The sequence below is a fragment of the Urechidicola vernalis genome, from assembly GCF_031846385.1.
Classification (GTDB): domain Bacteria; phylum Bacteroidota; class Bacteroidia; order Flavobacteriales; family Flavobacteriaceae; genus Urechidicola; species Urechidicola vernalis.
Genome location: NZ_JAVRHV010000001.1, coordinates 692057 through 749727, shown reverse-complemented (window position 1 = coordinate 749727; position 57671 = coordinate 692057). Strand labels below are relative to the sequence as shown.

The 57671-nt window shown below is 33.3% G+C and carries 53 protein-coding genes (2 of these 53 running past the window's edge); 22 read left to right on the top strand and 31 right to left on the bottom strand.

The window, feature by feature from the left end; translation table 11 throughout:
- From RM519_RS03300 to RM519_RS03250, 11 genes are all read left to right on the top strand, one after another.
- On the top strand, positions 1–983 hold the 3' portion of the coding sequence (locus RM519_RS03300; RefSeq protein ID WP_311592116.1) for a glycosyltransferase. 304 nt of this gene lie to the left of the window's left edge; only the last 983 of its 1287 coding nucleotides appear in the window; its start codon lies beyond the left edge, outside the window; the stop codon is at positions 981–983.
- Entirely contained in the window at positions 980–2374 is a 1395-nt protein-coding gene (locus RM519_RS03295; protein WP_311592115.1) for an asparagine synthase-related protein, read from the top strand. The genes RM519_RS03300 and RM519_RS03295 overlap by 4 nt, the downstream gene beginning before the upstream one ends.
- A gap of 447 nt (positions 2375–2821) precedes the next feature.
- Complete coding sequence (locus RM519_RS03290) at positions 2822–3925, top strand: glycosyltransferase (protein ID WP_311592114.1); 1104 nt, start codon at positions 2822–2824, stop codon at positions 3923–3925.
- The gene (locus RM519_RS03285; protein WP_311592113.1) at positions 3922–5097 is read left to right on the top strand and encodes a glycosyltransferase family 4 protein; all 1176 of its coding nucleotides are present in this window, start codon (positions 3922–3924) and stop codon (positions 5095–5097) included. The genes RM519_RS03290 and RM519_RS03285 overlap by 4 nt, the downstream gene beginning before the upstream one ends.
- Positions 5094–6419: a glycosyltransferase family 2 protein gene (locus RM519_RS03280; RefSeq protein WP_311592112.1), complete on the top strand. Its 1326-nt coding sequence runs from the start codon at positions 5094–5096 to the stop codon at positions 6417–6419. Before RM519_RS03285 ends, RM519_RS03280 begins: the two co-directional genes overlap by 4 nt.
- Positions 6406–7512, top strand: a complete 1107-nt coding sequence (locus RM519_RS03275) for a glycosyltransferase family 4 protein (protein WP_311592111.1) — start codon at positions 6406–6408, stop codon at positions 7510–7512. Before RM519_RS03280 ends, RM519_RS03275 begins: the two co-directional genes overlap by 14 nt.
- Entirely contained in the window at positions 7509–8633 is a 1125-nt protein-coding gene (locus RM519_RS03270) for a glycosyltransferase (protein WP_311592110.1), read from the top strand. Before RM519_RS03275 ends, RM519_RS03270 begins: the two co-directional genes overlap by 4 nt.
- Positions 8623–9978 carry an O-antigen ligase family protein gene (locus RM519_RS03265; protein ID WP_311592108.1) on the top strand — a complete coding sequence of 452 codons (1356 nt, stop codon included), beginning with the start codon at positions 8623–8625 and terminating at the stop codon, positions 9976–9978. Before RM519_RS03270 ends, RM519_RS03265 begins: the two co-directional genes overlap by 11 nt.
- Positions 9975–12392: a glycosyltransferase gene (locus RM519_RS03260; protein ID WP_311592107.1), complete on the top strand. Its 2418-nt coding sequence runs from the start codon at positions 9975–9977 to the stop codon at positions 12390–12392. The genes RM519_RS03265 and RM519_RS03260 overlap by 4 nt, the downstream gene beginning before the upstream one ends.
- Before the next feature lies 1 nt (position 12393).
- The gene (locus RM519_RS03255; RefSeq protein WP_311592105.1) at positions 12394–13608 is read left to right on the top strand and encodes a glycosyltransferase family 4 protein; all 1215 of its coding nucleotides are present in this window, start codon (positions 12394–12396) and stop codon (positions 13606–13608) included.
- The gene (locus tag RM519_RS03250) at positions 13608–14987 is read left to right on the top strand and encodes an exopolysaccharide biosynthesis polyprenyl glycosylphosphotransferase (RefSeq protein WP_311592103.1); all 1380 of its coding nucleotides are present in this window, start codon (positions 13608–13610) and stop codon (positions 14985–14987) included. The genes RM519_RS03255 and RM519_RS03250 overlap by 1 nt, the downstream gene beginning before the upstream one ends.
- A gap of 53 nt (positions 14988–15040) precedes the next feature.
- On the opposite strand, the gene RM519_RS03245 is transcribed toward RM519_RS03250, so the two are convergent.
- On the bottom strand, positions 15041–16228 hold the full coding sequence (locus RM519_RS03245; protein ID WP_311592102.1) for an Lnb N-terminal periplasmic domain-containing protein: 1188 nt from the start codon (positions 16226–16228) through the stop codon (positions 15041–15043).
- Between the two features lie 109 nt (positions 16229–16337).
- Entirely contained in the window at positions 16338–17219 is an 882-nt protein-coding gene (locus RM519_RS03240) for a YheT family hydrolase (protein WP_311592101.1), read from the bottom strand.
- Positions 17220–17374: 155 nt separating this feature from the next.
- On the opposite strand from RM519_RS03240, the gene RM519_RS03235 reads away from it, so the two are divergent.
- Positions 17375–18121, top strand: a complete 747-nt coding sequence (locus RM519_RS03235) for a CDP-alcohol phosphatidyltransferase family protein (protein ID WP_311592099.1) — start codon at positions 17375–17377, stop codon at positions 18119–18121.
- Here the strand turns inward: RM519_RS03235 and lptB are convergent.
- Genes lptB through RM519_RS03215 form a run of 4 tightly spaced genes read right to left on the bottom strand, consistent with a single transcriptional unit; the run spans position 18118 to position 21034 of the window.
- The gene (gene lptB, locus RM519_RS03230; protein ID WP_311592098.1) at positions 18118–18855 is read right to left on the bottom strand and encodes an LPS export ABC transporter ATP-binding protein; all 738 of its coding nucleotides are present in this window, start codon (positions 18853–18855) and stop codon (positions 18118–18120) included. The genes RM519_RS03235 and lptB overlap by 4 nt on opposite strands.
- Positions 18856–18908: 53 nt before the next feature.
- Entirely contained in the window at positions 18909–19256 is a 348-nt protein-coding gene (locus tag RM519_RS03225) for a carboxymuconolactone decarboxylase family protein (RefSeq protein ID WP_311592097.1), read from the bottom strand.
- Entirely contained in the window at positions 19249–20067 is an 819-nt protein-coding gene (tatC, locus tag RM519_RS03220) for a twin-arginine translocase subunit TatC (protein WP_311592096.1), read from the bottom strand. Before tatC ends, RM519_RS03225 begins: the two co-directional genes overlap by 8 nt.
- 1 nt (position 20068) lies before the next feature.
- Complete coding sequence (locus tag RM519_RS03215; RefSeq protein ID WP_311592095.1) at positions 20069–21034, bottom strand: KpsF/GutQ family sugar-phosphate isomerase; 966 nt, start codon at positions 21032–21034, stop codon at positions 20069–20071.
- Positions 21035–21114: 80 nt separating this feature from the next.
- Here RM519_RS03215 and RM519_RS03210 point away from each other — a divergent pair, with 80 nt between their 5' ends.
- A complete protein-coding gene (locus tag RM519_RS03210) occupies positions 21115–23307 on the top strand; it encodes a RecQ family ATP-dependent DNA helicase (protein ID WP_311592094.1) in 2193 nt (730 codons plus the stop codon).
- Here the strand turns inward: RM519_RS03210 and RM519_RS03205 are convergent.
- Both RM519_RS03205 and RM519_RS03200 read right to left on the bottom strand, forming a co-directional pair.
- Positions 23304–23969, bottom strand: a complete 666-nt coding sequence (locus RM519_RS03205; protein WP_311592093.1) for a ZIP family metal transporter — start codon at positions 23967–23969, stop codon at positions 23304–23306. The genes RM519_RS03210 and RM519_RS03205 overlap by 4 nt on opposite strands.
- On the bottom strand, positions 23966–24700 hold the full coding sequence (locus RM519_RS03200; RefSeq protein ID WP_311592092.1) for an SAM-dependent methyltransferase: 735 nt from the start codon (positions 24698–24700) through the stop codon (positions 23966–23968). The genes RM519_RS03205 and RM519_RS03200 overlap by 4 nt, the downstream gene beginning before the upstream one ends.
- Before the next feature lie 53 nt (positions 24701–24753).
- Here RM519_RS03200 and RM519_RS03195 point away from each other — a divergent pair, with 53 nt between their 5' ends.
- The gene (locus RM519_RS03195) at positions 24754–25923 is read left to right on the top strand and encodes a THUMP domain-containing class I SAM-dependent RNA methyltransferase (protein ID WP_311592091.1); all 1170 of its coding nucleotides are present in this window, start codon (positions 24754–24756) and stop codon (positions 25921–25923) included.
- Positions 25924–25955: 32 nt separating this feature from the next.
- On the opposite strand, the gene RM519_RS03190 is transcribed toward RM519_RS03195, so the two are convergent.
- On the bottom strand, positions 25956–26399 hold the full coding sequence (locus tag RM519_RS03190; protein WP_311592090.1) for a DUF1573 domain-containing protein: 444 nt from the start codon (positions 26397–26399) through the stop codon (positions 25956–25958).
- Positions 26400–26514: 115 nt separating this feature from the next.
- Here RM519_RS03190 and RM519_RS03185 point away from each other — a divergent pair, with 115 nt between their 5' ends.
- Both RM519_RS03185 and RM519_RS03180 read left to right on the top strand, forming a co-directional pair.
- Positions 26515–29148 (top strand): valine--tRNA ligase, encoded by a 2634-nt coding sequence (locus RM519_RS03185; RefSeq protein ID WP_311592556.1) that lies wholly within the window; start codon positions 26515–26517, stop codon positions 29146–29148.
- 34 nt (positions 29149–29182) lie between these two features.
- Positions 29183–29593 carry a GNAT family N-acetyltransferase gene (locus RM519_RS03180; RefSeq protein WP_311592089.1) on the top strand — a complete coding sequence of 137 codons (411 nt, stop codon included), beginning with the start codon at positions 29183–29185 and terminating at the stop codon, positions 29591–29593.
- A 43-nt stretch (positions 29594–29636) separates the two neighbouring features.
- Here the strand turns inward: RM519_RS03180 and RM519_RS03175 are convergent, their stop codons facing one another.
- The 10 genes from RM519_RS03175 to RM519_RS03130 all read right to left on the bottom strand — a co-directional run bounded on the left by RM519_RS03175 (position 29637) and on the right by RM519_RS03130 (position 37746).
- Positions 29637–31193: a M20/M25/M40 family metallo-hydrolase gene (locus RM519_RS03175; RefSeq protein WP_311592087.1), complete on the bottom strand. Its 1557-nt coding sequence runs from the start codon at positions 31191–31193 to the stop codon at positions 29637–29639.
- A gap of 109 nt (positions 31194–31302) precedes the next feature.
- Positions 31303–31434 (bottom strand): hypothetical protein, encoded by a 132-nt coding sequence (locus RM519_RS03170; protein WP_311592086.1) that lies wholly within the window; start codon positions 31432–31434, stop codon positions 31303–31305.
- Positions 31435–31453: 19 nt separating this feature from the next.
- On the bottom strand, positions 31454–32323 hold the full coding sequence (locus tag RM519_RS03165; RefSeq protein ID WP_311592085.1) for a substrate-binding domain-containing protein: 870 nt from the start codon (positions 32321–32323) through the stop codon (positions 31454–31456).
- A 100-nt stretch (positions 32324–32423) separates the two neighbouring features.
- Positions 32424–33296 (bottom strand): nucleoside phosphorylase, encoded by an 873-nt coding sequence (locus tag RM519_RS03160; protein WP_311592084.1) that lies wholly within the window; start codon positions 33294–33296, stop codon positions 32424–32426.
- 12 nt (positions 33297–33308) lie between these two features.
- A complete protein-coding gene (locus RM519_RS03155) occupies positions 33309–33638 on the bottom strand; it encodes a translation initiation factor (RefSeq protein WP_311592083.1) in 330 nt (109 codons plus the stop codon).
- Position 33639: 1 nt separating this feature from the next.
- Positions 33640–34590 carry an isopenicillin N synthase family dioxygenase gene (locus tag RM519_RS03150; RefSeq protein ID WP_311592082.1) on the bottom strand — a complete coding sequence of 317 codons (951 nt, stop codon included), beginning with the start codon at positions 34588–34590 and terminating at the stop codon, positions 33640–33642.
- A 99-nt stretch (positions 34591–34689) separates the two neighbouring features.
- Entirely contained in the window at positions 34690–35421 is a 732-nt protein-coding gene (locus RM519_RS03145) for a DUF6048 family protein (protein WP_311592081.1), read from the bottom strand.
- A complete protein-coding gene (locus RM519_RS03140; protein WP_311592080.1) occupies positions 35390–35848 on the bottom strand; it encodes a DUF6452 family protein in 459 nt (152 codons plus the stop codon). Before RM519_RS03140 ends, RM519_RS03145 begins: the two co-directional genes overlap by 32 nt.
- A gap of 1 nt (position 35849) precedes the next feature.
- Positions 35850–37262, bottom strand: coding sequence for a 23S rRNA (uracil(1939)-C(5))-methyltransferase RlmD (gene rlmD / locus RM519_RS03135; protein WP_311592078.1), 1413 nt, complete (start codon positions 37260–37262; stop codon positions 35850–35852).
- 79 nt (positions 37263–37341) lie between these two features.
- Entirely contained in the window at positions 37342–37746 is a 405-nt protein-coding gene (locus tag RM519_RS03130) for a c-type cytochrome (RefSeq protein ID WP_311592076.1), read from the bottom strand.
- A 289-nt stretch (positions 37747–38035) separates the two neighbouring features.
- Here RM519_RS03130 and rocD point away from each other — a divergent pair, with 289 nt between their 5' ends.
- On the top strand, positions 38036–39271 hold the full coding sequence (gene rocD / locus RM519_RS03125; protein ID WP_311592075.1) for an ornithine--oxo-acid transaminase: 1236 nt from the start codon (positions 38036–38038) through the stop codon (positions 39269–39271).
- Between the two features lie 49 nt (positions 39272–39320).
- Here the strand turns inward: rocD and RM519_RS03120 are convergent, their stop codons facing one another.
- Complete coding sequence (locus RM519_RS03120; RefSeq protein WP_311592072.1) at positions 39321–40814, bottom strand: YfcC family protein; 1494 nt, start codon at positions 40812–40814, stop codon at positions 39321–39323.
- Positions 40815–40949: 135 nt separating this feature from the next.
- Here RM519_RS03120 and RM519_RS03115 point away from each other — a divergent pair, with 135 nt between their 5' ends.
- Positions 40950–42134 carry an ATP-binding cassette domain-containing protein gene (locus RM519_RS03115; protein WP_311592071.1) on the top strand — a complete coding sequence of 395 codons (1185 nt, stop codon included), beginning with the start codon at positions 40950–40952 and terminating at the stop codon, positions 42132–42134.
- 7 nt (positions 42135–42141) lie between these two features.
- On the opposite strand, the gene RM519_RS03110 is transcribed toward RM519_RS03115, so the two are convergent.
- The 4 genes from RM519_RS03110 to RM519_RS03095 all read right to left on the bottom strand — a co-directional run bounded on the left by RM519_RS03110 (position 42142) and on the right by RM519_RS03095 (position 49250).
- Entirely contained in the window at positions 42142–42978 is an 837-nt protein-coding gene (locus RM519_RS03110) for a DUF4249 domain-containing protein (RefSeq protein ID WP_311592070.1), read from the bottom strand.
- 2 nt (positions 42979–42980) lie between these two features.
- On the bottom strand, positions 42981–45347 hold the full coding sequence (locus RM519_RS03105; protein WP_311592069.1) for a TonB-dependent receptor: 2367 nt from the start codon (positions 45345–45347) through the stop codon (positions 42981–42983).
- Positions 45348–45488: 141 nt separating this feature from the next.
- On the bottom strand, positions 45489–48335 hold the full coding sequence (locus RM519_RS03100; RefSeq protein ID WP_311592068.1) for a VPS10 domain-containing protein: 2847 nt from the start codon (positions 48333–48335) through the stop codon (positions 45489–45491).
- 102 nt (positions 48336–48437) lie between these two features.
- Complete coding sequence (locus RM519_RS03095) at positions 48438–49250, bottom strand: carboxypeptidase-like regulatory domain-containing protein (RefSeq protein ID WP_311592067.1); 813 nt, start codon at positions 49248–49250, stop codon at positions 48438–48440.
- 167 nt (positions 49251–49417) lie between these two features.
- Between RM519_RS03095 and mnmA the strand changes: the two genes are divergently transcribed.
- Both mnmA and RM519_RS03085 read left to right on the top strand, forming a co-directional pair.
- Positions 49418–50605, top strand: coding sequence for a tRNA 2-thiouridine(34) synthase MnmA (gene mnmA, locus RM519_RS03090; protein ID WP_311592066.1), 1188 nt, complete (start codon positions 49418–49420; stop codon positions 50603–50605).
- Positions 50606–50614: 9 nt separating this feature from the next.
- Positions 50615–51547 carry an NAD(P)H-dependent flavin oxidoreductase gene (locus RM519_RS03085; protein WP_311592065.1) on the top strand — a complete coding sequence of 311 codons (933 nt, stop codon included), beginning with the start codon at positions 50615–50617 and terminating at the stop codon, positions 51545–51547.
- Positions 51548–51593: 46 nt separating this feature from the next.
- Here RM519_RS03085 and RM519_RS03080 read toward each other — a convergent pair whose 3' ends face one another.
- The 5 genes from RM519_RS03080 to mtaB all read right to left on the bottom strand — a co-directional run bounded on the left by RM519_RS03080 (position 51594) and on the right by mtaB (position 55723).
- A complete protein-coding gene (locus RM519_RS03080; protein WP_311592064.1) occupies positions 51594–52196 on the bottom strand; it encodes a hypothetical protein in 603 nt (200 codons plus the stop codon).
- A gap of 35 nt (positions 52197–52231) precedes the next feature.
- The gene (locus RM519_RS03075; RefSeq protein ID WP_311592063.1) at positions 52232–52603 is read right to left on the bottom strand and encodes a sulfite exporter TauE/SafE family protein; all 372 of its coding nucleotides are present in this window, start codon (positions 52601–52603) and stop codon (positions 52232–52234) included.
- 10 nt (positions 52604–52613) lie between these two features.
- Positions 52614–53531 carry a lytic transglycosylase domain-containing protein gene (locus RM519_RS03070; protein ID WP_311592062.1) on the bottom strand — a complete coding sequence of 306 codons (918 nt, stop codon included), beginning with the start codon at positions 53529–53531 and terminating at the stop codon, positions 52614–52616.
- A 143-nt stretch (positions 53532–53674) separates the two neighbouring features.
- Complete coding sequence (locus tag RM519_RS03065) at positions 53675–54337, bottom strand: alpha/beta hydrolase (protein ID WP_311592061.1); 663 nt, start codon at positions 54335–54337, stop codon at positions 53675–53677.
- A gap of 51 nt (positions 54338–54388) precedes the next feature.
- The gene (gene mtaB, locus RM519_RS03060; RefSeq protein WP_311592060.1) at positions 54389–55723 is read right to left on the bottom strand and encodes a tRNA (N(6)-L-threonylcarbamoyladenosine(37)-C(2))-methylthiotransferase MtaB; all 1335 of its coding nucleotides are present in this window, start codon (positions 55721–55723) and stop codon (positions 54389–54391) included.
- Between the two features lie 47 nt (positions 55724–55770).
- Between mtaB and RM519_RS03055 the strand changes: the two genes are divergently transcribed.
- Positions 55771–56280, top strand: a complete 510-nt coding sequence (locus RM519_RS03055; protein WP_311592058.1) for a GNAT family N-acetyltransferase — start codon at positions 55771–55773, stop codon at positions 56278–56280.
- Positions 56277–56594 (top strand): antibiotic biosynthesis monooxygenase family protein, encoded by a 318-nt coding sequence (locus RM519_RS03050; RefSeq protein WP_311592057.1) that lies wholly within the window; start codon positions 56277–56279, stop codon positions 56592–56594. The genes RM519_RS03055 and RM519_RS03050 overlap by 4 nt, the downstream gene beginning before the upstream one ends.
- Positions 56595–56600: 6 nt before the next feature.
- On the opposite strand, the gene RM519_RS03045 is transcribed toward RM519_RS03050, so the two are convergent.
- Together RM519_RS03045 and RM519_RS03040 are read right to left on the bottom strand one after the other, a co-directional pair.
- Positions 56601–57398, bottom strand: coding sequence for an aldose epimerase family protein (locus RM519_RS03045; protein WP_311592056.1), 798 nt, complete (start codon positions 57396–57398; stop codon positions 56601–56603).
- Positions 57399–57494: 96 nt separating this feature from the next.
- A protein-coding gene (locus RM519_RS03040) for a nuclear transport factor 2 family protein (RefSeq protein WP_311592055.1) crosses the window boundary here: on the bottom strand, positions 57495–57671 show its 3' portion. The gene runs 285 nt beyond the window's last position; only the last 177 of its 462 coding nucleotides appear in the window; its start codon lies beyond the right edge, outside the window; the stop codon is at positions 57495–57497.

Below are 57671 nucleotides of genomic sequence, written 5' to 3'. Positions count from 1 at the left end.
TATTAGCTATTCGTTTCCCGAAGCGGTTGAAGACCTTATTTACTCAGATCCGAAAACAGGGATCGATTTATAAAAAGCGACAGGCTTGGTTTAAGATAACCCCCATTTTGTTATATCTACCTGATATATTTCACATACAATGGGCAAAGGAAACAGAGCAATGGTTGTTTTTACAAGCATTAGGTGTAAAAGTTGTTGTTAGTTTGCGAGGGGCGCATATCAATTATTCACCGATTGCCAATAAAACCTTAGCTAATTCATATGAACGAATTTTTCCTAAAGTTGATGCTTTTCATGCTGTATCGGAAGCTATTGCTAAAGAAGTGCAAAAATATGTTATAGGTCAAGAAAAGATACATGTAATACATTCTTTATTACCAGAAAACACATTTGATTTGTTTACATTACCTAAAGAAAAGGATTCGAAACATATTAATATACTTTCAGTGGGGAGGCACCATTGGAAAAAGGGCTTTACAACTGCATTAGATGCTTGTAAACTACTAAAGGATGAAGGGGTGTCTTTTACATATACTATTATCGCAGGTGGAATCGTGCTAGAAGAATTACTAGTTCAACGTCATGAGTTAGGGTTGTTGAAAGAAGTACAATTTAAAATCAGTTTGCCACAACAAGAAGTGTTTCAATCTATGAAAAACAGTGATGTGCTCTTATTGCCAAGTTATGAGGAAGGGATTGCTAATGTTGTTTTAGAAGCAATGGCAATGGGGCTCCCTGTTATTAGTACGGATTGTGGAGGAATGGAAGAGGTTGTAATTTCTCTCGAGACAGGGTGGATTGTACCAACACTTGATTCAGAGGAGATAGCAAAAAGTTTAAGAAGTTATTTAAATGTTTCAGATAAGATTAAACGAGTTATGATTTCTAATGCTCGTAAGTTAGTCTTAGAAAAATTTGATGCTGTTAAAAATGGTGCACTTTTTTTAGAGATGTATCATCATATAATGCAATCTAGAAAATGAAAGGAAGTACTTATATAAAGACAGGGATTATTCCTGAGAAGCAACATTATTATAAGGTCCAAACAAGTCGAGGATTGGATTTAAAGGCTATCTGTTGTTATGCTGCTACAGGTTTCTTTTTAGAAGATGACACCTTTTGGAAACATCAAAAAGTATTAAAACCTGCTACAGATTATGAGTTTGACTCGCAGGGACAAGTTAAAAATAAAACACCTTATTTTCAATGGCATTATAATCCAAGAATCATTTCTTTTGAACAGGCCTTGGATGAATTTGAACATCTTTTTGAAACTATTATTAGTGAGCAAACCAAAGGGAAAAAGGTTATATTACCTTTATCAGGAGGATTAGATAGCAGAACGCAAGCAGTGGCATTGGCAAAACATTCCCATTTACAAACCTATAGTTATTCATTTAAAAATGGGTATCCTGAGAGTCGTATTTCAAAAAGGATAGCAAATGCGTTAGGAGTTCCATTTACATCTATGGAGGTTCCTAAGGGGTATTTATGGGATGCTATTGAAGACTTGGCGGAAATCAATCAATGTTATTCTGATTTTTGTAATCCAAGGCAAATGGCCTTTGTGGATCAATATGCTGAAATTGGCGAAGTATTCTCCCTTGGACATTGGGGGGATGTATTGTTTGATGGAATGGGTGAAGATGTGCAATGGACGACTGAAGAGGAATTGAATTGGGTGTTGAAAAAGGTGGTTAAAAAAGGAGGTATGGAATTGGCAACACGTCTATGGGAATCTTGGGGGTTAGATGGTGATTTTGAATCTTATTTTATGGAGCGAATCAAAGGGTTGTTATCCAATATTGATATAGATAATACGAGTGCCAAATTACGCGCCTTTAAGTCACTCTATTGGGCACCGCGATGGACTTCTGTGAATTTAGGCGTGTTTGAAAGTGTAGCGCCAATCACATTGCCATACTATGATAATAGGATGTGTGAATTTATTTGCACTATACCAGAAGAATATCTAAAAGATCGAAAATTACAAATTGCTTATATACAGCGTAAATCAAAAAAGGTAGCTAATATTACTTGGCATCAGCAAAAGCCATTTAATTTAAATAATTATCATTGGAATAGAACGCCTTATAATTTGCCTTATCGGGTAATTAGTAAAATCGAACGAGAATTAAGAGCAGTGGTGGGAAGACCACATGTTGCTAGAAATTGGGAGTTACAGTTTTTAGGAAAGGAAAATGATCAGCAATTACAAGGTTGGTTGTTTGAATCGGGTTTTGATAAGTTAGTTTCTAAAGAGGTGATTCAAGAGTTTTATACTAATTTTAAGATGAAAGATGCTGTTTGGTATTCGCATTCAGTGAATATGTTGTTGACTTTGGCGGTTTTTAATAAGAAGTTTGGCAGTTGACGGAAGACGGGAGACGGATGGAGGAAGTACTATGTTAGAAGCGAGAAGCGAGAAGTGAGAAGTGGGTGAAGGAAGATGAGTGTTAAATATTTAGTATTGTTGTGTTGAGTTGGTTGCGTGAAGACGATAGACAGAAGTTAGATATTATAAGTATACTTTTACCTTTATACAGTCATTTCGAAAGAGACCATTATGGTCGACGAGCAACCGAAGGTTCAACAAAGTTAAATCGCTTCCATTTTAAGTCCATGTTTGTTTCATATGATGTCATTCTGAACGAAACGCAGTGGAGTGAAGAATCTATCTGAAAATAAGTGTAAATCTCAAATTACAAGTTTCAAATTCTAGATGATCAAATCGGTCATTAAGTTTCCAATAACATTGTGAATAAGTATTTATACATAGCATTGTTAAAAAGGGAATTTCAAGTATTTTTAAGTTCGATTTATGAGCAAAAAAAAGGTCAAAATATTATATACCATTCCTAACTTTGATACTGCGGGTAGTGGGAAGGTGGTGTATGATTTGGTTAGTAAATTGGATAAGAATTTATTTGAACCGCATATTGCTTGCTTTCATACTAGAGGGGCTTTTTTTAAAGAAGTTGAAAACCTACAAGTTCCCATTCATATTGTTCGGTTTACGGTTGCATATAGACCATTTTGGTCGTTTCCTTTTCGATTGTTGAAGATTGTGCGTTTTTTTAAAAAACATAACTTCGATATAGTGCATTCATGGCACTGGAGTTCGGATTTTTCGGAGCCACTAGCCGCACGATTGGCAGGTGTGTTTTATATCTATACCAAAAAGGCTATGAGTTGGGGGAATAAATTATGGAAATTACGTTCAAAATTTAGCAATGGTATCATTTATATCAATAGGGATATGGAGAGTCAGTTTTTTCTTCATATGACGGAAAAATCATTCTATATGCCTTTAGGTGTAGATACGGAATTTTATAAGCCAGAAGAAAGGTTAAAAGAAAATATTAATGCTATCCATATTGAGAAAGATGATTTTGTAGTTGTTTCAATAGCAAATTTAGTTCCAGTTAAAGGCGTAGAGATTTTGTTACAAGCCGTTAAAGAATTGGAAGATTCCAGTATAAAAGTGATAATAATAGGAGAAAATGAAAACGACTATGGTATTGAGTTGAAATCAACTTTTGAAAATGAATTTACCTATTTTGTTGGAAAACAAAACGATATTCGTCCTTACTTGACGATTGCAGATGTTTTTGTGATTCCTACAAAGAATGAAGGAAGAAAAGAGGGAATGCCAATGGCTCCATTGGAAGCGATGTCTTCAGAGCGCATAGTTATAGGGTCTGATATTTCAGGTATAAAGGATATATTAGCCTCTTTTTCTGAGCATTTATTTAAGCCATCAAATACAGTTGAGTTGAAAGAAAAGATTTTAATGATTAGGCAATTGCCAAAAAAAGAAAAGGAATTATTACAGATGAAAATGCGTGAGGTGGTTTTAGAAAACTTTACAATTGATAAGTGTGTTAAAAGACACGAAGAACTTTATATTCAATCTGTTCGATGAAAATAGGTATTGTACTTTCAAAACCACCCAGTTATTCGGAGACCTTTTTTGTTTCTAAGATCAAGGGGTTACAGCGGCATGGTCATGAAGTCATTTTATTTGTGCAATCTGGAGAAGAAGCCTTTGATTTATGTACAGTTAATACAGCATTACCAATTTATAGGCGAAACATTGTTAAGCAACTGTATTACGTTTTAAAAGTGTTTTTACTTTTTATACGCCACTTTCAAGTTTGTCTTAGGTTTATGCAAACTGAACGGGTGTATGGAACTGGTTGGATTGGAGTTATTAAAAAGGTATATGTAAACATGCATATACTCACAAAAAAATTAGATTGGTTACATTTTGGATTTGCTACCATGGCATTAGGGAAGGAACATGTTGCCAAAGCTATCAAAGCAAAAATGGCGGTGAGTTTTCGTGGGTTTGATATGGCTATATATCCTATCAAGTATCCCAATTGTTATAAGGTTTTATGGGAGCAGGTGGATAAGGTGCATACCATTTCCAATGATTTATATCAATTGGCCTTAACTAATGGGTTGAATAGTGAAATTCCATTTCAAAAAATTACACCAGCCATTGATGTCAATAATTTTAATAGAGCAGATGCAGACCATCAAAAGAGTAGTGACACGATTAAAATAATGACCGTAGCACGTTTGCATTGGAAGAAGGGCTTGACTTATACACTACAAGCCTTAAAATTACTAAAGGATAAAGGAATTGATTTTCAATATACAATTATTGGTGAAGGAACTGAATATGAAAAGTTAATGTATATCCGCTATCAATTGGGATTGGAAAAAGAAGTTCAACTTATAGGAAAAGTGCCTCATAGCACTATTAAGGAGTTATTAGTTGCTCATGATATTTATGTACAATACAGTATTTCGGAAGGATTTTGTAATGCTGTTATAGAAGCCCAAGCAATGGGCTTATTATGCGTCGTTTCGGATGCAGAGGGATTGTCAGAGAATGTGCTGCATAATAAAAGTGGTTGGGTTGTGCCAAAACGAAGCCCAGAAAAATTAGCAACTAAAATTGCAGAAATTATTGAATTGGAAAAAAACTTAAAGAAAAAGATAACTGATTTTGCCATGGATAGAGTTAAGAAAGAGTTTAATTTAAAAAAGCAGCAACAAGAGTTTGTAACATTTTATACCGAATGATTTTTCAGTTTTTAAAATACGTACAACCAACAAATTATTTTAATCTAAAGAAGTATAATGGTTGGTTTGAATACCCAAAAGTCTCAAATATTTCTAAAGATATTATAGGGGATTTAGATATGGATGAATCGTACTCTACTAGTGCAGCAAAGGAGTTAGATCTTTCTTGGCAAGTGATTAATAAAGGATATTTAGAAAACACGGAACGTTTGAATTCATTTCCAGATTTGCCTTTGGAAGATGAATATCGGTTTGTAAGAAAGTATTTTCAAAGTGTATGGGTAATATATTGTTTATTGATTAGGATTGCTACTTTTCATAATCCATTCAAAGAGTTTAGAGCATTTTCTAATTCAAAGAAGTTTGATAAGTATACTAATGAAAACCCACTGGTAAATAAGGGAGATTTGAAAGCGTATGATTCTAAGTTGATAAAATCGAGACCTTTGGTGACTGTGGTTATTCCTACTTTAAATAGATATAACCATTTGGAAAAAGTGCTAAGAGATTTTGAAAAACAAACCTATAATGAATTTGAAATAGTAGTTGTTGATCAATCTGATGATTATAATCCTGAGTTTTATAACATGTTTGATTTAAACATAAATTTAATTAGACAACAAGAAAAAGCTTTATGGTTAGCTAGAAATACGGCCATTCGAGAAGCACAGGGGAGTTTTATTGCCCTGTCTGAGGATGATGTACGAATTAATGAAAATTGGATTGAAGAGCATTTGAAGTGTATTGATGCTTTTGAAGCTGATATCTCAGCAGGAGTATTTTATCCTGAAGGTGGAAGTATTCCTAAAAATAGATCTTTTTATGCAGCAGCAAAGCAATTTGCCACTGGGAATGCGTTATTAAGTAAGAAGGTATTTGAAAAAGTAGGTTTATTTGATCGACAATTTGAAGGTCAGCGAATGGGCGATGGTGAGTTCGGTTTACGGTGCTATTTGGAAAATATGAAAAGTGTTTCTAATCCTTTTGCGTCTTGTGTTGATGTTAAAGCACCTACAGGAGGTTTGAGAGAGTTGGGTTCTTGGGATGCTTTTAGACCTTCCAAGTGGTTTGCTCCTAGGCCAGTTCCAAGTGTTCTGTATTTGTATAGGAAGTATTTTGGAGCGAAACTTTCTATTTATGCCTTGTTAAAATCAATTCCACCTTCGATTATGCCGTATCGCTTTAAGCGAAATAAAAAAATGTTGTTGGTTGGCGTTTTTATTTCCGTGTTAGTATTACCGCTGATTGGTATTCAAGTAGTTCGTTCCTGGAGTTTATCTAGTGAAAAATTAAAAGAAGGTCCTCGAATTGAAAGACTCTAAAAAAATATTGATTGTCAGTTCTGAATTCCCTCCTCAACCCGGTGGGATTGGAAATCATGCCTACAACTTGTCAAAAAAATTAACGGAACAAGGAAAAGAAGTTGTGGTTTATACAAATAATAGATCAAAAGAGAGTATTGCCGAAGAAATGTCTTTTGATACAAGGCAAATATTTAAAACCATCCGTATCAATAGATCCAAACTAGGGTTCTTAACATATTTTAAAAGAATCTTGTATTTTTTTAGAACTTTCCAGCGTGAAAAACCAGATAAAATAGTGGCATCAGGTAGATTTTCACTTTGGTTGGTGGGTCTAACTATTTTTTTTCATAAAAAAGAAATCTTAGGAATTGTTCATGGTTCAGAGGTGAATCTAAAGAATAAATTTCATCGCTCATTTACAAATAAAGCACTTAAAAAATTTGATAAAATTATAGCGGTTTCGGCTTATACAAAGAAACTGATTTCAAACATAAATAAAGAAGTTACAATAATTCCAAATGGAATTGAAATAAAGGATTTTAAGTTTACATATAAAAGAAAGAATTCAAAAGAATTACAATTGATAACAGTAGGTGCCTTAAGTCAACGAAAAGGGCAGCATAATGTAATAAATGCTTTGCCTTCTTTAAAGAAGCAATATCCAGATATTAGTTATCATATTGTCGGTATTCCATCAGATAGAGATCGATTATTGGCTCAAGCAAAAAAGTTAGGGGTTGAAAAGCAAATAGCAATCTATGGAGTGGTTTCCCAAAAGAGATTAATTCAATTATTAGAGGATAGTGATATATTTGTAATGTTAAGTGAAGAATCATCTGATGGAGAAATAGAAGGATTTGGAATTGCAATATTAGAAGCAAATGCATTGGGCATTCCTGCAATTGGTTCAATAAACAGTGGAATTGAATCGTCTATTTTAAATTATAAGTCAGGGCTATTGATAGATCCTAAAGATGCAAATCAACTATTAGAAGCAGTAAAAATGATTAAGCAAGACCATAATTTGTATGCCCAGGAAGCAAGAATTTGGGCTTTAGAACATGATTGGCATTATATAATTAACAAATATATAAAGTTGATAGAGTCTTGAAATTAGCCATAATATCACATACACAACATTATAAAAGACCTGATGGAACCATTGAAGGCTGGGGGGCTACTGTTACTGAAATTAATCACTTGACTACTATTTTTGAAGAGATTTACCATATTGCGGCTTTAGTTGAGACAGAAATACCAACTAGTTCAATTCCATATATCAATGAAAAAGTTGTATTTGTTCCCATTAATAGAGTAGGAGGTAAAAATTTAAAAGATAAATTGGATATTATTTGGCAAATACCTGAAGTAATATCAAAAGTAAATCAAGTTTTTAAAAAAGTAGATGTTTTTCAATTTAGAGCACCAACAGGAATGGGAGTATACTTAATTCCGTATCTTACTTTTTTTTGTTCAAAAAAAGGATGGTTTAAATATGCAGGGAATTGGAAGGAAATAAATCCAGCTTTTGGATTTGCTTTTCAGCGCTGGTTCTTAAAAAATCAAAGAAGAAAAGTTACCATAAATGGTGCATGGAATAATCAGCATAGACATTGTATTTCTTTTGAAAACCCTTGCTTAACTGAAGAAGATAGAGTAAAAGGAAAAAAAGTTATTGAAGAAAAAAAATGGGATTCAAAAAAGGTGAATTTTTGTTTTGTAGGGGCTTTAAACGAAAAAAAGGGTGTTGATAAAATTATTGAAGTATTGAATGGTATAGATTGCAAGTATATTGATACATTTTATTTTGTGGGTGGAGGGAATCAAATTCAAAAGTATAAATTCGGTTTAAAAGATGTAAAATGTACCATTAATTTTACGGGGTTTTTAAATAAGGATGAAATTATTGAAATTTATAAGAATTGTCAATTTATAGTGCTACCTTCAGATAATGAAGGGTTTCCTAAAGTTATTGGAGAGGCAATGAATTATGGTTGCATTCCAATAGTTTCAGATGTTTCTTGTATAAGTCAATATATTACGAATATGAAAAATGGTTTTTTGATAGCGCCAAATACTGTAGATAAATTAACTGAGTTATTGGAATATGTTATCAATTTAGATCATGCAATATGCAAAAAAATGATTTTAAGCAATTACGTACAGGTACAAAAATTTACATATCAATATTATAATGATCAATTAGTCGAAAAGGTAATTTATGACATCTAAAAAGTATCTACTTAACATAAATTTACTTTTGGTAGCCTTACATATGGCTTTGGGAATTCTATTGCTTAATAGAACAATTTCGAAGACATTGAATATTACTTTATTTGTAATAGCTTTTACGTCCATAATAATTACGAAGAATAAAAACCAAGAGGCCGTTTTATGGTCGGCATATGTTGTAGGTTCTGAAGTATTGTTTCGAATGTCTAAAGGGTTGTTGTTTTATGAATTTCCAAAATACATGGTGCTAATTTTTTTAATAACTGGTTTGATAGTTGAAAAGAAACGTCATGGAGTTTCTCCAGTTTATATTATTTATATTTTACTATTATTAATTGGCATAACTTTCTCAGATATTCCTTATCCTGAGTCTATACGAACCAATATAGTTTTTAATCTTTCTGGTCCAATTTTGTTAGGGATTTGTGGGTTGTATATGTACCATCGAAAAATTTCTAAGGCAACGATGTTAAACATTTTAAAATATATGGGTTTACCCATTATTTCTATGGTGGCTTACATTTTTTTTAAAACACCAGACTTACAAGAAATTGTTTTTGGAGGAGTCTCTAACAGAGCAGCATCGGGAGGGTATGGACCAAATCAAGTAGCTTCGATATTAGGAATTGGAGTATTCATTTTTTCAATTTATCTTTTAGTATCTAAAAAGTTTTCAGGATTTTTGATATTGGATGTTATTATTTTGATTTATATAAGTTATAGAGGGTTAGTTACCCTTTCTAGAGGTGGACTAATAACTGGAGTTTTTGCCATCACAGTTTTTGCTGTATTTTATTTATTAAGTAGAAAAAATACGATTTACCATGTTTTAAAGTATTTTATATTATTATTAGGAGCAGCTATTCCACTCTTTTTATATACCTCAAATGTGACGGGTGGAATGCTACTAAATAGATATACCAATAAGAATGCAAGAGGTGTTGCAAAAACAGATATTTCGGCAGGCAGAGTCACAATTTTTAAAAATGAATTGGAAGGTTTTTTTGAAAATCCATTTTTTGGAATGGGTGTAGGAACAGGAAAATATAAGCGAATTGATGAGCTAGGTTATCGAGTGGCTTCACATAACGAAATGAGTAGACTATTGGGCGAACATGGTTTAATAGGACTTTTCATCATTTTTCTGCTATTAGTAGTACCATTGCTTAATATGTATAAACAGCCGCTAGAAGATAGAGCCTATTTAAGTGCTTTTCTGATCTTCTGGTTTTTAACCATCAACCATTCTGCTATGAGGCTTGCTATGCCTGCGTTTTTGTATGGCCTATCATTAATGACTATTTCAAATAAGAAAACAATTATTTTAGAAAGAATTAATCCTTGAAAAAAAAAGTAATTTACATAGGTAATAATATTACGCATAAAACCAAATATACCCCTCAATTAAAAACCTTAACGGACTTATTGAAAACAGAAGGGTTTGCTATTATAATCTCTTCCAAATATTTAAATAAATTCAAAAGGGTAGTGGATATGCTGTGGACGCTCTTAAAAAATCGTAGTAGAACTTCTTTTGTAATAATTGATACATTTGGTACGTCAAATTTTTATTCAGCCGTTTTTATATCTCAATGGGCGAGACTTTTAGGTTTACCTTATGTACCTGTGTTACGTGGAGGAAATTTACCTTTAAAACTTAAGGAAAATCCATATTTTTCAAAATTATTATTTCTATACTCTTATAAGAATATAGCACCGTCAGGTTATTTAAAAGCCGCACTTAACCAATATGGGTACTCGGCAGAGGTTATTCCTAATGTAATTGATATTAGTATATATCCATTTAAAAATAGAAAGGAATTTCAACCTAAAATTTTATATGTTCGGGCATTTCATCAAATATACAATCCAACCATGGCGGTACGAGTGCTCCATAAGGTTCAAAAAAAGTTTCCGAAGGCATCACTTTGTATGATAGGCCCACCAATGGATGACTCATTTGAACAAACGAAACAATTAGCTCGTGAATTAGGTTTGGTAGACAGTATTAAATATACAGGGGTTTTATCTAAAAGTGATTGGCACAAAGTTTCTGAAGAGTATGACATATTTATCAATACCACAACAATCGATAATACCCCTGTAAGTGTAATGGAGGCCATGGCAATGGGAATTCCTGTAATTTCTACAAATGTGGGAGGTATTCCTTATTTGTTAGAGGATGGAAAAGATGCATTTTTAGTTCCAAATAATGATAGTGTGGCCATGGCTGATAAAATTGTAGAGATTGTTTCGAACCAGATTGCAATTGAGCCTGTTGTAAAAAATGCGCGTTGTAAAGTAGAACAATTTGATTGGAATGTTGTTAGACAGGCTTGGATCAAATTATTAAATGAAAAACCACAAAAAAAGGGATTGGTTGATACATTATATGACAGCAGCCCTCTATTTGTCCAAAATTTATTGGTATCTGCTTATGGAATTTATTGGAAGCGAAGAAGGCTTGGTGGAAATTTTAAAAAATATTTAAAAGAGTTCAAGTCAAGAGAACATTTTTCTAAACAGCAATGGGATGAATATCAGACGCAAGAGTTGAGAAAATTATTGATACATGCTTTTACAACTGTTCCATTTTATTATGAATTATATAAAGGACATGGATTTAGCTTAGAAGATTTTGAGCGATTTGAATTAAAAGATTTAAACAAATTGCCCTATTTAGAAAAAGAGGATCTTAGAAAATTCGGAAAATCTACTTTATTGTCTCAAAAAAAAGAGAAAGGGACCTATGTTGCAAGTAGTGGAAGTACAGGAACTCCAGTTAGTATTTATTTGTCAAAACGAATGCATCAAAAATGGAATGCGGCTTATGAATCACGATTAAGAAATTGGGCAGGTGTAAACTCATCTTTGGCTCGAGGTATGATTGGTGGAAGAAGAATATTAAATCCGAATAGACCAAAAAAACCATTTTACAGATTTAATAGAATAGAAAATCAAACCTATTTTTCAACCTATTATATCAACGAAAAGAACACACCAGATTATATCGATGGCTTGGTAAAGCATAAAGTGGAATACCTTGTAGGGTATGCCATGAGCATTTACTTTTTGGCAGAAAACATCAATAAATTAAAATTAGATGCACCAAAATTAAAGGGCGTATTAACATCGAGTGAGAAATTGACGCGTCAAATGAGGTTAGAAATTGAAAAGGCCTTTCAATGTAAGGTGTTTGATGCTTATAGTGGGGTAGAGGCCTGTGGATTGATTTCTGAAAATATGGATGGCGAATTACTATTTAGCCCTGATACGGGTATAATGGAAGTCTTAGACTCGGAGGGAAATGAAGTTAATGACGGAGAATCAGGCGAGGTAATTGCAACCGGTTTGTTAAATTTTGATCAACCATTGATAAGGTATAGAATTGGAGATAGGGTAACTAAAGCGAAGAACCAAAAAACAAAATCTGGAATTGAAATGCCAATAATTGAATCTATTGATGGTAGAATAGAAGATGTTGTACTAACTAATGATGGACGTAGAATGGTTCGTTTTCATTCGGTATTTATTGATATAAATGGTCTTGTTGCGGGACAATTGGTTCAAAAGAAAATAGATGAAATCCATTTGAATCTAATGGTGAACACCCAATTTAGTACAAATGATGAAAGCGAAATGGAAGAGCGGGTTCAAAATCAACTTGGGAAAGTAAAAGTGTACTTTAATTACGTGGAAGAAATTCCAAAAAATAAGAATGGTAAAATAAGAGCCGTTATTTCAGAATTATCGAATTAGTATGAGTAAAAAAACAATTTGGGTCTTAAATCAAACCGCCGGTAAACCAACATCAGGTTGGGGAGAACGTCATTATTATTTTGCACAAAAATGGATTGAAAAAGGATATGATGTTATGATTATATCGGGCTCCTACAACCATTTATTTCATACGCAACCTGAAATTGGTAAAAAGCCCTTCACACTTGAAAGGATTGATGAAAAACTCTCGTTTTGCTGGGTTAAAACACCTCCATATTTTGATGGCGGAGTTCGAAAATTTTGGAGTAATATGGTATTTATGTTTCGGTTATTTTTTCTTCCTTTTTCAAAATTAAGCAGACCCAATTATATTATTGTATCCTCTATGCCCATTTTCCCTATTTTAAATGGATACTTATTAAGAAGGAAATTTAAGGCAAAGAAATTAATTACTGAAATCCGTGATCTATGGCCATTAACCCCGATGTATTTGTTGGGGTATTCTAAGAATCATCCATTAATTAAAATTGTAGGTTGGTTTGAAAAGTTTGCATATAAACAATCGGATGCCATTGTTTCATTATTACCCAATGCCGCGACTTATATTAATGCAATTTCTAAAGATGCAAATAAGTTTCATTGGATTCCGAATGGAATTGATGAAGATTTGTTGGATCATGAATCTATTTCTAACGAGATGATTTCTCAATTTCCAAATAATAAATTTATCATTGGTTATGCAGGAACAATGGGAATGGCAAATGCCCTAGAATATTTTGTTGCCGCAAGTACTTTAATGCAACATGAAGAAAGAATACATTTTGTGTTGGTTGGTGACGGGTATTTAAAAGAAGGATTGCTAGTTCAAACCAATAATCAAAAGAATATAAGTTTTTTACCAAAGGTGAAGAAAAATCAAGTTCAGGCCCTATTATCTAATTTTGATGTCTGTTTTATTGGAAGAAATAATACACCGCTTTTTGATCATGGAGTATCATCAAATAAGTACTTTGACTATATGCTTGCATGTAAACCAGTTTTGGTTTCTTCTAATTTAATTAAAGATCCTGTTGAATTATCGGGTTGTGGTATAACTGTAGCACCAGAATCAGCACAGGCTATTGTAGATGGAATTCAAAGATTATCTAACTTATCAACAGAAGAATTGAATAAGTTTGGAAGGCTTGGAAAGCAATATGTTAAAAAATACCATAATTTTGAATACCTGAGTAATCAATACTTAAAGCTATTTTAGTGTCTAAAAAATCAAATTTCACCATCTCTGAAAGAAAATTTTTCTTACGAATTTTCGATATTTTGGCGGTGGTAGCGGGAATAGTTTTTGCGGCTAGTTTTGAAAATTTTTACTATTTCAATTTAGAGAGTTCACAGATTTTCACTTGGTTTTTAACATTAATAATTTACCTCAGTATTTTTTCGCAAATTTTTGAAATGTATAGTTTAAAGGTGGCAGATGATTATTTTGCTATTTTTAGAAGTATTGTAGTAACCGCATTTTTAACGACGGCGTTATACGTTTTTACTCCTTATATTTCACCAGAACTTCCGTTAAATAGATTGCAAATATTGTATTTGTTTTTGGCTATTTCCTCTCCATTATTTTTGTGGAGAATTATTTATATAATATTTGTTTTTTCTCCCAAATACTTTAAAACGATATTAATAATTGGTAATGCTTCAGAAGTAAAGCGTGTTTTGAATTTTGTGAAGTCAAAAGCAACTACCAATCAAGTTGCATGTTGTATCTCTTCGGAAGATTGCGAGGAAATGGTTATGGATTGCTATGATCTGGCGACAGCTAATATTGAAGAAATTTTAGAAGGAAAAGTGATTTCTGAGATAGTAGTAGCAGATTACGATACTAAAAAACACAAGCAGGTACACACGCAACTCATTCATTTATTTGAACAAGGAGAGGTTATAATCAGTGCTAAAAAGTTTAAGGAGCGCGAGGCGGCAATGATGCCAGAAATGAGTTTTAACGATCCGTTTTATGACGTGATGACTTTTAGTAGCAATCATCAAAATAGAATGTATTTGGTTTTCTTACGAATATTTGACATTGTAGTTTCATTGATTGGCGTTTTTTTCATGAGCCTAATGCTTCCATTTTTTATAATAGGAAATGTATTAGGAAATAGAGGACGTTTATTTTATTATCAGATAAGAGTAGGAGCAAAGGGAGAAAGATTTGAGATTATTAAATTAAGGACAATGGTTAAAAACGCAGAGAAGAATGGTGCGGAATGGGCTAAGAGAAATGATGTTAGAGTTACAAAATTTGGTAAGTTTTTGCGATTAACTCGTTTGGATGAAGTTCCTCAGTTTTTAAATATTTTAAAAGGAGAAATGTCTTTAATTGGTCCAAGACCCGAAAGACCTGAATTTGTATGGGATTTACAAAATAAATTACCTTTTTACGCCATCAGGCACGTTATTAAGCCGGGTTTAACGGGTTGGGCACAAGTTATGCACCCTTACGCGAGTTCAATAGAAGATCAAGAACTTAAACTTAGGTATGATTTGTATTACATAAAAGAACGGAACCTTTTACTTGACTTTAAGATAATTGTAAAAACGATTACGACCGTTCTGTTTTTTAGAGGACAATAATGTTTTTTGAATTACGTGTTGGTTGAGAATGTATTTAGTTTATCAACCATCACCTAACTCCTAGGCTTCAACTTCCATAAATAATAATAGCGGTACCCAAGCAGAAGTAGTATTGGAATAACGGCATTTGAAAAAATCTGTATTTGTAAAAGCCATATCAAAAGAAGTAATCCCATTAAAATTAAAAGGCCTAAACAATAAGTATGGATCCACATGGGTAACTCTTTTTTTAGTAGAACAAAACTTACCAATAAATTAGGAGCAAAAGCCCATAATAGATTAAAGTTATTCGCCGCTGATGCATGATTTGTAGCAAAACTTATTAATGAAAGCATTAAACCAAGCAAGCCAATTCCAAAGAATAGCGTAAAATCTAACCATTTAGTTCGCTGCTTTTTTCTTTTGTCTTTGCCTGTTATTAGCACTACGAAGATGGAAAAAACTGAAAATAAAATGAAAGGAGAGAAAAAGGAACTATTAGAATCCTTTTCCTGTGCCTTTAATATTGTATCTGTTCGTTTCACAATATTCTTTTCAACACCGTTTTCATTAATTTTTAGTTGATCAAAAAAAGTGAAAACATTTTCAGGTAAAAAAAGAAATTCTTCCATAGAAACCGCTCTATCTATTACAGATCCTAGGGCGATGTCTATACCGAAGTCACCCCATGGTTTATCAACTAAATAAGGTTGAATTAAACTTCGATGTGTACCCTTTGAATTTTTGAAGGTTTCCGGTATTACTAATTTTTCACCAACAACCTCATCAATTACATCATATAAACGCGTAGAGCAATTATCGAAAAAATAATCATACAAATAAGGGCTGTTCTCTGGCAATGCATTGTTTTCTAAAAACTCAAAACAGGCTTGTACTTCACTTGGTTTTAAATCTAGAACTTGGGCTTTTACCCATCTTCCTTCTTTATAATAGGAACCTACAAATCGATTAAAATCATAGGCGCTTAAAAGGTATAATAAGTTGCCTTGTGCAAATTTTCCGTAAAAGTTTGGTGTATTAAAATTAAATGTTCCGTAATTGTAAACACGGTCTATTCCATTTTTTTTATCTTCAATTCTAAATGCCGAATGGCCGAAAGCAGCATAAACTTCGTCGCCAGGACCACATGTAATTACACTTATTTCGGCTTTATTACTTAAGCTTATAAAATTGGTTGAAGTTTGTTGACTGTTCCCAGTGATTGTGAAACATAAAATAAATAGAAGAAGTAATTTTTTCAAGCCAATAATTTTGTACAATGCAAATATCTTATTTTATAACTTAATTAACCTTATTTACCTTAAGTTATTGTGTTTTTTGGATGCTTTAATAATTGATTAAGGTGATATATTATTGAGAAGTATTCTTTTTAAGAAACTGAATGATCCTTTTTTCAAGCCAATTTCCGTTTTTATTGGTCAATTTTGAATTATAGCCAACATGGCCTCCAAATTTTGTTGCTTCAAGGTTTAAAAATTCATGATTTTGCGCAATTTCTGAAGGAATACAAGCATGAGATAAAAATGTGTCGTCATAGCTGCTTATCAGCAAGGTAGGTACGCTGATATTATTTAAGAATTGTTTACTGCTTGCTTTTTGCCAATAGTCTTCAGCATTTTTAAATCCATGTGCTGGTGCCGTATAAAGGTTGTCGTAGTCGTAGAAGTTCTTAGCAGATTCAATTGTTTCTTTGGTTAGAATTGACGTTGGATAGGTTTCTAATTTAGACAATGTTTTAGATTTTAGGGTTTTCAAAAATCGTTGCATGTAAATATAGTTCGATTTTTTAGCCAACTCTGCTGAGGACGATGCTAAATCACAGGGTGGAGAGATTGCAATGGCGCATTTTATTTGAGGAGGTATATCTCTGCCTTTTTCACCGAGATATTTTAAGGTCATATTTCCTCCAAGGCTATACCCTAAAAGAAGTATGTTTTTATACTGTTGCTGTTTTTCAATATAATGAATAACCGCTTCGAGATCTTCAGATTTACCGCTATGATACGATGAGAAAAGACGATTGTCATGCCCACTACATCCTCTAAAATTTACCGCTACTACATCAATTTTTTGCTGTTTCAAATGTTCGACCATACTTAGAATGTATCTAGAACTTGAACTGCCTTCTAGTCCGTGTAAGGCAATTACTATAGTCTCTGAACCATTTTTTGAATAGTCTAAATCCATAAAATCTCCATCCGCTAATTCTAGCCGTTCCCTTTTGTAATTCACTTTTGGGTTCGTAAAAAACGTCCTGAAAATAGTGTTGAAGTGCGTGTTTGTGAAAGGGAATTTAGGATTGTAAGTAGATTTTAGTATGGGCATTTATACGAGTAAAGAGTCATTATACTTATTCAAAAATACATATATTTACTCAAACTTAGAAAATGAGAAAACATATCCCAAACCTACTTACGCTGTTAAATTTATTAGCTGGTATAATTGCTGTAATTTTTGCCGTTGAAGGATATTTAATTCCGGCTGGTATTCTAGTTCTTTTGGGTATTTTCTTTGATTTTTTTGACGGATTTGTAGCCAGATTATTGGGAGTTCAAGGAGAGTTAGGCAAGCAATTAGATTCTTTGGCTGATGTTGTTACAAGTGGGGTAGTACCAGGAATTGTAATGTTTCAATTATTAAAAACGAGTATTGGAGGTTGGGATGGTATTAGTCTAATGCCAAGTATATTTTTACAAGAAGGGTATTCTTTTTTGCCTTTTCTAGGGTTTGTTATTTCGCTAGCGTCAGCTTATAGGTTGGCAAACTTTAATATAGATACAAGACAATCGAGTTCATTTATAGGAGTTCCAACTCCTGCGAATACCATTTTTGTAATTTCATTGCCATTTATATTGTCATACGGTTCGAATGACTTTATCAATGATATTATTTTAAACAAATGGTTTTTAATTGCCGTAACACTTATAGGAAGTTATTTAATGAATGCCGACATTCCGCTATTTTCGTTAAAATTTAAAGATTATTCGTTAAAGAATAATGGAATTAAATATAGCTTTCTCGGATTGTCCGTACTTATGATAGTGCTCCTACAATTTGTTGCAGTTCCGTTAATTATAATATTGTATGTACTGCTTTCGCTTTTAGAAAATAGTAAAAAAGCAAATTCGAATTAATCGAATTTTTTTCGTTTCAATTCAAAGTCTTTCCCTAAATATACACGTCTAACGGTTTCATCCTGTGCTAATTCTTCCGGAGTTCCTTCTTTTAAAATTCCACCCTCAAACATTAAATAGGTCTTATCTGTTATAGAAAGTGTGGCTTGTACATCGTGATCCGTGATAAGAATACCAATATTTCTATTTTTTAACTGCGCTACAATTCCTTGAATATCTTCAACTGCAATAGGATCAACACCCGCAAATGGTTCGTCTAATAATATAAATTTTGGATCTGAAGCTAAGCAACGTGCAATTTCAGTTCTTCTTCGCTCACCACCTGATAACAAATCTCCTCGGTTCTTGCGAACGTGACCTAAACTAAACTCTTCAATAAGCGATTCCATTTTTTTGCGTTGCTCCATTTTCGATAATTTCGAAAACTGTAAAACAGAAAGGATATTATCTTCAACTGATAATTTTCTAAATACTGAAGCTTCTTGAGCTAAATAACCAATTCCTTTTTGAGCACGCTTGTACATGGCTGCTTTGGTAATATCTTCATCATCTAAATAGATATTTCCAGCATTGGGTTGTATCATTCCAACAATCATATAAAATGATGTTGTTTTACCTGCACCATTAGGTCCGAGCAATCCAATAATCTCACCTTGCTCTACTTGAAGGGAAATTCCTTTAACAACCGTTCGGCTACCATATTTTTTTTGAATATTATCTGCTCTTAAAATCATAGTTTATATGCTATAAACAACACTAGTTGTAATTTGTTGTACACACAACAATATTAATCATTTATTATCAGTTCGTCTAAATATTCATATGCTCTACGCAAATGTGGAATTACAATTGTCCCTCCAATTAATGTGGCTATGGATAAGGCTTCAATAATTTGATCCTTTGTCAAGCCTTCTTTATGGCATTTTTCAAGATGATATTTAACACAATCATCACAACGTAATACTGCAGAGGCTACAAGACCTAATAATTCTTTTGTTTTAACATCTAAACTTCCTTCTTTAAATGCATTGGTATCTAGGTTAAAAATCCTCTTGATTACTTTATTGTTATCCCCTAAGATTTTTTCGTTCATCTTTTGACGATAGTCATTAAATTCTTCAATGTTATTAGACATTTCTTAAAGCTTTTGATTCTTGTTTTACAACACGTTTAGATATTAAAATACTTATTTCATAAAGCACCATTATTGGAATGGTAACAATTACTTGACTCGCTATATCCGGAGGCGTAATAATTGCTGATAATGTTAAAACCAATACCAAAGCAACCTTTCTGTATTTTTTTAAAAAGTCTGGTGTTACCAATCCCATTTTTGTTAAAAAGAAAATTAGAACGGGTAATTCAAACATCAAAGAAACTCCAAGTAACGTGTTGGTGATAAGTGTTATGTGCGTTGTGAAATCAAATTTGTTTTCGATTAAATCAGAAATTTGGAAATTATAGAAAAAAGCAACCGACAATGGTGCTATTACATAATAGCTAAATAACACACCGATAAAAAACAAAACGGATGCATAGAACATAAACATTCTAGATTTCTTCTGCTCTTTTTTATGTAATCCGGGACTGATAAAACGCCACATTTCCCAAAGTACATATGGGAATGATACAATTAAACCAAGAATAAGTGAGGTCCAAATTAGATTCATTAATTGTTTGGTAGGCCCTAAACTCTGCATATTGTTGGTCAAATCCATATTGCAAAAGTCACTTTCAATTCCAATGTACTGTGCACCTTGACAAAGTAATGTATACGTTGGGAAATCGCCATCTAAATGCGCAAATAAAAATTGATCATATACTATTTCGGCAAAAGTAAAAATCACTATTGCAACTATAAATATGGCTAAAGTAGCACGGATTAAGTGCCAACGTAACTGTTCAAGATGGTCTAGAAAAGACATCTCATTAGAAGATTCACTCATGCTAAAAAATTCCTTCTTTTATTAAATCGTGTAAATGTACAACTCCAGCATATACGCCATTGTCTTTCACTAGTATTTGAGATATATTATTTGACTCCATAGTTTCTAATGTATCTACAGCCATCGAGTTGATATCAATTGTTTTAGGATTTAAACTCATAATATCATGTGCCGCTAAATTCGAAAAATCGACAGTTGTATTTAACATACGTCTTATATCTCCGTCAGTAATAATACCTACTATTTCATTATTTTCTAAAACTGCAGTTGCACCTAATCTCTTTTTAGATATTTCCATTAGAACGTCTTTTATAGGACTAGACGGACTCACTTCTGGCTTTTCATTGTTGGCAACCAAATCGCTTACTCGTAAATATAATTTTTTACCAAGTGAACCGCCTGGGTGGTATTTGGCAAAATCTTTACTTCCAAAATCGTTCAACTCCAACAAGCATACTGCCAACGCATCTCCAATAACCATCTGAGCCGTTGTACTAGATGTAGGGGCTAAATTATTTGGACAAGCCTCTTTATCAACATGGCTATTCAAAACAAAGTTTGCTTCTTGCCCTAAAAATGAATTTGGGTTCCCTGTAATAGCAACAATATTATTTCCATAATTTTTCATTAAAGGAACCAATACTTTAATTTCTGGAGTGTTTCCACTATTAGAAATACAAACTACAGTATCATCATTTTGAATATTTCCTAAATCACCATGAATGGCATCTGCGGCATGCATAAAGATTGCTGGCGTACCGGTTGAGTTCATCGTTGCAACTATTTTTTGAGCCACAATAGCGCTTTTTCCAATCCCCGTAATAATTACCCGACCGTTAGAATTGTGAATAAGTTTAACAGCATTTTCAAATGCTTCATCCACAAAATTGATTAAATTCGCAATAGCCGCACTTTCGGTAGAAATGGTTTGCTTAGCAAGTGAAATAATTGATTGATTTGTTTTCAAGACGTGTTTTTTGAATTCAAAAAAAAGTTATACCTTTAGTTGCAAATGTATTTAAAAATAGATTAATAACATATTAGTTTGTGAAGGAAAATGATTTACATGTAGCGCTGAAAAAATATTTTGGATTTTCTCAGTTTAAAGGTTTGCAAGAACAGGTTATTACTAGTTTACTAGCAGGATATAATACATTTGCGATTATGCCTACAGGTGGTGGAAAATCCATTTGTTATCAATTACCTGCATTAATGCAAGAAGGAACTGCTATAGTGGTTTCACCATTAATTGCTTTGATGAAGAATCAAGTAGATGCCATTAGAGGTATCTCTTCTAATAATGGCATTGCCCACGTTTTAAATTCATCTTTAAACAGAGGGGAAGTTGCCTCGGTAAAATCAGATATTGAAAACGGTATTACCAAGCTGTTATATGTTGCTCCGGAGTCCTTGATAAAAGAAGAATATGTAGATTTTTTGAAAGCACAAAAGATTTCATTTGTTGCGATTGATGAGGCCCACTGTATATCTGAATGGGGTCATGATTTTAGACCAGAATATAGAAACCTTAGAAATATTATTGGAAAAATTGATGACGTTCCAATTATAGGTTTAACAGCTACTGCCACGCCGAAAGTTCAAGAAGATATTTTAAAGACTTTAGGAATGAGCGATGCTAAGACATTTAAAGCATCCTTTAATAGACCTAATTTGTTTTATGAGGTAAGGCCTAAAACAAATAATGTAAATGCAGACATTATTCGCTTTGTGAAGCAACGCGAAGGAAAATCTGGGATTATTTATTGTTTGAGTCGTAAAAAAGTTGAGGAAGTAGCACAGGTTTTACAAGTAAACGGATTAAAAGCAATACCATATCATGCTGGCTTAGATGCTAAAACAAGAGCAAAGCACCAAGATATGTTTTTAATGGAAGACGCCGATGTAGTGGTTGCTACCATTGCATTTGGTATGGGTATTGACAAACCTGATGTTCGTTTTGTTATTCATCATGACATTCCTAAAAGTTTAGAAAGTTATTATCAAGAAACGGGTAGAGCTGGTAGAGATGACGGAGAAGGTTATTGCTTGGCCTTTTACTCTTATAAAGATATTGAAAAGTTAGAGAAATTTATGGCGGGTAAACCTGTGGCCGAACAAGAGGTTGGTCATGCACTGTTACAGGAGGTTGTTGGTTATGCAGAAACTTCTATGAGCCGTCGTAAATATTTATTGCATTATTTTGGTGAAGACTTTGACGAAACTACTGGTTTAGGTGGTGATATGGATGACAATGTGCGTAATCCTAAAAAGAAAATTGAAGCAAAGGAGCACGTGAAGATACTATTGGAAATAGTAGTTTCTACTAAAGAGAAATACAAACCAAAAGAAATTGTAAATACCTTAATTGGAAAAGAGAATGCAATGCTTACTTCGCATAGAACTCATTTGCAACCGTTTTTTGGTGTTGGAAAAGATAAAGAAGGACTTTATTGGATGGCTTTATTAAGACAGGTTTTAGTCGCAAATTTGATTCGTAAAGAAATTGAAGAATATGGGGTGGTGAAGATTACCGATGCAGGTAAGGAATTTATTAAAAAGCCATCTTCTTTTATGATGTCTGAAGATCATATTTATGAAGTAGATGATGATGGAAGTATAATTACCAATACAAAGAGTTCAGGTGTTTCTACTGATGAAAAATTGATGGGGATGTTAAAGGATCTGCGTAAACGTGTAGCAAAACGACAAGGTGTTCCACCATTTGCAGTTTTTCAAGACCCATCATTAGAGGATATTACACTTAAATACCCTATTAGTATTGAGGAATTATCAAATGTACATGGAGTAGGAGAAGGAAAAGCAAGAAAGTTTGGAAAGGACTTTATTGCCATGATTAAGGAGTATGTTGATGAAAATAATATTTTAAGACCAGATGATTTAGTAGTTAAAAGTACCGGGGTAAATTCTTCGTTAAAATTATCAATTATTCAGAATACAGATAAAAAGATTCCATTAGAAGATATTGCAAGATCAAAAGGATTAGAGTTTGAAGAATTAATCAAAGAAATGCAGCGTATTGTGTTTATGGGAACTAAATTAAATATTAGTTACCATATTGATGAAATATTGGATGAAGATCAGCAAGAAGAGATCTATGACTACTTTATGGAAGCAGAAACTGATGTAATTGAAGAAGCGTTAACTGAATTTGATGGTGATTACGACCAAGATGAACTTCGATTAATGCGTATTAAGTTTATTAGTGAAGTCGCTAATTAAATCAGCGCTGCAACTGCAAATCCAACTACGATAGCAATAAACTTGGCCCTATTAAATTTATGATTCTCTGAACTTTCAAAAATTATAATGGTTGAGATATGTAAAAAGATTCCAACAATTATAGCAGTGATTTGCGCCTTATAATTTATAAGTAGTGGAATATGTTCACCTGCTAAACTTCCTAAAGGGCTCATAAGAGCAAACAGAATAAGAATAGCCAAACTTTTTGCTATTGATGTCTTTGCATAAACCAAGAAACTTCCTAATACTATGGTAATTGGAATTTTATGAATTACAATAGCCCAAAGTAGTTCTTCATGGTTGTGGTCATGTACAGGAATGCCTTCAATAAAAGCATGTAAACACAAACTAACGAATAGAATAACAGGTAAGTTATTTCCATGTGCATGAATATGGCCATGTTCTGCTCCTTTAGAGAAATAATCCATAATTAATTGTACCAGAAGACCTAGAATAATAAACAAACCTATGTTGTTGATGCTGCTACTAAACACTTCAGGTAACAAGTGTGTTATGGTAATGGCGAGTAAATATGCACCACTAAATGAAAGCAGGAGTTGGGTAATCTTTTTACTCGGATTGAATGCAAAAACAATTACAATTCCGACAATAACGGAAAGAAATAGAACTAGTAAACTCATTTAGATAAAATTAGTATTAGACGGTTTGAGTTTTCCTCATCATAAGCCTGTAGGTCATAATCGCCAAAGGTATGCTTTAAATTTAAGCCCACGGTTTTCAAATATTGCTCTATTTTTTCCAGATCTAGATATTTTATTCGTTCAAAGAATTTATGCGTTTCGTTTTCTGTTGCCAATGTAATTTCTTTAACGATAAAATTATTTTCGAATTTTCTTTTTATGCCAAATTTGAGATCATTCCTTATAATTGTCTCCTTTTTAACCAATGTTTTTACCGCTTTTTTAACATTTAAAAAATCGATTACAGCAATACTTTCTTCGCTTTTTAATCCATTTTTAATATTGTTTAAAACCTTTAAGTCGTCAGCATCATTTTCGAAATACCCAAAACTTGTAAATAAATTAAAAATGGCATCATATTTTAAATTTAAAGGATCTCTCATGTCTCGTTGAACAAACCTTAAGGTTTCATTGGCAAATTCATTTGCATAATCAACACTATTCTGCGATAAATCTGCACCAATGGTATCAAATCCGAGTGAGTTTAGAAATAGTGAATGCCTTCCTTTTCCACATGCCAAATCTAACACACGATCATTTTTCTTTAATTTTAAGAAGGCTACTAGATTAGCCATAAATAGCCGTGCTTCCTTTTGGTCACGATTTTTGTATAAAATGTGATAATAAGGGGTGTCAAACCACGATGCAAACCAATCTGTTGAAGTATTCATATAAAAATAATGTGGAAGCAAAAATACACTATCTTTGCAACAAATTTTTGTAGATGAATGAAAACTTTAAAATGGTTGCAACAACCATGTTTGGCTTAGAAGAAGCCCTAGAAACTGAACTTAAAAATTTAGGAGCGCAAGAGGTTAAGCCAGGTGTTAGAAATGTGTCTTTTAGAGGTGATAAAGGGTTTATGTATAAGGCAAATATTGCGCTGAGAACAGCCATTAGAATATTAAAACCTATTAAGACATTTAAAGTTTTTGATGAAGAGGATTTGTATGAAGGTTTACAAAAAATTAATTGGGAAAAATACATGAGTGCTGATAGTACATTTGCTATTGGAGCCGTTGTAAATTCAAAATTTTTCACAACCAATTCGCATTACATAAGTTTAAAGTCTAAAGATAGTATTGCAGATTATTTCCGTCATAAATACCATAAGAGACCGAATGTAGACGTGAAACATCCAGATGTTAGAATCCATGTACATATTCAAAAGGAAACATGCACGATATCGTTAGATTCTTCAGGAGATTCGTTGCATAAGAGAGGATATAGAACTTCGACTAATATTGCCCCTATTAATGAGGTGTTAGCAGCAGGTTTGGTGTTATTATCTGGCTATGATGGGCATAGTAACTTTATAGACCCTATGTGCGGTTCTGGAACTATTTTAATAGAAGCAACCATGATTGCTTGTAATATACCTGCAAATATCAATCGCCCTGAGTTTGGGTTTGAAAAATGGGATGATTATGATGAGGATCTTTATTTTAAAATTCAAGATTCATTGTTGAAGAAAATTGTGAATCCACAATTTAAAATAATGGGATTTGATAAAGCACCATCAGCAGTAAGAAAAGCGAATGATAATATTAAGAGTGCAAATTTATCGGAGTTTGTAGCAGTTCATCATGTTAACTTTTTTAATTCTGTAAAAGAAGTATTTGGTTCAACTACGATTTTGTTCAATCCACCTTACGGAGAACGTTTGAATATTGATACTGAAGAATTTTATAAGAAAATAGGGGATACTTTAAAACATGGATATCCAGATTCTAAAGTTTGGTTTATTACCTCAGATATTCAAGCTCTAAAATATGTTGGATTGAAAACCTCGAGAAGAATTCCACTTAAAAACGGAGATTTAGACTGTAGATTTGTACGCTATGACATGTATGCAGGTAGCAGAAAGGCAAAGAAAAACCCGATAGAAGACTAACGGGTTCATACTTATTTTATTAAGAGAAAAAATTAGTTATTAGATAAAACTGATTTTTCTTTTTCTATAACACTTGCAGTTGAAGGTTTTTCAACTAGACCTTTAATTCTTACAACTTTTCTAGCTTCCGTAGCATTTGAAATGATTGTAACCGTTTTAGAGAAACCACCTGTTCTGTTGGTGTCGTATTTTACTTTTATTTCACCTTTTTCTCCTGGTAAAATTGGTTTTTCTGGTTTTGTTGGAACAGTACATCCACAACTTCCTTGAACTCTTTCTATTACAAGTGGAGCGTTACCTACGTTTGTAAAAACAAACGAGCGCTCTCCATTAGATCCTTTTACAATTTTTCCATAATCAATGGTCTCATGCTCAAATTTAAATGCGGGGCCATCTTGCTTTTCCGTTGAACTATCTTGCGCATTCAGTGAAATTGTGAATACCGATAAGAACAATACTAATGCTAATTTTTTCATAATTTAAAACTGTTTAAGAGGTAAAACTACCACTTTTTTTTTGTTTTCAAAATATTTTACAATGATTAGGCAGAATCGTACATTTGCAACTTCTAAAAAGATAAGACAATTTTATATGAATATTCCAACAAAATATAGTCCAATTGAAGTAGAGAAGAAGTGGTATGATTACTGGATGAAACACGATTATTTTCATTCAGAACCAAATGAAAAAGAGGCCTATACTATTGTTATTCCACCACCAAATGTTACGGGCGTTTTACATATGGGGCATATGCTGAATAATACAATTCAAGATGTATTAATTCGCCGAGCACGGTTAAAAGGATACAATGCTTGTTGGGTACCAGGAACAGATCATGCTTCTATTGCAACAGAAGCAAAAGTGGTTGCTAAATTAAAGGATGAAGGAATAGATAAGTCTGATTTAACACGTGATGAGTTTTTAGGACATGCTTGGGATTGGACAGAGAAACATGGTGGAATTATTCTTGAGCAATTAAAAAAGTTAGGAGCTTCTTGTGATTGGGAAAGAACATCATTTACAATGGATGAAGTGCGTTCAGAATCTGTGATTCAGGTATTTCAAGATTTATATAAAAAAGGATTGATTTATCGAGGATATCGCATGGTAAATTGGGATCCAGAAGCGCAAACAACACTTTCTGATGAAGAGGTAATTTTTGAAGAGAAACCTGGAAATCTTTATTATGTAAATTATAAAATTGAAGGGTCTGACGATGTTTTAACAATTGCAACGACACGACCAGAAACAATTTTAGGAGATACTGCAATCTGTATCAATCCAAATGACGATCGTTTCTCACATTTAAAAGGGAAAAAGGCCATAGTACCGATTGCAAATCGATCTATTCCAATTATTGAAGATGAATATGTTGATGTAGAATTTGGAACGGGATGTTTAAAAGTAACTCCTGCACATGATCAAAATGATAAAGTTTTAGGAGATAAGCATAAACTTGAAGTGATTGATATTTTTAATGATGACGCCACACTAAATACTGGTGGAATGCATTATGAAGGTAAGGATCGATTTGTTGTACGTAAAGAAATTACAAAAGAACTTGAAGAATTAGGTTGTTTGGTTAAGATAGAGCAACACATGCATAAAGTAGGAACTTCAGAAAGAACAAAGGCTGTAATTGAGCCGAAAATTTCTGCACAGTGGTTCTTAAAAATGGAAGATATTGTAAAGCCGGCTTTAAAAGCGGTTTTGGAAGATGAAGATATCAAATTCTTTCCTAAACATTATAATAATACCTACCGTCATTGGTTAGAGAATATTAGAGATTGGAATATCTCTCGTCAGTTATGGTGGGGGCACCAAATTCCAGCGTATTTCTACGGAGAAGGAGTAGAGGATTTTGTAGTTGCTACTTCAAAAGAAGAGGCATTGGAATTGGCTATAGAGAAATCTGGCAATAATTCTCTTTCGGTTTCTGACCTTAAACAGGACGATGATGTGTTAGATACATGGTTCTCTGCATGGTTATGGCCAATTTCGTTATTTGATGGAATTAAGAATCCAGGTAATGACGAAATTAACTATTATTATCCAACAAACGATTTAGTTACAGGACCAGATATTATTTTCTTTTGGGTAGCTCGGATGGTTTTTGCCGGTTACGAATTTATGGATACCAAGCCATTTAGTAATGTGTATTTTACTGGAATTGTAAGAGATAAGCAACGTAGAAAAATGTCTAAGTCTTTAGGTAATTCTCCAGATCCAATTGAATTGATGGAGAAATACGGAGCAGATGGTGTTAGAGTTGGTATGCTTTTGTGCTCTGCTGCAGGAAATGATTTATTGTTCGATGAAGAGTTATGTGCACAAGGACGTAATTTTTCCAATAAAATATGGAATTCATTCCGCCTAGTTCAAGGATGGGAAGTTTCTGATAAAATAGAGCAACCAACTTCTTCTAAAGTTGCTATTGAATGGTATCAATCTAAATTCAATCAAACATTGCAGGAGATTGAAAAATCATTTGAGCAATATAGAATTAGTGAGGCTTTAATGAGTCTTTACAAATTGGTTTGGGATGATTTTTCTTCTTGGTTCTTAGAAATGGTGAAGCCAGGATATCAGCAGCCTATAGATGCTATTACTTATAAAAGTGTAATTGAATTCTTTGAGAACAATCTTAAAGTTCTACATCCATATATGCCATTTATTACGGAAGAGATTTGGCAATATATTTCTGATAGAACTCCCGAAGAAGCATTAATTGTTTCAGAATATCCAAAAACAGACAAAGTTGATGAACAAATAATCTCAGAATTTAAAGTTGCTTCTGAAGTTATTTCTGGTATTAGAACTATTAGAAAAGATAAGAATATTGCTTTTAAGGATGCAATTGAATTTTCTGTTTTAAATAATGATAATTCTTCGAATAGATTTGATTCTGTTATTGCTAAAATGGGTAATATTTCTGAATTGAATTATGTGGAAAACAAGGTGGATGGTGCTTTGAGTTTTAGAGTGAAGTCTAATGAGTATTTTATTCCTGCAGGAGATGAAATTGATGTTGAAGCAGAAAAAGCGAAGATAGAAGAAGAGTTAAAATATACCGAAGGTTTCTTGAAATCAGTTCAAAAGAAGTTAAGTAATGAGCGTTTTGTGAACAATGCACCAGAACAAGTTATTACCAACGAGCGTAAGAAAGAAGCGGATGCACTTTCTAAAATTGAAACATTGAAATCGAGTTTAGCCTCATTAGGATAAATAGATATAAGCCTCGTTAATCGTGGCTTTTTTTATGGAAATAATTAAAGAAATAAAAGCAGAAGATACGTGGGAGTTACGCCATAAAGTGATGTGGCCAAATAAATCGATAGATTTTGTAAAAATTCTAACTGATGATAAAGGAACTCATTTTGGTTTGTTCTTAAATAAGGAATTGGTTACCATAGTCTCTTTATTTATTGATGGGAAGAAGGCGCAGTTTCGAAAATTAGCCACTTTGCCATCGGAGCAGGGGAAAGGGTATGCTTCTTTAATTTTACGACATATATTTGAGCAAGCTAAGAGTAAAGGAGTTCATAAAATTTGGTGTAACGCTAGAAAGGATAAATTGGAGTTTTATTTGAAAAAAGGGTTTACAAAAACCTCGGAGAGTTTTGAAAAATCTGGAATAGCATATAATATAATAGAAAAGGCACTCAATTGAGTGCCTTTTTTAGTTGATATTCTGATCGAATTCAAATTGCAAATTATTTTCCTCCTTCTCGATTTGGAGATCTTTGTTTTGGCCAAGTTTGTTGTTTTCCTGTTCTTTTGCTTAAAGGTAATACAATACGCTCTCTAGATGTTTTTGTTTCATCTTCACTAGCCTTATAAGCCATAATAGCGGCTAGAATAGCGTTGCTTTGTACATCATCCCAAACAATTTTGTCATAGGTATCTCTATTTGTATGCCAAGTATAATTCCAATAGTCCCAACTTAAAGCAGATAAGTTAAATGCCGGAGCACCTGCTGCAACAAATGAAGCGTTATCTGATCCACCTCCAGATGGAGAGCCAGGAAAACTAGTCTCAATATGTTTAGAGATATTTCTTGGAACTGCAGTTAACCAATCTGTAATGAAATCATAAGAATGCATAAAACCTGCACCTTGAATGTTTACAGCACGACCCGTTCCGTTATCTTGATTGAAAACAGCTTGCACACCTTCAACAATTTCCGGATGATCTTCTACAAATGCTCTAGAACCGTTTAAACCTTGTTCTTCACTTCCCCAATGTCCAACAAGAATTGTTCTTTTTGGATTTGGATACATTTTCTTTAAAATACGCATTGCTTCCATCATAACAAGTGTACCTGTTCCATTATCTGTAGCACCTGTTCCACCATCCCAAGAATCAAGATGAGCTGATAGAATTACATATTCGTTCGGCTTTTCAGTTCCTGTAATTTTACCAACGGTGTTAAATGTTGGAACTCTACCCAATTCTTTGGATTCAGCAACGATATTGATTTCAGTTTTCACTTCATGCTCAGCCATTCTGTATAGCATGGCATAATCTTCTAGTTCCATATCAACTTGTGGAATAGCCTTTGTTCGTGCACTGAATATTTTGTTTACACCAAATCCTTTTGACCAATATGATGATACAATTCCAACTGCGCCTGCTTCTTCTAATGCAGGAATTATTGTTCTACTTGTCAGTCCTGTATTTTTTAGATTAGCTCTCCATGCTTTACTAGCAGCAGAACGCTCTTCTTTCATTTTTTCGAAAGATTCTGGAGTTGCCCATTCTTCCCAATTGTAATCAGGTCTTCCAGATTCTTGTTTTTGAGAAACCAAGACAATTTTACCTTTTACACTTGGTAACCAATTGTTAAATTCAGTTTCGTTAGCAACTGTAGGTAAAATAATGATTTCTGCAGTTACACCTTCTGCCGAAGTACTCGGATTCCATGCCAATTGTGTTCCGTCTAAAGACTGTACTCTTGGAGAAATCATAGAGATATGGGAATGACCTCTTTGCCATCCACGCCATTCACCCCATTTCTGGTTTTCTGCTTCAATACCCCAATCTTGGTAAGTTTTTACAATCCAATCATGAGATGCCTTCATTTCTGGTGTTCCGGTTAATCTGGGCCCAATTACATCTAAAAGGTGGAAGCCAAGTTCTTTTAATTGTGAATTTTCTGTTGCTTCTTTAATGATTCCATCAACAACTGGGTCGGTTGATTTTTCATTTTGAGCAAACATTGTTGTTCCTGTTAGCGCTAAGGCTAACAAGAGGTTGCTAGTTGTTTTCATTATTTGAATTAAGAATGTTAGTACTTATGTCAACGTTAATTTTTTGACATTTCGATATATCGCCCTAAATTACATAAAACGATTAAAAAAAAAAGGCTTTAGACAAGAATTATGCCTTGTACGTAATTGTTGTAGGAGTAGTGTTTAAAGAACCTGTAAGTCCACAACCTTTAGAAGATTTGCAAGAAGTAATCATTGCAGCAGCAAATACGAACACTAATAAGATGGCTATTTTTTTCATGGTTAAAAGGGTTTAAAAATCAAAGATATATTTTTTTGACCAATTTGTCTATATCAATAGATGATTCAATAACGTTTAAATCGAATAATTTATTTTGTATGGATTTGATCAAAGATCTAGAAATAGGTTTTCCTTGATTCCATTCTGTAATTATTAACCAGTTTTTTACATCTTCTCGTTCTAGATTGTATTGCTGTGCGAAAAGGTCTATATAACGTTCTTTTTTAGCAAAAGTGGATAGTTTTTTTAATCCGTTATTTATAACGCGTAAAACCTTTTCTATGGCATCAGGTTCCTGTTCTAGTACTTCATTTCGCACTGCTATCACAAAACACGGCCAGGGAGAAGGACAGTTCTCAATTCTTCTAAAAGTACCATTATCTACCAATGGTTTGGTAGTAAAGTGTTCCCAAAGAAAATAATCAGCAGCACCATTGGTTAGTGCATCAATTCCACCATTCAAATTTTGTACAACTTCGAATTCCATTTTGTTCGTGTCCCATCCATTATTTTTAGCGTTGACAATAGCTAAAAGATGTGACCCTGAATCGTAGCGACTGATTGCTGCAATTTTACCGGTCAAATCACTCATGTCAAAATAATTTGATTCAGCAGCTACATGTACGCCCCACAGTAAAGGGGAATTGACATAGGTCTGTACAATTTTTGACTTATTTCCGTTGGTGATGTCTTTAATGATTCCTTCCGTAAGTAATACCGCAATATCAAGGCTTCCATCTCTCAAACCTTTACACATAGCTCCAGTTCCTCCAGGAAAATCTCTCCAATTTAAAGAGACTCCTTCTTTTGTAAATTCATTGTTGTCAATTGCCAAATGCCATGGCAAGTTAAAATGTTCTGGTACGCCTCCAATGGTAAGTTCAGTCATATTGAGCAGATTTTTAGTCTTCAATTCAAATATAACTTTATTTTTCTAATGAAATGATAAATTTTAAATTGGCATAGATTAAATATGATAAGAAAAATAATTATTCAACTAATTTATTCAGTGTATAAATAATTAGTTTTTCTACAGTATCATAAGGAGTATCACTAAAAGCCCCATTTGCTCTATTCGCAATAATGGCATTCATAGAAAGCGCATTATGCCCTAGTAGTTTTGACAGTCCATAAATGGCAGAAGTTTCCATTTCTAAATTTGTGGCTCTAATTCCATTGTAATTGAACTTGTCTATTTTAGAATTCAATTCCGGATCTTGAATTGCCAAACGCAATACTCTTCCTTGTGGCCCGTAAAAACCTGGTGCCGTAGCTGTAAAACCTTCATACACTTGTTCACCTTTTAATTTTTGTGCTAATGACTCGGAACCTTTAATTATATAGGGCCTTGCTTTATTGGGACTCCAATTGGTTTGAGAAATAAATGCATTTTCTATTTCAGTTTCAAAAATAGAATCGGAGACGTATGAGTGTAATAATCCATCTAACCCTAGACCATATCTACCCATTACAAAACTATCTACCGGAACATCTTTTTGTAAAGAACCTGATGTTCCAATACGCACAATATTTAATTGTTTTAAATTTTCTTTAATAGTTCTTTTTTCTAGATCGATATTTACCAATGCATCTAACTCATTAATTACGATATCTATATTATCTGGACCAATTCCTGTTGAAATAACTGTTAATCTTTTTCCTTTATAAGTTCCCGTTATAGTTCTAAATTCTCTTTTTTGAATGTCGAATTCTATCGTGTCAAAATGTTTCGAAACTTTTGGAACTCTATTTTGGTCTCCAACAAAAATGATATTATTAGAAATGTGCTCTGGTTTTAAATTTAAATGGTAAATACTACCATCCGGATTCAAGATTAATTCTGATGCTGCAATTTTTTTCATAGTACTATTTTTTTAGCCACCTACACGTTTAACCTTAAATCCTTTTTCCATAAGAATTTTCATAATTTGATCTCTGTAATCTCCTTGAATAATTATCTGATCATTCTTAAAACTGCCACCAACACTCAATTTTGTCTTCAATTCTTTTGCCAATTTTTTAAAATCAGAATCCGCACCGGTATATCCTTCTAGAATAGTAATTGGTTTTCCTTTACGCTTTTCGTATTTGCAAATGATTGGATCATCTTGCATCCAAATAGCATTTACATCTTCCATTTTTGTTTCCTCAGGATCTGGGGTATGATCTGGAAATAGATTTTTTAATTGATCTTGTAAATCCATTTTACCCTTTTATCAATCCCAATTCTATTAACCTTTCATTTAAATATTCACCAGCGGTAATGTCTTCAAATTGTTTAGGGTGGTTTTCATCGATACAACTTTTAAGTACATTTAGTTTCATATCACTTTTTGGATGCATGAAAAACGGAATAGAATATCGAGATGTTTTCCAAAGTTCTCTCGGTGGATTTACAACTCTATGAATGGTAGATTTTAATTTGTTGTTTGTGTGGCGTGATAACATATCGCCTACATTTATCATTAACTCATCATCTTGGGCAATGGCATCAATCCAATTACCATTATGATCTTGTACTTGCAATCCTTTTCCTTGAGCCCCCATTAATAAAGTGATGAGGTTAATATCCCCATGTGCCGCAGCACGGACTGCATCTTTAGGCTCATTCTCAATTGGAGGGTAGTGGATAGGTCTTAGAATAGAATTTCCGTTTTTAATTGGGAAATCGAAATAGGTTTCTTCTAAGCCTAAATGTAATGCCAAAGCACGCAAAACGTATTGTGCCGTTTTTTCTAACATTTTGTATGTTGTTTTACCAACCTCGTTAAATTTGGCTAATTCTTCAACAATTACGTTTGGAGGATATTCCGCCTCAAGTTGAGGATTGTCTTCCACATATTGACCAAAATGCCAAAACTCTTTTAAATCTCCTTGCTTAAAACCTTTTGCTTTTTCTTTTCCAAAAGAAGTATATCCACGTTGTCCACCGATGCCTTCAATCTCATATTTAGATTTAGTTTCGGTAGAAAGATCAAAAAAGTTTTTAACTTCTTTGTATAGGTTTTCAATTAAATCATCTCCTAAAAAATGACCTTTAAGAGCCACAAAGCCAATTTCTTCATAAGCTTTACCAATTTCATTGACGAATTTTTGCTTTCTTTCAGCGTCTCCTGATATGAAATCAGATAAATCTACACTTGGTATTTTTTCCATAATCTCTTTCTATTATTGAACTTTTAAAGTTACTTAAAATTTATGAATTTATATTTTTGAAGAAGTGTTTCTTGTTTGGTTTATAAAAATCAAACAGTTTTATTTTTTGAAAAATGGGATGGTATATGACAAAGTATAATTAAAACTAAAACCAGTATTGTTCATAAATACACGTTCGTAACCAGGTATATACATGTTACCAAAATTATCTGGCTCATCTTGACTAAAGAGTTTTTTCATAGCAATACTGCCACCCATGTAAAGGTTATTGAAGATTTCTACTTTTAACCCAATTACAAACTCTCCCCAATGCGCTGTTAACCCATCAACAGTGGTGTCAGGATTAAACGTTGGGATATCAAAATAAGTTCCGTAATAATTTGGAGTGTATTCAACTAAAGTCTGAGAATAACTACTAAAACCATATCTAATACCGATATAAATTTCATTATTCATATCTAACCAATTCTTATAGAGGTTATAATTTCCTCCAAGTTTTATGTAAGAACCTTTTGCGTTGTAAATTAAAAAATCTTCTTCTCCTGTTTTATCGGTAAACCCGAATTCTGTTGCGATGTATATATTCTTTTTTAATCTATAATCTGCAACAATTTCAAATCCTTGAATATCATCATTCACCATTGATAATATTGGTTTAAAAAGGTCAATACCAACTCTTAAACCATATTTGTCTTTTTTCTTTTGAATGGTGTCAATTGGTGTTTCAACTCCAGTCGCAATCGAGTCTGATGGTTCTTGGGCAATCGCGTTTAATGAAACAGCGATAACAAGAAAAAGACTAGTGGTAAATCTTAATATGTTCCGTTTCATCTGTAACGTTTTCTTGGGTTATTTCGGTATTATCTATCCAATTGTTGCTTACATTGCTTAAGTCTAATTCTGAATAATTGTATTTATAGCCGCATGACCTTGAAACAAACACTTCATTTCTAAGGTAATCTATAGTAATTACATCTTCGCCATTTTCTGAAGTCAAATGGTATGTGGTGAAATTTTCTGCAGGATCTAATTGAAGCGCGATAGAATCAGTAGTAACATTGTCATATGATTCAAATATACCTTTACCAGCAGCTTTCACCGTTAATCCATTAACATTTCTGAAAGTATTCGGATTATCGGTGTCATAAAACCGAATTACCAAATAAGGAGTAATTGGTTCAACACAAATATCATCTCTTTGACAACTAATAATTAAAATGAATAACGCAATTAGGGTTGCGATTGCACTTTTTCTCATATTACAATTTTTCTAATAGCACCACATTTTCTACATGGTGCGTTTGAGGAAACATATCTACTGCTTGCGTCTTTGTAATTTTATACTGTTCCTTCATTAATGCCAAATCTCGCGCTTGTGTGGCAGAATTGCAACTTACATACACTATTTTTTTAGGAGCAATCTCTAAAATTTTAGACACAACGTTTTTGTGCATGCCATCTCTAGGAGGATCGGTAATGATTACATCAGGTCTTCCGTGTGTATTTATAAACGTATCATTAAAAACGTCTTTCATATCACCTGCAAAGAATTCTGTATTTTCAATATTATTAACCGAAGCATTTAATTTGGCGTCTTTAATTGCATCTGGAACCGCTTCAACACCAATTACCTTTTTTGCTTTTTTTGCTACAAACTGCGCTATTGTTCCAGTTCCTGTATATAAGTCATACACCAATTCATTTCCGGTTAATCCGGCAAAATCTCTTGTGATTTTATATAACTCATATGCTTGTTCAGAATTTGTCTGGTAAAAAGATTTTGGGCCAATTTTAAATTTCAACCCTTCCATTTCCTCAAAAATATGATCTCGACCACTATAAAGTATGATATCCTGATCATATATAGTATCGTTTGCTTTACCATTGATGACATATTGCAAAGAGGTAATTTGAGGAAACGCTTCCATAATGGCATCCATTAGCAATGTTCGTTTTTCAACGTCTTCTTTATAGAATTGAATTACCAACATTATCTCTCCTGTAGAAGCAATTCGTAGCATTAGTGTTCTAAGCATTCCGTTTTGCTCACGCGGATTAAAAAATGGTATATCATTTTTAATTCCAAATTCCTTTATAAAATTTCTAATAGCATTGGAAGGTTCTTCTTGTAAATGACATTTATATACATCTAAAATTTTATCCCACATGCCTGAAATATGAAACCCGCATGCATTTTTGTTGTCGATTTCTTCTTCAGAGTTGATTTCTTCAAAAGTTAACCAACGGCTACTAGAGAAAGAAAACTCCATTTTATTTCTGTAGTTGTATTGCTCTTTGCAGCCTAATATTGGAGTAACTTCGGGTAAATCTAAATGTCCAATTCGAATTAAATTATTGGTAACCTCCTTTTGTTTGTAAAAGAGTTGATGTTCATAACCCATGTGTTGCCATTTACATCCACCACAATGCTCAAAATGATCGCAAACAGGATCCGTTCTTTTATCAGATTTTTTGTGAAATTTTATTGCTGTTCCTTCAAAATAGGCTTTTCTTTTCTTTCCAGTTCTAATATCTACAACATCACCAGGTACCGTATTGGTTAAGAAAATAACTCTACCATCTGGCGCCTTTGCAACAGTCTTACCTCTGGCACCAGCATCAATTACTTCTACCTCTTCAAAAATGTAATTCTTCTTTTTTTTTCTTCCCATGAGTGCAAAGGTACAGTTTTATACAAAAAAAAACATCCCTAAAAAGGGATGTTCTTTACTGTATGTTTTTTGGTGTATTTTATTTTACACTATTAATATATGCAACGATATTAGTAAGATCAGCATCTGAAATTTCTTTTACCATTGTGTCTAAATTATTTTTCATAATTGAAACTTGTGTAGGGTCTGTATCTACAATAGCTTCAGATTGTCCTTTTAAAAATTTTAAGATGTCTCCTCCTTTTTCTGCATAAACCGAAGCCAAATCTTTAACTGCAGGTCCGATTATTTTTGTTGTTTCATGATGACAAGCAGTACATCCTTTTGATCCAAATAATTCCTTTCCTTTAACCGGATCTGCTTTTGCGGTACTTTTCTTTTCAGTTTTTACTTTTTCTTTCTTTGGTGCTGCGTCTTTTTTATTATCTGCACAGCTCACTAAAAAGAAGAATGAGGCTATAAATAATGCTGCTACTTTTTTCATGATAATTGAATTAAATATTGTTTTCACAAATCTATTTAAAAAAAGTAAATAAAGAAGAAAATATTTAACGAAATCAATTTCGTATTGCAATTTGTTTAAGGATTTTAAAGGATGACTACTTTTCACATTTTAAAATTAATTAAAGCATTGTTGATGGGTGTTTTTTAGATTGAATTTGAGGAATTTATTGTAACTTGCAAGCACTTATAGCGATGATTTCTCTCCGTTCAATTCAAGAATATTTGAAAAAGCAGGAATTGTAGATTTTTAATATTTTAAATTTATAATGATGGTAGAAATAATAGCATCATCTCAAGAAGCGATCGACTTAGAAAATAAGTACGGTGCGCACAATTACCACCCACTTCCTGTTGTATTAAGTAAAGGTGAAGGCGTTTATGTTTGGGACGTAGAAGGCAAAAAGTATTATGATTTTTTATCGGCCTATTCTGCCGTAAATCAAGGGCATTGTCATCCTAAAATTGTAGGAGCAATGATGAATCAAGCAAAAACATTGACTTTAACGTCTAGGGCATTTTATAATGACGTCCTCGGGAAATACGAAAAGTACATGTCAGAGTATTTTGGCTTTGATAAGATTTTGCCGATGAACACTGGAGCAGAGGCTGTTGAAACCGCAATTAAGTTGTGTAGAAAATGGGCTTATGAAGTAAAAGGAATTCCAGAAAATGAAGCCCAGATTATTGTTTGTGAAAATAACTTCCATGGTCGTACTACAACAATCATTTCTTTTTCTAATGATGAAGTTGCGCGTAAGAATTTTGGACCCTATACAGCAGGTTTTGAGAAAATTGAATACAATAATTTAGTGGCGTTACAACATGCTCTTGAAAATACAGAGAATGTTGCAGGATTTTTAGTTGAACCAATTCAAGGAGAAGCAGGCGTTTATGTTCCGTCCGAGGGCTATTTAGCGCAAGCAAAGGAGTTGTGTGCGAAGCACAATGTACTTTTTATTGCTGATGAAGTGCAAACTGGAATTGCTAGAACGGGTCAATTGTTGGCGGTAAACCATGAAAATGTGAATCCTGATATTCTAATTTTAGGAAAGGCATTATCGGGTGGCGCATATCCAGTAAGCGCGGTTTTGGCAAATGATTCGGTAATGAATGTGATCAAACCAGGACAACATGGTTCAACTTTTGGAGGAAATCCAATAGCAGCAGCGGTTGCGATTGCTGCATTAGAAGTAGTTAATGAAGAAGCGTTAGCAGAAAATGCAGAATACTTAGGTCAATTGTTTAGAAAAGAATTATCAAGTTTTGCAGAAACAAATGATTTAGTGAAAATGGTTAGAGGTAAAGGTTTACTAAATGCCATCTTAATTAATGATACTGAAGATAGTTCTACAGCATGGGATATATGTATGAAGTTAAGAGACAATGGTTTGTTGGCAAAACCAACTCATGGTAATATCATTCGTTTTGCACCTCCGTTGGTAATGAATGAAGAGCAATTGTTAGATTGTGTCTCTATTATTAAAAAGACAATAGAAGAGTTTTAGGACTTCTTAAATATAGAAATGAGCCCATCCGAAAGGATGGGTTTTTTATTTATAGATAAACTGAAATAGTAATTGCAACCATAAATACAACTGCAAGTATTATAACCAATGGCGTTACAAATTTTAACCATTTATCAAATCCTACTTTAACAATTGCTAAGGAGGCCAATATAATTCCAGTCGGATTTATAAAAGCAAATAAGCCCATTCCGAATAAATACGCATTAATAACAATTTCACGACCAACACCAACGCCATCGGCTAACGGAGACATGATTGGCATGGTTAATACGGCCATACCAGAAGATGACGGAATGAAAAAAGATAAACCACTGTAAATAAAAAGCATTGTATTTGCAAAGAGCCCTTTATGCATGCCTTCAGTAGCATTACTTGCATAATAAAGTAAAGTATCACTAATGTTTCCATCGTCCATTAAAACAGTTACTCCACGTGCAATGCCAATAATGAAGGCAACACTTAGTAATTCTCCCGCCCCTTTCATAAAGACATCCACAAATTCTGATTCCTTGAACTTGGTTATAAACCCGATTAATAAGGCACCTACAAAAAATACGGTCGTCATTTCCATGAACCACCATTCTAGTTGCATAACACCATATACCATTATCACAAAGCAAGTTCCAAAAATTAATAAAACTAGTTTTAACCGATAAGTTAGTTTTTTATCCGAGTTTAAATTAACAGGAAACATTTTTGCAATCTGCTCATATTGATCATATATAATAGATTTGGAGGGATCCTTTTTTACTTTTTGAGCATATCTTAAAATGTAAATTAAACAGATAACCAATCCGACTAATAACATAACAATTCTTCCTGCTAAGCCAGTTGTCCAGTTTATACCCGCTGCATTAGATGCTATTATTACACTAAATGGGTTTGTAGTAGCAATCATAGTTCCTATTGTAGACCCTATGTAAATACAAGCAGTTGCAACCAAAGCGTCATATTTTGCGGCTAAAAAAATTGGTATTAAAATAGGGTAGAAGGCTATGGTTTCTTCGGCCAGTCCAAACGTTGTTCCTCCTAAAGCAATTAGAGAAGTAACTAATATTATTAATATAAATTCTCTTCCTTTTAATGCATTTGCGAGCCAAGAAATTCCTGCCTCAAAAGCCCCTGTAGCATTTACAATTCCGATAAGACCCCCAATTATTAAAACTAACAAAATGATATCAATAGTTGCCTCTATTCCTTTTAGAGGCGCCATAATTAGTGCAACAATCCCTTGTGGTTTGGCTTCGATTTGTTGGTAGGTTTTTGGAATATTTATGGGCTTGTAAATAGCGCCAGATGTAAAATTATTTAAGGGAATCTTTATGTTTAATTCCGCCAATGATTCTTGTGTTGCACCTATTGTATATGTAGAATCCAAATTAGAAATTACAAAATTGTTATCATCCGTACTGTACATTAAAGTATCATAGGTCCCAGCGGGTACAATCCAAGTTAATACGGCTACAAATGCTGCAATTAATAATAGAATTGTGTGTGCGGTTGGGAAATTTATTTTCTTCATAACATGTGGATAGCGCAATACATTGCTTAAGCAAATATAATTGAATTCCGATTAGTTCTTTAAAAAGGAATAGGATTCAGTGGATTTGAAAAATTTGTATCCTATTTTTGTTTTATAAATTTAAAATAGGAACCATTGAGTTTACCACACAGCGCATTTTATATTTCTAATTCTGTTTCAAAAAAGAATTTGATTCAAAAAATCAAAGACGGAGCTGTTTTTAAACATATAGAAGAAAAACAAATTGAAGTATTCTCAGAGGTAACTTTAAATCAATTTATTGCTGAAGAAAAAAGGCATGGCGATTTTGTTGTAAAAAAAGATGCTTTAAAACAGAGTTTACTTAAGTATTCTGAAGGGGAACGAAAAAAAACATTGTTGGAGTTTTTATTGGCCAAAGAACCAGATGTCTTAATTTTAGACAACCCTTATGATAATTTAGATGCAAGTTCTCAATTGATATTAAAAGATAGATTTGAAACTATTTCTAATCGAATTATATTGATTCAGATTGCGCATAGAAAAAATGAAATTCTAGATTTTATAGATGCTGTTTATTGTCTGAATAATGAGAATTGGGAATTGTTAGATACCATCGAATCATTGAATGTTGATGAACCGTTTGTGGAGTCAATTCCAAAGCCTTATGAAACCATGAATATTGCAAATGAAGTATTGGTGGATATGAGAAACGTGAATGTTTCTTTCAATGGCGTGGCGGTGTTGGAAAATATTTCTCTACAAATAAAAAAGCATGAGTTTTGGCAAATTACTGGCAAGAATGGAGCAGGTAAAAGTACGTTGTTATCATTAATTACAGGAGATAGCGTTAAGGGCTATGGTCAAGATATTACACTGTTTGGAATTAAAAAGGGTAGCGGTGAAAGTGTTTGGGAGCATAAACGAAAAATCGGTTATTTTTCATCAGACATGAAAATGGGGTTTGCACGGAAGACTAGTCTTGAAAATATGATTCTTTCTGGGTTTTATGATTCTATTGGATTGTATGATAAGCCTACAAAGATTCAAATTGAAATAATGGTGCAATGGTTAAAATTGCTAGGGTTTTATGAAATGAGAAAGAAAAACTTCATATTTCTAACCGCAGCAGAACAACGTTCGGTCTTAATTGCAAGAGCAATGATTAAACATCCACCGTTGCTAATTTTAGATGAGCCTACTGCAGGTCTAGATGATAAATCCGTTCATTTATTAGTCTCCTTAATTAATAAAATTCATAACGAAACCAAAACGGCCATTCTTTATGTATCCCATAAAATGGAAGTCGGATTACAACCCTTAAAGAATTTTAATTTATAGGTTCAGTTTACTGAAACGTATAACTATCTATTACTACTTCCGAACATCTAAAGTATCCAAAAGCGTAGTTGTCTGGGTTATTTGGATTGGTGCAATTTCCTCTCAGAGCAACAGGTGTAGCACCAAAAGGGCCACCACTATCAGTTTGTGCAATTAGCAATTGCATAAATCTATGATATTGCTTAGAAATTCCATAAAAATGGATATCAACAACATCTCCAGGAGCAAATTCAACTTGATTGATATCTTCATCTTCTAAGCGCTCATAAAACATGGTTATTTGATTTCCATCCGTAAATTCATCTGCCATATCGATTAAATCAGGCAGTAAGTCTCCTTCTTTTTGAAACTTGAATAGATAAAAATTTTCGATGTTGGCAACATCGGTATACTGCACATTAACCTCAAGCGCGTCTTCATCAAATCCATTTTCTGTAGATTGATAAATGTCATCAATATCTGATACAGAAGTCATTGTTTCATGAGCAATATAGGTTTCTCCATTTTGAATAACTTCCAACCGATATGTATTGTTTAATATTGGGATAAAGGTACTAGTTGTATAGGTTCCATCGTTTTGATCATCAAAAATAAAAACATCATTGGTGTTTTCATTGGTAACTCGAACATCAGCCCCAGTGACCATTGGCATATTATTTTCATCGAAATACGGAGTAGATAAACTCAATTTAACCAATTGTTCATTTCCGATTGTGTTCTTTTCCCAGTCTATAGAAGCTTCAATAACCAATCTTGGTTCTGCAATTGGAACATCAACATCAATTACATCTGTGCAAGAAATAAACGAGAGCGTTACTAATAATATATATATAATCTTTTTCATGCTTAAAATTTAAAGTTGTACGTAACTGAAGGTACTATTCCGAAAATAGCCGTTCTAGTAGCCTCATTTGCGCCTGTTTCTCTATTCTGACCGAAGGATATGGCCGCAGCATTTTTGCGGTTGTACACGTTGTAAATTCCAAATATCCATTCTCCTTTCCATTTATTTTGAGGTCTTTTATTGGGAACATAAGTAGCGGAAATATCAATACGATGATAACTTGGTAATCTGTTTGAATTACGAGGAGCGTAACTCGCTATTTGCAAATCTTCATAGGTATATTGACCGTCTGGGTAGGTAACAGGTCTTCCTGTTTGATAAATGAAATTTGCACCAAATGTCCATTTGTCATTTTGCTTATAACTTCCAGTTACCGAAAAATCGTGAGTTCGATCGTACCCAGAATAATACCAATCTCCATCATTAATTCCAGGTCCACCTGCCGATCCACCAGGAGTTCTCTGCTCAGTCTTAGAAATTGTATAAGCGAACCAGCCCGTAAATCTACCTTTTGTTTTTCTTAATAACATCTCCAATCCGTAAGCTCTAGACTCTCCATTCAATACTTCCGTTTCAATGGTATTCTGCCCAATTAGATTCGAACCATCTATATAATCTAAGCGATTATTTACAGTTTTATAATATCCTTCAACTTCTAAACTTAATTGTTTGTTGTTAAAGTTTCTGAAGTATCCTAAAGCATATTGATCTGATAATTGAGGTTGTACATATTGACCACTAGGTGTCCAAACATCTAAAGGCGTAACAGAAGTTGTATTAGATAGCAAGTGTATGTATTGTGCTACGCGAGAATAACCTGCTTTAATTGATGAAGACTCTGAAACTTGATACGAAATGCCAGCTCTCGGTTCAAAATTCCCGAAGTTTTTTATAGACTCGCTTTTTCCATATTCGGTTTCGCCAATAGGGTTTCCTGATTCATAAATGCCAAGTGCTTCATTATAAACTACAGGTTGATCATTTTCATAAAGCACCATAGATTGACCACCTAATCTGTTAAAGTAACTATATCTAAAGCCATAATTGGCTGTAATTTTGTCTGTTAGTTTATGTTCTGCATTGATATAAACGCCGCTTTCAAAAGCCCTTTTTTGATCTAATTGTAAAAAGTTAATTGCTGAATCGTCGGTTGTCGGATTGATTTGACCTGGATCAAAATCATAATAAATACCGTTAACTCCAAAATCTAATTTAAAAGAATCGCTTGCGTAATATTTTAAGTCATATTTGGCATTAAAATTTTTAATAGAGGAGACCCAATCAAATTCGAAAAGGTTTAAGGTTAGATCATAATCGTATTTGCTGTAAATTAAAGAAGCGTTAGAAAACAATTGATCATTAAAAATATGATTCCATCTTAGGTTGGCTGATGCATTACCGTAACTGTTTTCAAAGGCTCCTGAAAAATTAAAATCATCTCTTCCAAAATATCCAGAGAGGAATAATTTGTTTTTTTCGCCCAAAGCATAATTTGCTTTTAAGTTTAAATCATAAAAACTAGCGCTATTTTCTTCTCCTGCGGCTTTTAAAAATAGATGTGCATAAGAGCCTCTACCGGCGACTAAAAACGAACCTTTATCCTTGACTATAGGACCTTCAGCAGCAAGTCTACTAGAAATACTACCAATTCCACCAGTTAAATGGAAATCCTTATTGTTTCCATCTTTTTGACGTACATCTAGAACAGATGAAACACGTCCACCATATTTTGCAGGAATATTTCCTTTATATAATGTAATGTCTTTAATGGCATCGGCATTAAAGACAGAGAAAAATCCAAGTAGGTGAGAGGTATTATAAATAATGGCTTCATCTAGTAAAACTAAGTTTTGATCTACTGCACCACCACGCACATTAAAGCCGCTGGAACCTTCTCCGCTATTTGTAATTCCGGGTAAAAGTTGAATTGATTTTATAATATCAATTTCTCCTAATACAACAGGAATTTTTTTAATAGAAGCCATTTGTACTTTGGTAACTGACATCTGAGGCGTTCTTATGTTCACTGATTCAGATTCCGTAGATTCAATGACAACCTCGTCTAATTGTTCGGTTTCTTCAATTACTTCAAAATCGATCTTCTGATCTTTATCTAAAACAATCTCCTGCGACTGTTCTGAGTATCCAATAAATGAAATTGTTAAGGTGTAAGTACCTTTTGGTGCTGAGATAGAGTAAAATCCATACTCGTTACTTTGTGCACCTATGGTAGTTCCGTTTAAATAAATAGTGGCCCCATATATGGTTTCTCCATTTAGTTGATCTTTAACAATTCCACTGATGGTATAATTTTCTTGTGCGAAAATTGTAGTTGAAATAAGTAGAAATAGGAATGTTATTTTTTTCATTAGCAATGTCTAAAATATAAAAACAAAATTATGGCAATTAGAACGATTGTAAATAACGATTATTTCATTTTAACATAATCATTTGAAATAAAAAAAGGCAACTGCTTTTAACTAGTTGCCTTTTAATTTTTTAGATCAAATTTATTTTATTTCCAGTTTGGTCTTTTCGTCACCAATTTTAACAGTATAGGTGCCTTTCTTTAAATAATACTTTCCATTATCTGCTGGCTTTAAAGGCTTCTCTTTATTCTTTTTGTTATAGGCATTAACCGCTTTTTTAGAATACGTTAAATCATAATTTGCAGCATTGAAACCTTTATCTGTGTTTGATTTAAACTCGTTTATAATATTATCTTCAGTATCTAAAATTTGTATCAAAACTTCATTCGTTTTTGCGGAATAAAATTCAATTTGTTTAGATGGTTCATATGGAATTCCCCAAGACCCTCTCTTAGCCCCCCATCTTGATGATGCTCTTATCGAAGATACATCGAATAATGTTAAATCAGAAGTCAATTTCTTTTCATTCATCTGCTGAATGTTTGCAATTGAAGTTTTATAGATACTTCTACCATGGGTTCCGATTAATAAATGCTTTGCCTCTGGTTGAATAACAATATCATGAACTGCTGCAGCATTTAATCCTTTAGAAAACAATTCCCAAGATTCCCCTTGGTTAAAAGAAATATAGGTGCCATTATCTGTTCCAACATAAAGTATGTTTTCGTTTTCTGTATCTTCTCTAATTACGTTTACGGCAGCCGTTGGTATGTTGGAACTAATAGTTTTCCATGTTTTACCATAATCATCACTCTTATAAACATACACATTAAAATCATCCCATCTATAACCATTTAAGGTAAGATACACACGCTCCTTTTTATGCTTAGAGGCTATTACTCTAGATACCCATAAATCCTTTGGTAATGATGTTGAAATATGCTCCCAAGTTCCACCACCGTTTTTGGTTACATGAACAAGTCCATCATCGCTTCCAGTATATATCAGACCAAACTGAAAAGGAGACTCGTCTATTGTTGTTAGTGTTCCATAAGCAACATTTCCTTTTTTACCACCATTGGTTAAGTCATCGCTTATAGCTTCCCAATCATCTCCTTTATTCATAGATCGCATTAATTTATTTCCTCCTAAATACAAGATATCTTGATTGTGAGGAGAAAGTAGAATTGGAGTTTGCCAGTTGAAACGATATGGATTTTCTCCTAAAGTATGTTTAGGTTGTATGTAGGTGTTTTTATTTTTTGCTCTATCAATTCTAAAATAATTTCCAAATTGGAATCCGGTATATACGATATCCGAATTTCTATTATCAATTTGGATTTGCATTCCATCTCCACCCATAATTCCTTTCCATGGGTAATCCCCGCTACCGTGCCATCTTGTGCTTTCCGTTGCATTATGAGGTCCAACCCAAACACCATTGTCTTGAAGTCCTCCATATACATTGTAATTTTTCTCGTGGTCTATATTTATGGCGTAGAATTGACCAACTGAAGGAGAATTATTCTTAATCCAATTTTCACCATCGTCATAAGTAATATTAACTCCCCCGTCATTACCATTTATTAAGTGGTTTGCATTTTCTGGGTTGATCCAAAGAGCGTGATGATCAGAATGTACATTACTAGCGCTAATGGATGAATACGTTTTACCTCCATCTTTAGATTTAACAATTGGAACTCCATAAATATAAATGTGTTCAGCGTTATGAGGTGAAACATAAATATGGCCGAAATAATAACCATAACTAAAATACAAGCCTTCTAAATAGTCTTCATGTGTTTTGTTCCAAGTAGTTCCTCCGTCTGTACTTTTATAAACTTCAGCTCCTATTACTGGAGTGTCAAATAATAAGGAATTAGCATCTTCTAAATAGTTAGCAATGTCAATTGGTTGCACAGAACCACTTGAAACAAGTTGTTTTACATTCTCAGCACGATACTTTTCTTGAAATCCGTTTTGCTTTAAAAAAGCATTTAATTTAGAATTGTCCAATGCCATAAAATCGTCCTTAGACATAGTTTTAAAATCATCTTTAACTAGCATTTCTTTCGACGTATCTTTAGAAGTTTCTTCCGGTCTTCTGAATTGACTGTCATGAATAGCGTATATTGTATTGCTGTCGTAAATTGCCAATCCTATTCTACCAACGCCATCACCAGTTGGGAACCCGCTTTTTTCCGTAGAAACTTTGACCCATGATTCCCCTGCGTCAGTACTTTTGTAAATTCCCGAATTATTTCCATTCCCACTAAAATTCCAGGCTTTTCTGTCTTTAGTCCAAGATGAGGCAAACATTAAATTATAGTCATTCGGATTTACTTGAACATCAATTATTCCAGAGGCTTCATCAACAAATAAGGATTGTTTCCATGTTTTACCGCCATCTGTAGTTTTGTACATTCCACGCTCTTTATTAGTAGAATACAAATGTCCTGTAACTCCAACAACTACTTCATTTTTATCTTTTGGATTGATTAGAATTCGTGCAATGTGGTGAGAATCGTGTAAACCTACATTTGCCCATGTTTCTCCATTGTCGTCAGATTTTAATAAACCAATTCCAGCATAAGTCGAGCGAGAAGCATTGTTCTCTCCAGTACCTACCCAGATTGTTCTGCTTGCCCAATGCACATCTATATCAGCTATATTTTGAGTGTCCGCATTGTCTATAATAGGGGTAAAGGTTGTTCCATTATTTGTTGTATGCCAAACACCTCCAGAGGCATAGGCTACATAAAATTCAGTAGGTTCAACAGGATTTACGGCCAAATCTACTACACGACCGCTCATAACCGTTGGACCTATATTTGTAAACTCGATATTTTTGACCAATGAAGTATTAGCCATTTCATTCTTAAGTTTTAATGCTTCTTGAATTTTAGAAGAAGAAGTAGCCTGAGGTTGAGCATAAATAAGAGTTGCACAGCAAACGAGTGCAGCAGTTAAAAGTAATTTTATTTTCATGATTAGAATTTTAAAATGAAAGATTCAGAGCTCATGTTAAGGAATTTGGAATCTTTTATATTTTTTTTGAGAGCGTCTCAAAAGTATCAAAAAAAATGTGATTTAATCTTTTTTAGTAGTTCCTTTTTTAACAGCGCGATAATTTTCGTAGCACTCAATTACTGCTTCGATAACTTGAATGTCACTTGCATTTTTCACAAAGTATTCCGAGTAGTTGCATTCATCAAGCAATTCATTTAACTCCTGTCTGCTCATTTCTAAGTATTCGAGCATTAACTCTCTGTTAACCTTTGAATTCAACATGTCTCTTACTTCATTTTCTTCGCGCATTTGCTTCAACTTTTTTAACTGCTTTGGCTTAGAGCCAAATAGGTTATATACAAAGTCAACGGGATGGAAAATTGCATCAACTGGAGAAGAGTATGTTTTCTTTTTAGGTTTACCTACTTCGTAGGTTTGAGGTAATCCATTAATATGAATCCTCGTGTATTTGTCAGTAGGTACATTTTTAGAATCGATTTCTAAAACACCGACCAATTGAATCGTTTGTACTTGTACTTCTTCAATTAGCTCCGCTTGTTCATACAGAGATATATCTAATGGGTTTCCTTTAGTTAAATCGTTGGTAATTTTAACTTTTAATGATTGATATCCTAAATGGGATAAAAATATAGTATCATTTGCTTTTACCGGAATCGTAAAGTTTCCTTCGCTATCACTAATGGCTCCTCTAATAGTATTCATGTTAAAAACATGAGCACCTGCCAATGGTTTTTTATCATCACCACTTACTATTTTTCCAGTAAGTTCAATTATTTCATCACTAACTTCAGATACAGTGTCTTTTGCTTGTTCTTGAGCAATACCAACAAAAGAGCAAGATAAAATGGCTATGAGGAGTAATTTTTTAATCATAGTGCAAGTATACTAATAATTATGATGTTAAAAGTTAAAGAACTGTGAAACATCCTTAAAAAATTACCGACTTAAGAATTGCATAAATTATAGTGTTTTGGACGAGTTCATTTTGTACATCAAAAACTTAAAAAAAGACGTATATTTGCAATCTTAAATTTTTGATAATGAAACGAGTAATAGTTGGTCTTTCTGGAGGTGTAGATAGTAGTGTAACTGCTTATTTATTGCAGCAGCAAGGGTATGAAGTTATAGGCCTATTTATGAAGAATTGGCATGATGATTCAGTTACTATTTCTAATGAATGCCCATGGTTAGAGGATAGTAATGATGCTATGTTAGTTGCAGAAAAATTGGGAATACCGTTTCAAGTTGTTGATTTAAGTGAACAATACAAAGAAAAGATTGTTAATTATATGTTCCGTGAGTATGAAATGGGACGTACTCCGAATCCAGATGTACTTTGTAACAGAGAGATAAAATTTGATGTTTTTATGAAAATTGCGCTTGATTTAGGAGCCGATTTTGTTGCAACTGGTCATTATTGTCGAAAAGGTGAAATTGAAAAAGACGGAGAGAAGATATATCAGTTAAAAGCAGGAGTAGATGGTAATAAAGATCAATCGTATTTTTTATGTCAACTATCTCAAGAGCAATTGAAAAAATCGTTATTCCCGATAGGTGAATTAACGAAGCCAGAAGTAAGAGCCATTGCAGCGGAGCAAAACCTTGTAACTGCCGAAAAGAAAGATTCACAAGGACTTTGCTTTATTGGAAAAGTTCGTTTGCCAGAATTTTTGCAACAGCAATTACAACCTAAACAAGGTGTAATTGTTCAAGTTCCAAAAGAGTCGAATGTGTTTAATGCGGAAAAACCCGTATTTAATTCCTTTGAGGATGAATTAAAGTTTAAGGCTACAAAGTTTATCTATAACCAACAAGATGGAAAAGTTGTGGGTACGCATCAAGGAGCGCATTATTTTACCAAAGGACAACGTAAAGGGTTAAATGTTGGTGGAACCAAAGAAGGGCTTTACGTAATTGAAACGGATGTAAATGAGAATGTTATTTATGCGGGTGAAGGTAAACAGCATCCAGGATTATATCGTCATGTTTTACATGTTAATAATGAAGAGATCCATTGGGTTCGTGAAGATTTAGAACTCGCCAATGGCGAATCAATGCCTGTTCAAGCTCGAATTCGTTATAGACAACAACTAGAGAATGCAATTTTATATAAGTTTGAAGATGGTTTGTACGTCTCATTTAAAAATGCACAATCGGCTATTACAGAAGGACAGTTTGTTGCTTGGTATGTGAATGAAGAATTATTAGGTTCGGGAGTTATTTCTTAACTTCGTACTATGCAAAATAGTATCACAGAACTTTTCAAAATTAAATATCCAATTATTCAAGGTGGAATGGTATGGAACAGTGGTTGGCGCTTGGCATCTGCTGTTAGTATTGCTGGAGGTCTAGGACTAATTGGGGCCGGAAGTATGTATCCTGAGGTTTTAAGAGAGCACATTCAGAAATGCAAGAAATCTACAGGGAACCCTTTTGGAGTGAACGTTCCATTATTGTATCCAAATATTGAGGAAATAATGGATATTATTGTGAAGGAGGATATTAAAATTGTGTTTACTTCTGCCGGGAATCCTAAGTCATGGACTACTTTTTTAAAGGATAAAGGAATTACAGTAGTGCATGTGGTAAGCAGTGTAAAGTTTGCATTAAAAGCACAAGATGCCGGAGTAGATGCTGTGGTTGCTGAAGGTTTTGAGGCAGGAGGTCATAATGGAAGAGAAGAGACTACTACTTTCACCTTGATTCCGATGGTAAAAGAACAGATAAATATTCCATTACTTGCTGCAGGTGGAATTGCAACCGGAAGAGGAATGTTAGCGGCAATGGTTTTAGGAGCGGACGGAGTGCAAATTGGAAGTAGGTTCGCTGCAAGTACGGAATCATCAGCACATGATAATTTCAAACAAAGAGTTGTAGACACAAAAGAAGGAGGTACTCAGTTAACATTGAAAGAATTGGCTCCTGTTAGGCTTATAAAGAATCAATTTTTTGATGAAGTTCAGGAGTTATATAAAGAAAACCCAACCAAAGAACAATTAAAAGAGTTATTAGGAAGAGGTAGGGCTAAAAAAGGAATGTTAGAAGGTGATTTGGTAGATGGTGAATTGGAAATCGGGCAGATTGCTGGGCTTATTCATGATATAAAACCAGTGTCAGAAATTATAAAGGAATTAGTTGAAGAGTATGAAGATGTAAAAAAGAGTATATAAAAAACGGCTTCCAAATGGAAGCCGTTTTTTATATAAATTCAATTTTCTAAAATGCTATTCCAAATCCAATATTTGCAATTACATAACCAGAATCACTCATTCCTGGAAATTCAGGTCTTTCTATTAAAAAAGTGTCGCTTATGGTACTCGTTTCTCCTGTAACTTCGACTTCCGATGGAATATCTCCAAAACCATAACCAATTTCTCCTCTAAAGAATAATATTCCACCAAGTTTAATTCCTGCTTTAACATTTAAGGTTCCTGCCGTGAAATCTCCAGTTGCCTTAGCATAATTATTTCCGTCGTCACTAACATCATAATACGTTGCGTCTATATTAATGTTACCATAACCAATAGACCCATATAATCCTTTTCCTTTTGTTCCTAAATATACATTCGAACCGATTTCAAAATATGATAATGACTCATCTACGCCTTCAACTCTAACATCAGTTGCAAACCCATTATAGTTTGCGAAAAATGATAATCTATTATCGAGTGCACCTGTAACATATTCTGCATTTAAACCGATTACACCAGGTAAACCACCTCTAATGTCGAACGCAACACGCCTTACATCTTGGGCATATGAATTGGAAATTGTAGAGAATGCAATTGCAACTGCAAGAAGGAAAGTTATCTTTTTCATATTTAATTAATTTAATTACTCAAATATAATAAATATTATTTGCTAAAGAAGATCAATTTTATGGCAATAATTAACATAAAAACACCAAAGATTTTCTTAAGTAATAATTGATCTATTTTGAGCGCTAGTTTAGATCCCAAAAAACCACCTACTATAAAGACTGCGGACGCAATAAGTGCTAGTTTCCAATTAACTTCTCCTGCTTTATGGTAGTTATATACGGCTAAAAAAGTAACAGGAGGCAGCATTACGGCTAAACTCATACCTTGGGCGTTGTGCTGTGTTAATCCAAGTAATAACACGAATAATGGAACCATTATTACACCGCCACCAACGCCGACCAATCCACTTAAAATACCTGCGCACAGACCAATTATAACAAGAATTAAAATAGTTGATAACGTCATTTTCATTTGTTTATTCAGGTAGTTTGATATGGTAAAGTTTTCTTGACTTGTTGTTTAAATGATTCTCTCTTAACCAAGGATTATGAATTTTTAATTCTTTATAATTTGTTCCAAAATTCTTAGCAAACAAGGCAATATCTGTAATAGCAGTATCTACTTTTACCAATTTTGTTTTTTCTAATTTGTATAAATCTTCTTGGTCGTACTTAAATCCAAAGTTTTGAGGGTTTTTTAAAATTTCTTTAACGGCAACAATTCTAAAAACATAACGACCCGTTTCTTGACCTAATAACAAGTCGTAGTAATTATCTACACGTTGACTTTTAAGACGTCTTGCCATTCCATAGTTACCGCCATTATAGGCGGCAGCCGCCAATGTCCATGAATCAAATCGTTCGTATGCCTTTTTTAAATATTTACAAGCAACTTCGGTCGACATTTCGATATGGTAACGCTCATCTACATTACTATTTACTTCCAAACCGTTCTCTTTAGCGGTTCCTTTCATTATTTGCCAAAATCCTCTTGCTCCCGCATGGGATGTAACTTGCAGAAACCCGCTTTCAATGAGTGCTAAATATTTAAAGTCGTCCGGGATACCATTTTTTTTCAAAATCGGCTCAATTATTGGAAAATATTTATGAGCGCGTTTCATCATTAATAAACTATTAGATTGCCAATAAGTATTCACCAATAATTCGCGATCCATTCGTTCTCTAATATCAGGGATATCAATAGGAACTAGTTCACCTGCAAAGTTAACTCCATCAGGAATTTTTAGTGCTTTAATTTTGTAGGTATCATCAGATTTCTCTTCAGTTAATTTATCGGAAACTTCTTCATTTGTTGGGTTGAATTTTGCATTAATAAGCACTCCGCTTAAAAGTACAATGCAAAAAATAGTAAGGATTCGTGTTAACTTGTTCATCGATTCAAAAGTTTAAATTTTAGTAGGGTTCAGCATAAAGTTAGTTATTCCTCAATCGATTCTACCGATTGTAAAATATCGGATGTAAGATACGGAAAAATATAGGGTATAACACGTATGGTTAAGGTGTTTTTAACAAACTTTTAAACAGATTCAGAAAGGATTTTTAGCAATATTTCATTTATTTTTTTTGCCTTATTTAAAATCATGGCATGTGTACCATTTTTAATTTTTATATAATTTGAAATGTGCTTGCTTGGAAATATTTCATCATTAGTGCCGTGAATATGATACAAGTTAGAAACAGGTTCAGATTCTGTCCAATGTAGAACATTGTAAACCGCCCATCTTAAATATAAGGGGTCTCTAACGGAAAGATACATATTGAATTGTTCTACTTTTTTCTTCGCAATAGTTGGAAATGTATTTTCTATGAAATTAGCAATTGCGCTAATTGTTTTATCTGGGAATAACTTATAAGCCTTTGTTATTTTCGGAATTCGCAATCGTTTGGGTAATTCTAATGAACTCTTTATGCTTGAAATGATAATAGTCTTCTGTGGATTTACAATTCTACTCATTTCTTGTACCATTATTCCACCAAAAGAAACACCTATTAATACACAGTTTTTCTCCGAAATCGATTCGCAGAGCCTTTCAGATATTTCTTGAATAGATTCGTTTTCTGATTTTGGTATGACCCATTCTAAATAGTGCAGTACATATGTATCCGATGGAAGAGCGATATAATCGAAAATTTTTGAACTGGCACCAAGGCCTGGCATCAGGTATACATGTGTTTTCAAAAGACAATGTTATAAATTGTTTCTCAAAAATACAATAAAATACCAATTGTATTAGGCGCTCGCTTGTTTAGCTATAAAATTGAATCTAACTAAGCCGTCCTCATCAATTTCAGTTAACGTTACCTTTTGTAAAGTATTCACCAATTCAGGATTCCAAGGTGTTTTAACTTTTACATAATTTTCAGTGAATCCATGAATATAGCCTTCTTTATTTTCACTTTCAAAAAGTACAGTTAAGGTATTTCCAATCTGACTTTCATAAAAAGCACGTCGTTTTTTGACAGATAGTCCCCTCAACATTTTACTTCGTTTTGCTCTTTTATTTTTAGGAACAACTCCATCCATTTCAACCGCTTCTGTATTTGGTCTTTCAGAATAAGTGAAAACATGTAAGTATGAAATATCTAGTTCGTTTAAGTAATTATAGGTCTCTAAAAACAATTCATCGGTTTCACCCGGAAAACCAACAATAACATCTACTCCTATACAAGCATTAGGCATTGCCGCCTTAATTTGTGATACACGATCTGTGTACACTTTGCTCATATATCTACGTTTCATTAGTTTTAGTAGTACATCACTTCCAGATTGCAGTGGAATGTGAAAGTGAGGAACAAAACTATTTGAACTTGCTACAAAATCTATGGTTTCATTCTTCAGCAAGTTAGGTTCTATTGAAGAGATTCTTAGTCTATGAATTCCATCCACTTTATCCAATGCCTGCACTAACTCAAAAAAAGTATGTTCGTGTTTTTTATTTCCGAACTCACCTTTACCATAGTCGCCAATATTTACTCCTGTCAAGACAATTTCTTTAATTCCCTTATCTGAAATTTCTTTGGCGTTGTTCAAAACATTTTGAAGTGTGTCACTTCTAGAAATGCCTCGTGCGAGTGGAATGGTACAATAAGTACATTTATAATCACAACCGTCTTGCACTTTTAAGAATGCGCGGGTGCGATCTCCAATAGAGTAGGAGCCTACATAAAAATCAGCATCTTCAATCTCACAAGAATGAACCTCACCCATATCGTTTTTAGATAGGTCGTTGATGTAATCTGTTACTTTGAATTTTTCGGTAGCTCCTAAAACCAAATCAACACCGTCAACAGCCGCTAATTCTTCTGGTTTTAATTGAGCATAACATCCAATTGCAATTAAAAAAGCATTTTCATTCTTCTTTAATGCAGATTTTACAATAGATTTAAATCGCTTATCCGCATTATCAGTAACCGAACATGTATTGATTACATAGATATCTGCAATTTCTTCAAACTCAACTCTCTCAAAACCTTCGTTTTGAAAATTTCGAGCAATAGTAGAAGTTTCAGAAAAATTTAATTTACATCCTAAAGTGTAAAACGCTACTTTTTTTTGTGCACTCATTCTTGTATTTTTATGCGGTGCAAATTTACAATTTTATTATTATTTAAATGACTGAAGGAGTTCTTTTTGAAACGCAAAGATTAATTGTTAGAAAACTGATATTGACTGATTTGAAGGCGTTTCATGAATTGCAAGGGAATCCGAATGTAATGCGATTTGTGAATTCGAAGGTTGGAGATTTCAATGAGAATAAATTAGAGTTAGATAGATTGATTCAGTTTTACGATAAACCTGGAAATGAGTTTCAGATTTATGCTGTCATACTAAAGAATACTCAAAATCTTATAGGTACAGTTGCGTTGGTAAAAATGGATGGAGAAGAAGAAATAGGATATCGTTTTATTGAGAGATTATGGGGAAATGGGTTTGGAAAAGAAATAGTCCCAGCGCTAATTGAGCATTGTCGAAAATTGGGAATATCTGAAATAGTGGCTTATGCAGCTTATGAGAATAAAGCATCGTTAAAAATTATAGAACAGAATGATTTTGTATATGAAAAAGATTCTTTCGCAGAAGATATAGATCAATTAGAACGGAAGTATAAATTAAAATTATGATAGCAAAAACTCCGGAAACACCTTATTATGCGGTGATTTTTACAACATTACGTACCGATGTTGATAAGGGTTATTTAGAAATGGCTGAAAAAATGGAAACTTTAGCCAAAGAGCAGCCTGGTTATTTAGGAATTGAATCTGCGAGAAATGATGTTGGAATAACTGTTTCTTATTGGAGAGATTTAGAATCAATAAAAACATGGAAACATCAAATCGATCATGCCAAAGCAAGAGATTTAGGAAGGGAGTTGTGGTATGCTCAATACCAACTTAGAATTTGCAAAGTTGAAAGAGATTACGGCTTTAATAAATAGTTATTCTTAAGAATAGGGCGTTATGCATACTTCAAATTTTTCTTGACCATTTGCTGCATTGAACATTTCTACTGTTAGGCAATCTGAAGAGGCATTTGGATAATAGGTTATTGGTTCCATACAAAGCATATTATCAACTTCGGTCCAAAGCATAAAGTTTTCGAAACCTTTTAAATCAATTTTGACGTTTAAATTAGAGTCCTTTATGAGATGAATCATTTGCGTGTTTAAAACAGGGAAGGCAGATGCTCCAATATTTAATATATCATCTATTGATATTTCGAAACTCTCTGTTATTACAATTTCTTTTTTACCTCCATTTAATTTAAATGCCGGATGATATCCCAACATATAAGGCATTCCTTTTTCTGCGTTAACAATAAAGGATACTTTTAAGGTCTCGTTTGTTAACTCAAAATTTTTAATAAATTCGAAGTTATAGGGCCATGAAACGATTTTTTCGGTGGATTTGTCTGGAAATTTAGAATTTTTAACGGCTGTATTTTTTAGATATGTTTTTCTAAAAGTTAAACTATTTTTTGTTTGGTCTATCAAGTCGTATTTCAATTCTCGTAACAAGCCATGCTGATCTTGAATACAAGTACCTCTAGGTGTTGAAACTTTGAAGTTGTTAGGAGATGTTGCTCCAATTATTGGAAACATTTCAGTATCTACATTGCGCCAACCTGGATTTCCTTTTTGATGCATAATTTCTTCCGAATTGCATATAAAACTGACTAACTCACCCGCATCAATGGTCGCGTTTAATTTTTTATTTGGACTTTCTACAACTACTTTACTCATAAGTGCAAATATAACACTTGAGTATTTTGGTAGAATCTATAAAACAAAAAAACACCTAGATTATATCTAAGTGCTTTAAAATATATTTTAACGAACTTATTTCACAGCATCAGCGAATTGCTTTGTATCCGTGTACTGCTGAAAGCTAATTATTTTACCATCTTTTAAGGACCATAAATGCGCTACTTGAGCATTTACTTTCTTACCTGTAGTTTTATGAGTGGCTTTGTAACGACCAGTGACTAAAACTTTATTATTATGCATACCGTAGGT

Excerpts from the sequence above, each read along its gene's own strand:
- RM519_RS03295 (WP_311592115.1), top strand. The coding sequence starts at position 980 with ATGAAAGGAAGTACTTATATAAAGACAGGGATTATTCCTGAGAAGCAA.
- RM519_RS03290 (WP_311592114.1), top strand. The coding sequence starts at position 2,822 with ATGAGCAAAAAAAAGGTCAAAATATTATATACCATTCCTAACTTTGAT.
- RM519_RS03285 (WP_311592113.1), top strand. The coding sequence starts at position 3,922 with ATGAAAATAGGTATTGTACTTTCAAAACCACCCAGTTATTCGGAGACC.
- RM519_RS03280 (WP_311592112.1), top strand. The coding sequence starts at position 5,094 with ATGATTTTTCAGTTTTTAAAATACGTACAACCAACAAATTATTTTAAT.
- RM519_RS03265 (WP_311592108.1), top strand. The coding sequence starts at position 8,623 with ATGACATCTAAAAAGTATCTACTTAACATAAATTTACTTTTGGTAGCC.
- RM519_RS03255 (WP_311592105.1), top strand. The coding sequence starts at position 12,394 with ATGAGTAAAAAAACAATTTGGGTCTTAAATCAAACCGCCGGTAAACCA.
- RM519_RS03235 (WP_311592099.1), top strand. The coding sequence starts at position 17,375 with ATGAGAAAACATATCCCAAACCTACTTACGCTGTTAAATTTATTAGCT.
- lptB (WP_311592098.1), bottom strand. The coding sequence starts at position 18,855 with ATGATTTTAAGAGCAGATAATATTCAAAAAAAATATGGTAGCCGAACG.
- RM519_RS03225 (WP_311592097.1), bottom strand. The coding sequence starts at position 19,256 with ATGTCTAATAACATTGAAGAATTTAATGACTATCGTCAAAAGATGAAC.
- tatC (WP_311592096.1), bottom strand. The coding sequence starts at position 20,067 with ATGAGTGAATCTTCTAATGAGATGTCTTTTCTAGACCATCTTGAACAG.
- RM519_RS03205 (WP_311592093.1), bottom strand. The coding sequence starts at position 23,969 with ATGAGTTTACTAGTTCTATTTCTTTCCGTTATTGTCGGAATTGTAATT.
- RM519_RS03200 (WP_311592092.1), bottom strand. The coding sequence starts at position 24,700 with ATGAATACTTCAACAGATTGGTTTGCATCGTGGTTTGACACCCCTTAT.
- RM519_RS03195 (WP_311592091.1), top strand. The coding sequence starts at position 24,754 with ATGAATGAAAACTTTAAAATGGTTGCAACAACCATGTTTGGCTTAGAA.
- RM519_RS03190 (WP_311592090.1), bottom strand. The coding sequence starts at position 26,399 with ATGAAAAAATTAGCATTAGTATTGTTCTTATCGGTATTCACAATTTCA.
- RM519_RS03185 (WP_311592556.1), top strand. The coding sequence starts at position 26,515 with ATGAATATTCCAACAAAATATAGTCCAATTGAAGTAGAGAAGAAGTGG.
- RM519_RS03180 (WP_311592089.1), top strand. The coding sequence starts at position 29,183 with ATGGAAATAATTAAAGAAATAAAAGCAGAAGATACGTGGGAGTTACGC.
- RM519_RS03175 (WP_311592087.1), bottom strand. The coding sequence starts at position 31,193 with ATGAAAACAACTAGCAACCTCTTGTTAGCCTTAGCGCTAACAGGAACA.
- RM519_RS03170 (WP_311592086.1), bottom strand. The coding sequence starts at position 31,434 with ATGAAAAAAATAGCCATCTTATTAGTGTTCGTATTTGCTGCTGCAATG.
- RM519_RS03165 (WP_311592085.1), bottom strand. The coding sequence starts at position 32,323 with ATGACTGAACTTACCATTGGAGGCGTACCAGAACATTTTAACTTGCCA.
- RM519_RS03160 (WP_311592084.1), bottom strand. The coding sequence starts at position 33,296 with ATGAAAAAAATTGCAGCATCAGAATTAATCTTGAATCCGGATGGTAGT.
- RM519_RS03155 (WP_311592083.1), bottom strand. The coding sequence starts at position 33,638 with ATGGATTTACAAGATCAATTAAAAAATCTATTTCCAGATCATACCCCA.
- RM519_RS03150 (WP_311592082.1), bottom strand. The coding sequence starts at position 34,590 with ATGGAAAAAATACCAAGTGTAGATTTATCTGATTTCATATCAGGAGAC.
- RM519_RS03145 (WP_311592081.1), bottom strand. The coding sequence starts at position 35,421 with ATGAAACGGAACATATTAAGATTTACCACTAGTCTTTTTCTTGTTATC.
- RM519_RS03140 (WP_311592080.1), bottom strand. The coding sequence starts at position 35,848 with ATGAGAAAAAGTGCAATCGCAACCCTAATTGCGTTATTCATTTTAATT.
- rlmD (WP_311592078.1), bottom strand. The coding sequence starts at position 37,262 with ATGGGAAGAAAAAAAAAGAAGAATTACATTTTTGAAGAGGTAGAAGTA.
- RM519_RS03130 (WP_311592076.1), bottom strand. The coding sequence starts at position 37,746 with ATGAAAAAAGTAGCAGCATTATTTATAGCCTCATTCTTCTTTTTAGTG.
- rocD (WP_311592075.1), top strand. The coding sequence starts at position 38,036 with ATGGTAGAAATAATAGCATCATCTCAAGAAGCGATCGACTTAGAAAAT.
- RM519_RS03120 (WP_311592072.1), bottom strand. The coding sequence starts at position 40,814 with ATGAAGAAAATAAATTTCCCAACCGCACACACAATTCTATTATTAATT.
- RM519_RS03110 (WP_311592070.1), bottom strand. The coding sequence starts at position 42,978 with ATGAAAAAGATTATATATATATTATTAGTAACGCTCTCGTTTATTTCT.
- RM519_RS03105 (WP_311592069.1), bottom strand. The coding sequence starts at position 45,347 with ATGAAAAAAATAACATTCCTATTTCTACTTATTTCAACTACAATTTTC.
- RM519_RS03100 (WP_311592068.1), bottom strand. The coding sequence starts at position 48,335 with ATGAAAATAAAATTACTTTTAACTGCTGCACTCGTTTGCTGTGCAACT.
- RM519_RS03095 (WP_311592067.1), bottom strand. The coding sequence starts at position 49,250 with ATGATTAAAAAATTACTCCTCATAGCCATTTTATCTTGCTCTTTTGTT.
- mnmA (WP_311592066.1), top strand. The coding sequence starts at position 49,418 with ATGAAACGAGTAATAGTTGGTCTTTCTGGAGGTGTAGATAGTAGTGTA.
- RM519_RS03085 (WP_311592065.1), top strand. The coding sequence starts at position 50,615 with ATGCAAAATAGTATCACAGAACTTTTCAAAATTAAATATCCAATTATT.
- RM519_RS03080 (WP_311592064.1), bottom strand. The coding sequence starts at position 52,196 with ATGAAAAAGATAACTTTCCTTCTTGCAGTTGCAATTGCATTCTCTACA.
- RM519_RS03075 (WP_311592063.1), bottom strand. The coding sequence starts at position 52,603 with ATGACGTTATCAACTATTTTAATTCTTGTTATAATTGGTCTGTGCGCA.
- RM519_RS03070 (WP_311592062.1), bottom strand. The coding sequence starts at position 53,531 with ATGAACAAGTTAACACGAATCCTTACTATTTTTTGCATTGTACTTTTA.
- mtaB (WP_311592060.1), bottom strand. The coding sequence starts at position 55,723 with ATGAGTGCACAAAAAAAAGTAGCGTTTTACACTTTAGGATGTAAATTA.
- RM519_RS03055 (WP_311592058.1), top strand. The coding sequence starts at position 55,771 with ATGACTGAAGGAGTTCTTTTTGAAACGCAAAGATTAATTGTTAGAAAA.
- RM519_RS03050 (WP_311592057.1), top strand. The coding sequence starts at position 56,277 with ATGATAGCAAAAACTCCGGAAACACCTTATTATGCGGTGATTTTTACA.
- RM519_RS03045 (WP_311592056.1), bottom strand. The coding sequence starts at position 57,398 with ATGAGTAAAGTAGTTGTAGAAAGTCCAAATAAAAAATTAAACGCGACC.